Origin of the sequence: Streptomyces sp. NPDC004647, from assembly GCF_040609575.1 — a bacterium.
Taxonomy (GTDB): Bacteria; Actinomycetota; Actinomycetes; order Streptomycetales; family Streptomycetaceae; genus Streptomyces.
Genome location: NZ_JBEXKU010000009.1, coordinates 1 through 57,671 on the forward strand (window position 1 = coordinate 1; position 57,671 = coordinate 57,671).

The 57,671-nt window shown below is 68.2% G+C and carries 49 protein-coding genes, 1 tRNA gene and 8 pseudogenes (1 of these 58 running past the window's edge); 25 read left to right on the forward strand and 33 right to left on the reverse strand.

What is annotated here, in order from left to right:
- The first annotated feature begins 427 nt into the window (after positions 1-427).
- Together ABZW18_RS05860 and ABZW18_RS05865 are read left to right on the forward strand one after the other, a co-directional pair.
- Positions 428-1,309, forward strand: coding sequence for an alpha/beta hydrolase (locus ABZW18_RS05860; RefSeq protein ID WP_356182649.1), 882 nt, complete (start codon positions 428-430; stop codon positions 1,307-1,309).
- Positions 1,310-1,313: 4 nt separating this feature from the next.
- Positions 1,314-2,135, forward strand: a complete 822-nt coding sequence (locus tag ABZW18_RS05865; protein ID WP_356182652.1) for a hypothetical protein — start codon at positions 1,314-1,316, stop codon at positions 2,133-2,135.
- Here the strand turns inward: ABZW18_RS05865 and ABZW18_RS05870 are convergent.
- The 5 genes from ABZW18_RS05870 to ABZW18_RS05890 all read right to left on the reverse strand — a co-directional run bounded on the left by ABZW18_RS05870 (position 2,122) and on the right by ABZW18_RS05890 (position 5,580).
- Entirely contained in the window at positions 2,122-2,967 is an 846-nt protein-coding gene (locus tag ABZW18_RS05870) for a phosphotransferase (protein ID WP_356182655.1), read from the reverse strand. The two genes, ABZW18_RS05865 and ABZW18_RS05870, sit on opposite strands and share 14 nt — an antisense overlap.
- A 160-nt stretch (positions 2,968-3,127) precedes the next feature.
- Positions 3,128-3,667, reverse strand: coding sequence for a hypothetical protein (locus ABZW18_RS05875; RefSeq protein ID WP_356182658.1), 540 nt, complete (start codon positions 3,665-3,667; stop codon positions 3,128-3,130).
- Positions 3,668-4,210: 543 nt separating this feature from the next.
- A complete protein-coding gene (locus ABZW18_RS05880; protein ID WP_356182660.1) occupies positions 4,211-4,477 on the reverse strand; it encodes a hypothetical protein in 267 nt (88 codons plus the stop codon).
- On the reverse strand, positions 4,474-5,136 hold the full coding sequence (locus ABZW18_RS05885) for a ParA family protein (RefSeq protein WP_356182662.1): 663 nt from the start codon (positions 5,134-5,136) through the stop codon (positions 4,474-4,476). Before ABZW18_RS05885 ends, ABZW18_RS05880 begins: the two co-directional genes overlap by 4 nt.
- 60 nt (positions 5,137-5,196) lie before the next feature.
- Complete coding sequence (locus ABZW18_RS05890; protein ID WP_356182665.1) at positions 5,197-5,580, reverse strand: hypothetical protein; 384 nt, start codon at positions 5,578-5,580, stop codon at positions 5,197-5,199.
- 134 nt (positions 5,581-5,714) lie between these two features.
- Here ABZW18_RS05890 and ABZW18_RS05895 point away from each other — a divergent pair.
- Positions 5,715-6,403: pseudogene (locus ABZW18_RS05895) on the forward strand (transposase); the annotation flags it as partial.
- 132 nt (positions 6,404-6,535) lie between these two features.
- Here the strand turns inward: ABZW18_RS05895 and ABZW18_RS05900 are convergent.
- Both ABZW18_RS05900 and ABZW18_RS05905 read right to left on the reverse strand, forming a co-directional pair.
- Entirely contained in the window at positions 6,536-6,787 is a 252-nt protein-coding gene (locus ABZW18_RS05900; RefSeq protein WP_356182915.1) for a hypothetical protein, read from the reverse strand.
- Positions 6,788-6,860: 73 nt separating this feature from the next.
- The gene (locus ABZW18_RS05905; protein ID WP_356182667.1) at positions 6,861-7,442 is read right to left on the reverse strand and encodes a hypothetical protein; all 582 of its coding nucleotides are present in this window, start codon (positions 7,440-7,442) and stop codon (positions 6,861-6,863) included.
- A 282-nt stretch (positions 7,443-7,724) separates the two neighbouring features.
- Between ABZW18_RS05905 and ABZW18_RS05910 the strand changes: the two are divergent.
- Positions 7,725-7,927: pseudogene (locus ABZW18_RS05910) on the forward strand (IS5/IS1182 family transposase); the annotation flags it as partial.
- Here the strand turns inward: ABZW18_RS05910 and ABZW18_RS05915 are convergent.
- From ABZW18_RS05915 to ABZW18_RS05930, 4 genes are all read right to left on the reverse strand, one after another.
- Entirely contained in the window at positions 7,837-8,301 is a 465-nt protein-coding gene (locus ABZW18_RS05915) for a helix-turn-helix domain-containing protein (protein WP_356182670.1), read from the reverse strand. The pseudogene ABZW18_RS05910 and the gene ABZW18_RS05915 sit on opposite strands and share 91 nt — an antisense overlap.
- 61 nt (positions 8,302-8,362) lie before the next feature.
- The gene (locus ABZW18_RS05920; RefSeq protein ID WP_356182673.1) at positions 8,363-9,190 is read right to left on the reverse strand and encodes an APH(3'') family aminoglycoside O-phosphotransferase; all 828 of its coding nucleotides are present in this window, start codon (positions 9,188-9,190) and stop codon (positions 8,363-8,365) included.
- A gap of 181 nt (positions 9,191-9,371) precedes the next feature.
- Positions 9,372-10,007 carry a hypothetical protein gene (locus tag ABZW18_RS05925; RefSeq protein ID WP_356182676.1) on the reverse strand — a complete coding sequence of 212 codons (636 nt, stop codon included), beginning with the start codon at positions 10,005-10,007 and terminating at the stop codon, positions 9,372-9,374.
- A 472-nt stretch (positions 10,008-10,479) separates the two neighbouring features.
- Complete coding sequence (locus ABZW18_RS05930) at positions 10,480-11,193, reverse strand: helix-turn-helix domain-containing protein (RefSeq protein WP_356182679.1); 714 nt, start codon at positions 11,191-11,193, stop codon at positions 10,480-10,482.
- 183 nt (positions 11,194-11,376) lie between these two features.
- Here ABZW18_RS05930 and ABZW18_RS05935 point away from each other — a divergent pair, with 183 nt between their 5' ends.
- Positions 11,377-12,429, forward strand: coding sequence for an alcohol dehydrogenase catalytic domain-containing protein (locus tag ABZW18_RS05935; RefSeq protein ID WP_356182682.1), 1,053 nt, complete (start codon positions 11,377-11,379; stop codon positions 12,427-12,429).
- A 171-nt stretch (positions 12,430-12,600) separates the two neighbouring features.
- On the opposite strand, the gene ABZW18_RS05940 is transcribed toward ABZW18_RS05935, so the two are convergent.
- A complete protein-coding gene (locus tag ABZW18_RS05940) occupies positions 12,601-15,429 on the reverse strand; it encodes an AAA family ATPase (protein WP_356182685.1) in 2,829 nt (942 codons plus the stop codon).
- Between the two features lie 148 nt (positions 15,430-15,577).
- Between ABZW18_RS05940 and ABZW18_RS05945 the strand changes: the two genes are divergently transcribed.
- The 10 genes and pseudogenes from ABZW18_RS05945 (at position 15,578) to ABZW18_RS05990 (ending at position 28,464) form a co-directional block, all read left to right on the forward strand.
- Positions 15,578-16,258 (forward strand): helix-turn-helix domain-containing protein, encoded by a 681-nt coding sequence (locus tag ABZW18_RS05945; protein WP_356182689.1) that lies wholly within the window; start codon positions 15,578-15,580, stop codon positions 16,256-16,258.
- A gap of 405 nt (positions 16,259-16,663) precedes the next feature.
- Positions 16,664-17,629 (forward strand): hypothetical protein, encoded by a 966-nt coding sequence (locus ABZW18_RS05950; RefSeq protein WP_356182692.1) that lies wholly within the window; start codon positions 16,664-16,666, stop codon positions 17,627-17,629.
- A gap of 74 nt (positions 17,630-17,703) precedes the next feature.
- The gene (locus ABZW18_RS05955) at positions 17,704-18,156 is read left to right on the forward strand and encodes a DoxX family protein (protein ID WP_356182695.1); all 453 of its coding nucleotides are present in this window, start codon (positions 17,704-17,706) and stop codon (positions 18,154-18,156) included.
- 1,122 nt (positions 18,157-19,278) lie between these two features.
- Entirely contained in the window at positions 19,279-21,954 is a 2,676-nt protein-coding gene (locus ABZW18_RS05960; protein ID WP_356182698.1) for an AAA family ATPase, read from the forward strand.
- A gap of 173 nt (positions 21,955-22,127) precedes the next feature.
- Positions 22,128-23,525 (forward strand): terpene synthase family protein, encoded by a 1,398-nt coding sequence (locus ABZW18_RS05965; protein WP_356182701.1) that lies wholly within the window; start codon positions 22,128-22,130, stop codon positions 23,523-23,525.
- 4 nt (positions 23,526-23,529) lie between these two features.
- On the forward strand, positions 23,530-24,945 hold the full coding sequence (locus tag ABZW18_RS05970; protein ID WP_356182704.1) for a cytochrome P450: 1,416 nt from the start codon (positions 23,530-23,532) through the stop codon (positions 24,943-24,945).
- Positions 24,946-25,685: 740 nt separating this feature from the next.
- Positions 25,686-26,243 (forward strand): hemerythrin domain-containing protein, encoded by a 558-nt coding sequence (locus ABZW18_RS05975; protein WP_356182707.1) that lies wholly within the window; start codon positions 25,686-25,688, stop codon positions 26,241-26,243.
- Positions 26,244-26,338: 95 nt separating this feature from the next.
- Positions 26,339-26,730: pseudogene (locus ABZW18_RS05980) on the forward strand (CBS domain-containing protein).
- 170 nt (positions 26,731-26,900) lie between these two features.
- Positions 26,901-27,435 (forward strand): annotated as a pseudogene (locus ABZW18_RS05985) (TIGR03557 family F420-dependent LLM class oxidoreductase).
- A gap of 63 nt (positions 27,436-27,498) precedes the next feature.
- Complete coding sequence (locus ABZW18_RS05990; RefSeq protein ID WP_356182709.1) at positions 27,499-28,464, forward strand: SDR family NAD(P)-dependent oxidoreductase; 966 nt, start codon at positions 27,499-27,501, stop codon at positions 28,462-28,464.
- Between the two features lie 156 nt (positions 28,465-28,620).
- On the opposite strand, the gene ABZW18_RS05995 is transcribed toward ABZW18_RS05990, so the two are convergent.
- From ABZW18_RS05995 to ABZW18_RS06005, 3 genes and pseudogenes are all read right to left on the reverse strand, one after another.
- Positions 28,621-29,568 (reverse strand): SMP-30/gluconolactonase/LRE family protein, encoded by a 948-nt coding sequence (locus ABZW18_RS05995; RefSeq protein ID WP_356182897.1) that lies wholly within the window; start codon positions 29,566-29,568, stop codon positions 28,621-28,623.
- A gap of 44 nt (positions 29,569-29,612) precedes the next feature.
- A complete protein-coding gene (locus ABZW18_RS06000) occupies positions 29,613-29,960 on the reverse strand; it encodes a hypothetical protein (protein ID WP_356182711.1) in 348 nt (115 codons plus the stop codon).
- Between the two features lie 601 nt (positions 29,961-30,561).
- Positions 30,562-30,678 (reverse strand): annotated as a pseudogene (locus ABZW18_RS06005) (AsnC family transcriptional regulator); the annotation flags it as partial.
- 265 nt (positions 30,679-30,943) lie between these two features.
- On the opposite strand from ABZW18_RS06005, the gene ABZW18_RS06010 reads away from it, so the two are divergent.
- From ABZW18_RS06010 to ABZW18_RS06025, 4 genes are read left to right on the forward strand one after another with little or no spacing between them, the layout of a single operon-like run.
- Positions 30,944-31,303 carry a DMT family transporter gene (locus tag ABZW18_RS06010; RefSeq protein WP_356182714.1) on the forward strand — a complete coding sequence of 120 codons (360 nt, stop codon included), beginning with the start codon at positions 30,944-30,946 and terminating at the stop codon, positions 31,301-31,303.
- A 12-nt stretch (positions 31,304-31,315) separates the two neighbouring features.
- Entirely contained in the window at positions 31,316-33,250 is a 1,935-nt protein-coding gene (locus tag ABZW18_RS06015; protein ID WP_356182717.1) for a cobalamin-dependent protein, read from the forward strand.
- On the forward strand, positions 33,237-35,195 hold the full coding sequence (locus tag ABZW18_RS06020; protein ID WP_356182720.1) for a non-ribosomal peptide synthetase: 1,959 nt from the start codon (positions 33,237-33,239) through the stop codon (positions 35,193-35,195). Before ABZW18_RS06015 ends, ABZW18_RS06020 begins: the two co-directional genes overlap by 14 nt.
- Positions 35,192-36,007: an alpha/beta fold hydrolase gene (locus ABZW18_RS06025; RefSeq protein WP_356182722.1), complete on the forward strand. Its 816-nt coding sequence runs from the start codon at positions 35,192-35,194 to the stop codon at positions 36,005-36,007. Before ABZW18_RS06020 ends, ABZW18_RS06025 begins: the two co-directional genes overlap by 4 nt.
- Positions 36,008-36,161: 154 nt before the next feature.
- Here ABZW18_RS06025 and ABZW18_RS06030 read toward each other — a convergent pair whose 3' ends face one another.
- The gene (locus ABZW18_RS06030) at positions 36,162-37,307 is read right to left on the reverse strand and encodes a cytochrome P450 (protein ID WP_356182724.1); all 1,146 of its coding nucleotides are present in this window, start codon (positions 37,305-37,307) and stop codon (positions 36,162-36,164) included.
- A 162-nt stretch (positions 37,308-37,469) separates the two neighbouring features.
- Between ABZW18_RS06030 and ABZW18_RS06035 the strand changes: the two genes are divergently transcribed.
- Positions 37,470-37,577, forward strand: a complete 108-nt coding sequence (locus tag ABZW18_RS06035) for a hypothetical protein (RefSeq protein WP_356182899.1) — start codon at positions 37,470-37,472, stop codon at positions 37,575-37,577.
- Positions 37,578-37,843: 266 nt separating this feature from the next.
- Here the strand turns inward: ABZW18_RS06035 and ABZW18_RS06040 are convergent, their stop codons facing one another.
- From ABZW18_RS06040 to ABZW18_RS06070, 7 genes and pseudogenes are all read right to left on the reverse strand, one after another.
- Positions 37,844-38,476 carry an endonuclease gene (locus ABZW18_RS06040; RefSeq protein ID WP_356182725.1) on the reverse strand — a complete coding sequence of 211 codons (633 nt, stop codon included), beginning with the start codon at positions 38,474-38,476 and terminating at the stop codon, positions 37,844-37,846.
- A gap of 259 nt (positions 38,477-38,735) precedes the next feature.
- Positions 38,736-38,837 (reverse strand): annotated as a pseudogene (locus ABZW18_RS06045) (IS3 family transposase); the annotation flags it as partial.
- 314 nt (positions 38,838-39,151) lie between these two features.
- Entirely contained in the window at positions 39,152-39,682 is a 531-nt protein-coding gene (locus tag ABZW18_RS06050; RefSeq protein WP_356182728.1) for a MarR family transcriptional regulator, read from the reverse strand.
- A 400-nt stretch (positions 39,683-40,082) separates the two neighbouring features.
- On the reverse strand, positions 40,083-40,805 hold the full coding sequence (locus ABZW18_RS06055) for a DUF4142 domain-containing protein (protein ID WP_356182731.1): 723 nt from the start codon (positions 40,803-40,805) through the stop codon (positions 40,083-40,085).
- Positions 40,806-40,960: 155 nt separating this feature from the next.
- Positions 40,961-41,221 (reverse strand): hypothetical protein, encoded by a 261-nt coding sequence (locus ABZW18_RS06060; protein ID WP_356182734.1) that lies wholly within the window; start codon positions 41,219-41,221, stop codon positions 40,961-40,963.
- Between the two features lie 851 nt (positions 41,222-42,072).
- The gene (locus ABZW18_RS06065; protein ID WP_356182737.1) at positions 42,073-42,315 is read right to left on the reverse strand and encodes a hypothetical protein; all 243 of its coding nucleotides are present in this window, start codon (positions 42,313-42,315) and stop codon (positions 42,073-42,075) included.
- A gap of 263 nt (positions 42,316-42,578) precedes the next feature.
- Positions 42,579-42,710 (reverse strand): annotated as a pseudogene (locus ABZW18_RS06070) (transcriptional regulator); the annotation flags it as partial.
- Positions 42,711-43,903: 1,193 nt separating this feature from the next.
- On the opposite strand from ABZW18_RS06070, the gene ABZW18_RS06075 reads away from it, so the two are divergent.
- The 3 genes from ABZW18_RS06075 to ABZW18_RS06085 all read left to right on the forward strand — a co-directional run bounded on the left by ABZW18_RS06075 (position 43,904) and on the right by ABZW18_RS06085 (position 49,409).
- Entirely contained in the window at positions 43,904-44,512 is a 609-nt protein-coding gene (locus ABZW18_RS06075; RefSeq protein ID WP_356182739.1) for a carbonic anhydrase, read from the forward strand.
- Positions 44,513-44,562: 50 nt separating this feature from the next.
- Entirely contained in the window at positions 44,563-46,029 is a 1,467-nt protein-coding gene (locus ABZW18_RS06080) for a SulP family inorganic anion transporter (protein WP_356182902.1), read from the forward strand.
- 923 nt (positions 46,030-46,952) lie between these two features.
- Positions 46,953-49,409 carry an NACHT domain-containing protein gene (locus ABZW18_RS06085; RefSeq protein ID WP_356182742.1) on the forward strand — a complete coding sequence of 819 codons (2,457 nt, stop codon included), beginning with the start codon at positions 46,953-46,955 and terminating at the stop codon, positions 49,407-49,409.
- Positions 49,410-49,502: 93 nt separating this feature from the next.
- Here the strand turns inward: ABZW18_RS06085 and ABZW18_RS06090 are convergent.
- From ABZW18_RS06090 to ABZW18_RS06105, 4 genes and pseudogenes are all read right to left on the reverse strand, one after another.
- A pseudogene (locus ABZW18_RS06090) lies at positions 49,503-49,707 on the reverse strand (ATP-binding protein); the annotation flags it as partial.
- Positions 49,708-49,771: 64 nt separating this feature from the next.
- Complete coding sequence (gene selB, locus ABZW18_RS06095; protein WP_356182745.1) at positions 49,772-51,574, reverse strand: selenocysteine-specific translation elongation factor; 1,803 nt, start codon at positions 51,572-51,574, stop codon at positions 49,772-49,774.
- Positions 51,571-52,854, reverse strand: a complete 1,284-nt coding sequence (gene selA, locus ABZW18_RS06100; protein ID WP_356182748.1) for an L-seryl-tRNA(Sec) selenium transferase — start codon at positions 52,852-52,854, stop codon at positions 51,571-51,573. Before selA ends, selB begins: the two co-directional genes overlap by 4 nt.
- 24 nt (positions 52,855-52,878) lie before the next feature.
- A tRNA-Sec gene (locus ABZW18_RS06105) sits at positions 52,879-52,973 on the reverse strand.
- Positions 52,974-53,021: 48 nt separating this feature from the next.
- On the opposite strand from ABZW18_RS06105, the gene selD reads away from it, so the two are divergent.
- Complete coding sequence (selD, locus tag ABZW18_RS06110; protein ID WP_356182750.1) at positions 53,022-54,017, forward strand: selenide, water dikinase SelD; 996 nt, start codon at positions 53,022-53,024, stop codon at positions 54,015-54,017.
- On the opposite strand, the gene ABZW18_RS06115 is transcribed toward selD, so the two are convergent.
- The 6 genes from ABZW18_RS06115 to ABZW18_RS06140 are packed head-to-tail and all read right to left on the reverse strand — an operon-like array spanning position 53,925 to position 57,207.
- Positions 53,925-54,605: a MauE/DoxX family redox-associated membrane protein gene (locus ABZW18_RS06115; protein ID WP_356182752.1), complete on the reverse strand. Its 681-nt coding sequence runs from the start codon at positions 54,603-54,605 to the stop codon at positions 53,925-53,927. The two genes, selD and ABZW18_RS06115, sit on opposite strands and share 93 nt — an antisense overlap.
- A 15-nt stretch (positions 54,606-54,620) precedes the next feature.
- Entirely contained in the window at positions 54,621-55,181 is a 561-nt protein-coding gene (locus ABZW18_RS06120; protein ID WP_356182755.1) for a hypothetical protein, read from the reverse strand.
- A gap of 18 nt (positions 55,182-55,199) precedes the next feature.
- The gene (locus tag ABZW18_RS06125) at positions 55,200-55,376 is read right to left on the reverse strand and encodes a hypothetical protein (protein ID WP_356182757.1); all 177 of its coding nucleotides are present in this window, start codon (positions 55,374-55,376) and stop codon (positions 55,200-55,202) included.
- Positions 55,373-55,963, reverse strand: a complete 591-nt coding sequence (locus ABZW18_RS06130; protein WP_356182759.1) for a hypothetical protein — start codon at positions 55,961-55,963, stop codon at positions 55,373-55,375. The genes ABZW18_RS06125 and ABZW18_RS06130 overlap by 4 nt, the downstream gene beginning before the upstream one ends.
- Positions 55,960-56,478, reverse strand: a complete 519-nt coding sequence (locus ABZW18_RS06135) for a hypothetical protein (protein WP_356182761.1) — start codon at positions 56,476-56,478, stop codon at positions 55,960-55,962. The genes ABZW18_RS06130 and ABZW18_RS06135 overlap by 4 nt, the downstream gene beginning before the upstream one ends.
- Positions 56,479-56,493: 15 nt before the next feature.
- Positions 56,494-57,207 carry a hypothetical protein gene (locus ABZW18_RS06140; RefSeq protein ID WP_356182764.1) on the reverse strand — a complete coding sequence of 238 codons (714 nt, stop codon included), beginning with the start codon at positions 57,205-57,207 and terminating at the stop codon, positions 56,494-56,496.
- A gap of 305 nt (positions 57,208-57,512) precedes the next feature.
- Between ABZW18_RS06140 and ABZW18_RS06145 the strand changes: the two genes are divergently transcribed.
- Positions 57,513-57,671, forward strand: the beginning of a protein-coding gene (locus ABZW18_RS06145) for an AAA family ATPase (RefSeq protein WP_356182767.1). The gene runs 2,562 nt beyond the window's last position; the window shows 159 of its 2,721 coding nt (coding positions 1-159); it begins with the start codon at positions 57,513-57,515; its stop codon lies off the right edge, out of view.

The window sequence follows — 57,671 nt, forward strand, 5'->3', positions numbered from 1 at the left end:
CGCCGGTAGGCGGTGCCCAACGCCGACTGGGGCGCCGCGAGCAATCAGTGACCGTCTCCGCCTTCACCGATGACATGCGCCACGGCCCGCCGGGGTGACGGGAGCCGGCCTCCCGAACGTTTATAGTTGAATTCGACGTCATGTTCAACCTGTTCCCGGGAGGCTCGGGGAAGCACGGGGTCACGGGCCGGCGCCGAGGGCACCGGGATCGCCCCCGCCCCTCAGGCCCTTGCTCGGAGCGCGGCCCACACATTCAGCGCCCCGCGGGCCGGAACCTGGCCAAAAGGGTGGCGCGGCGGGTTCCGGCCCGACACCTGGCCAAAAGGGTGGCGCGCGGCTGCCGCTGTGAGAATGCGGGTGCGCTCGACCTTGACAATCCGTTTCCACGACTGAAAGCTGACCGACCAGTCGGTATGAAAGGCGGATCGTGACCAAGCTGAGCATCTCCACTGGTGCGGGCGTGTTCGACGCGGTCGTGGCGGGTCCGCCCGAGGGCCGCCCGGTGCTGCTGCTGCACGGCTTCCCGCAGACGGGGCTGGTGTGGCAACGGCAGATCGCGGCGTTGGCCGCGCAGGGCTACCGGGTAGTGGCACCCGACCAGCGTGGGTACTCCCCCGGGGCCCGCCCCGAACGGCCCGAGGACTACCGCATCAGCGTCCTGGTCGACGATGTGGTCGCGATCACGGAGGAACTGGGCTGGGCGTCGTTCGACCTGGTCGGCCATGACTGGGGAGGCGCGGTGGCGTGGTGGACCGCCGATGCCCACCCCGGCCGCGTACGTACCCTGACGGTTGTCTCGACCCCGCACCCCGGCGCTCTGGCCACCACCCTGCGCACCGACCAGGACCAGCGCGAACGATCGCACTACATGATCGACTGGCGCGAAACGCCCGCGACCGAAGAGCGCATGCTCGCAGGCGACGCCGAGGAGCTTCGCGCCGCTTACGCCGGGAGGATCCCGCAGGACAGTGTGGAGGCCTACGTGCGGCACCTGTCCCAGCCGGGCGCTCTCACCGCGGCGCTGAACTGGTACCGGGCCGGCCGCCCTGACGGCGCGATCGGCGTCATCGACGTGCCCACGCTGTACGTCTGGAGCACGGAGGACAGCGCGTTCGGCCCGGCGGCCGCGCAGGAGACCGGGCAGTGGGTCAACGGGCCGTACCGGTTCGAGACCCTCCAGGGCGTCAGCCACTGGGTCCCCGAGGAGGCGCCCGAGACGCTGAGCCGCCTGCTGCTCGAACACCTGCGAGCGCACGGCGAGTACGGAACCACCGCGAATACCCCGTCTGTCGACTCTCCGAAGAGGTGACCCCATGAAGACAGCGCGATCAGCCTGGCGCCGACTCGAGCCCGTACACGCCATGATCTACTTCGCCCCCGAGGGAAGGCGACGGTACGCGGACCTCGGACTGAGCGGACGCGCCGGGTACTTCGCCTCCCGGAGCGCCGCCTTCGGCCGAGCATCCGCCGAGCTGGTCATCTCGACCTTCTACAACTTCAACCCCGATTTCGTACGGAAGGCGGTCGACGGGGCCTGGGACGCGGCGACGCCGCAGCAGGTACTGGACGCGCGGCACGCCGCCGCGAGCGAGGCCCTGCGGCGGGCCGGGATCCACGAACTCCCCGCTCTGGACGAGGTCCTGGCGCTGACCCGCAGGGCCGCCGAGGCGGCCTGCGAACACGCGCAGGGCCGCCCGCTGTTCGCCGCACATGCCGCGCTGCCCTGGCCGGAGGAACCGGTACTGCAGTTGTGGCACGCCCAGACGCTGCTCCGGGAGTTCCGTGGAGACGGCCATGTCGCGTGTTTGCTGAGCGAGGGCGTCGGGGCCTTGGAGTCCCTGGTTCTGCACGCTGCCACCCGTGAGGTTCCCGTCGACTTCCTCAAGGGAAGCCGCGCATGGCCCGAGGAGGAGTGGGCCGGCACCGAGGAGCGCCTGCGCACGCGCGGTCTCCTCGACGGCGACTCCCTCAGCCCGGAGGGCGTACGCCTGCGCCAGCACATCGAGGACCGCACCGACCGCCTGGCCCTTCCCGCCTACGCCGCCCTCGGTGACGCCGACTGCGAACGTCTCGCCGAACTCGCGAGCCCCTTCGGCCGCGCCGTCGTCGAAGCCGGCCTCCTCAAGCTCGGCTGACCGGGGTCCAGGAGTCCTGAATGGCGCGGTGCAGGTCAAGTAGCAGATCCCGGCCGTCCATCTCTCGCTCGCTGATCGGGCGCCGCGCCCGGTAGGCGGTGAGGAAGCGCCGCTCCAGCGTTGGCGCGGCGTCTGGCGGTTGCCGGGCGGTCAGGAACAGCTGCCAGCTGACAACGTCGTGGAGCAGAGGTCCCCAGCTGGGGCTACCCCAGTCGATCAGCGCAAGTGCAGGGGAGTCGGGGTCCTGCAGGATCTCCGGTGCCGGGTCGCCGTAGAGCACGCCCTCGCTCAGCGGCGCACTGGTGCGGAAGTCGGCTATGGCGGTCAACGCTCTTCTCAGGGCAGCGCCGCGGCGTCTGCCGAGGCGTTTGGCCTCACCCTTGTAGTAGTCGAGCATTCGCCCGGCCGGCTGTGGTACGTCCGGAAGGGTCATCAAGGTGTGATGAACGCGCCCGAGGAGGTCACCGGCCTGCTCCGGGGCTGTGTCGGTGGTCAGGTCCAGCGGCGAGCCCGGGATGAAGGTGTGCAGGGCCAGCGTCCAGGGATAGTCCTGGGGCCGGTCAATGGGGCAGCACAGTTTCCCGTCGACGGTGGGGATCGGCGCTCCGGTAGGGATGCCGGCGCGGTCGAGCACGGCGGCGATCCGCAGCCCGGGTTCGACGAATGCGGGGCCGTCGAAGGTCAGCTTCACGGCGTACGGGCCGTCGCTGCTCTCCACCCTCCATACCCGTGAGCGGTCTCCGAGATCGGTCAATTCGGCGGCGAGTCGCGGGTCGGAAAGGTTCCACGGAGCGAGCAGCGGCAGGAGACACTGGTCCCCATCGGGGCTCATGGGTGTTGATCCTCTCAAACGGCCATCAGGAAGCTGCAGGTGCGGTGCGGGCGTCGGGTGGGCCATGGGGAGACCCTTGGGCAGGCCGGAGGCTTCCGGTCACGGCCGGGACCGCCTCCGGTTCGGCTGCATGGGTCCGGGAAGACTGGCGGGTGCGGTCCTACAAGGCGGCGTACGCGCGTTCCAGGCCCTCCGTGTGGCCGCCCCCCATCTCGATGTAGACCTGTCCGGTCGTGACGCACGCGTCCCGGACGACGGCGCTCCGCTCGGTGATCCACGCAGCGGTCCGGCAGTAAGTGGCCTCGTCGGCCCCTTCGAGCCAGTGCGGGGCGATCCGCAGATCGTCGACCGTCAGCGTGGTGTTGCCGAGGAAGACCGCGGCTACCGGAAGCCCGAAGCCTGCCGCGGCCGCGGCCGCGGCAGGCGTGACGATGTCGCCCTCGACCACATAGCACTCCGACGGCTCGGGCTCCTCACCGATGCCGTCCGCCACCGCGCGCAGGAACTCGATGAGGAACGGCTGCGCCAACTCCGCCTTGTCGGAATGCGTACCGTGCCGTACTCCGTGGTGCGGGGCCGCGTTCTGCAGCATCGACACCAGCGTGTCGGTCGAGCACCCCGGGATGCGGTCCCGATCCAGCAGCATCCGGGCCAGCGTGCTCTTGCCCACCCTCGGCGGACCGCCAATCAGATAGATCACGTGCGGGACCGTAGAGGCAGGGCGTGGCTCGAGCAACGCAATTACCCGCGATGCGGTGGAACTGGTGACGAACAGTTCCCGTGCAGCGGACGAGCGACCGGGGCGATGCCGAGTCACACCGCCAGGTGTAGTCAGCCCAGCCGCCGCGGCAGAGCCGCCGAGGCCGCATCCTGCCGCGATCAGCCATCCCCTTGCACACGGATATCGCTCTGCGACCAGCCGGGCCACCGAGGAGCAGCTTCAGTCGCCTCCCGGGTCCCATCACCATGAGTGACTGACATCGAACTCATCGACATTGATCACGACAGGCGCCCGAACGCCTCCCGAAGTCACCGACAAACGACTCCCGCAGAGGCCTGTTTCGGCGGCTGATGATTAGCCGCTGCAGGCGTGGTTGGCCAGCCCGGTGCTGATTTTCGAACCGGTAGTAGCGGATGTCGGACGACAGGATTTGAACCTGCGACCCCTTGACCCAGCCGCGCGGCAATTCTCCTCGTTTGCGCCACTGTTGGCTTCTCGCGGTTCTGCGTGTCGTCAAGGTCCTTACGGCGCCGTACGTCGGGCGCCGCCGACGGATCGGGCACTGGCGGCGGTATCGACCAGGGTGCGCAGGACGGTCGCCCCGGCGAGCACGAGCGCGGAGACCGGCGGGCCCACCCATCGCGTCAGGTCGCGCTCCAGGTCCGGGTCCAACTCGATGGTCACCCGGACGTATCTGCTGTGCAGCGTGGTGACCTTGGCGGACCGGGGCGCAGCGGTGTCCTGTCCGCGCTGCAACGCCGCGCGGTACTTATCCTTGCGCTGGCTCATGCCTCTTCCTGACGCTTGATGAGTTCATCCGCGAGGTCCATGTACGCCGAACCCGTGACGTGGACCGGGCTCCCGAACGACTGGGCGTACAAGTCGAGCCTCGCGATCTGGGTGTCCAGCACCACGAACCCCCACTCGGTGAGCGCACCACGAGCGTCGGCATCGGGGCCGGTGCGCGTGGCGTCGGGACGATTCGTGCGATTCAGCAGTACTGCGGTGCGGGCCGGCTCGGCGCGCAAGGACTGCACCTCGCCCATCTCGCCACCGATGGGTGCCATCCGGTCCAGTTCGATAGGAGCGGGGGTCACCGGCACGATCCACTGGCTCGCGTACCTCATGATGCTGCGGGCGATACGAGGATGGTCCTCCAACTGCGGCGCGTCGAGCACGACGGCCTGCCGGTTGTCGAGGAAGTCGTTCACGCGACGGTGCACGTCCCCCACCGGCAAGGCGACCACGGGGAACGGAAAGCCATCGGCCAATTCGCTCCAACGCAGCGCGGAGGCGGCTGGATCGCCGTCAACCAGCAGTGGCGAGAAGCCCGACTCATGAAGCGCGTGGGCCAGCCACACAGCACTGGTCGTCTTGCCGACTCCCGGCTTGAGGTTCACAAACGCACAGTTCAGCAGCACGAGAGCCAACTTAATGGGTTTGATCAACTGTTTACGGTTGGCGCGAGGGCGGAGTTTCATCGTTCACTCGCAAGCAGTCAGCAACCGCTACTCCCCCGAAGCCTCTCGTGCCCTGCCGGCAAACATCGGAATCGAGAACTCATCCAGCTGCGTCGAGGCGACGGGCAGGTCGAGCGAACGGCGGACCGACCGGTCACGGGCGGGGGCGGGGGCGGGGGCGGGCGGGAGGCGTGCTCGTGCCGCGTACTGGGGAAGGAGCGGATCTGATGGCTCCCCTACTGGGAAGGTGGCGGTGTCGCCCGCGCCGGTGAGGTCGGGCACGATGTCGTACGAGTCCACCGACACGAGGCGGGACCGTTCCCGGACCTCCCTCGCCGTCAGGTTCGTACCGGGCATGCGGCAGACGCCCTCACCTGTCAACAGCCGGTCCCGCAGCCGGATGACGACCTCTTCGCTGCTGCGCAATGTCACCGAGATACCTAGCCTCGCGCTTTCATGAAACGTAATGTCCGACGGGTGGTCAGACAAACGAAAAGTGCCCCTGACCAGCAAGAATGAGGATTGTCGAGGTCCTTGTTCCTGCCACCGCCGGAGGCACTTCCCAGGTGAAGAAGCGTATCGGGTTCTACCCGCGTGTCCGCGTCGAGGGCGGTGGCCGGGCGGTGGTCTCGCAGGCGAGGCGTCCTGCTGGTGGAGACGGCCCGGAAGACCGGGCTGGACCAGGCGATATCGGCGGCTCTGGCGCCGTGGTGCAAGTCGCGGGCGGTGCACGATCCGGGGAAGATCCTGCTGGATGTGGCCCTGACGGTCGCGCTCGGCGGGGACTGTCTGGCCGATGTGGGCGTGCTGCGGGCCGAGCCGGCCATGTTCGGTCCGGTGGCCTCCGATCCCACCGTCTCCCGCCTCATCGATGCCCTCGCCTCCGCCGGGCCGAAGGCCCTGGCTGCGATCCGCACCACACGGGCCCATGTCCGCGAACACGTCTGGAAGCTGGCCGAACAAGCGGGCCCGGACGCCGGCGGGCAGGTGATCGTGGACATCGACGGGGTGCTCGTGCTAACCCACTCCGAGAAACAGAACGCCGCCGCGACCTGGAAGAAGACGTTCGGACACCACCCGCTCATGGCCTTCGTCGACCACGGCCCAGGTGGCAGCGGGGAGCCGGTCGCGGGCCTGCTGCGGCCCGGCAACAACGGGCAGCAACACCGCCGTCGACCACATCACCACCGCTCAACTCGCCCTGGCCCAGCTGCCGAAGAAGTACCGGCGCGGGCGTCAGGCACTGATCCGGACGGGTAGACAAGCAAGCGGAAGCTCCTGGTGGACAGGCGATCTTGGTCGTGAACCCGTCTACCAGGAGCTTCTTCATGCCCAGACACCGCCCTTCACTCCAACTACCTGCCCGCACAGCCAAGTTGGAAAGGTCTCAGTGGTCCACATTGCTAAGCACGGGAACCGCGTGCCGGTGGTAGGGGATGAACACTTGTTCCCCGTCGTGTGCCCCGCCGCGACAGACCGGAAAGCTGTGATGGAATTTGGTGACCACAATCCCTACTTTGCCGCCGCCCTTGATGCAATCAATGCTGGTGGCGGCTTGAGCTGACGAAGCGCCCATAATGCTCATCCCGGCGAGAGAAACCGATACCAGTGCGGCGGCAAGGAAACGTTGTGTGCACATGGAATCACCTCGTGTTGTGGCTGGTTCAGGGGTAATGCCATGATCGACCGGACGAGCGTCGGCCTGCGGGGCGTCAGTAACGCCAGGGCTGGTCGTTCGGCCGGAGGACCCAGAGCCTGTCGGAGGACGGGTAGGAGGTGTCGAGGTAGAGCGTATTCCAGCTGCCGTTCCCGTACGTGTCGATCGTCAGCGCGAGACTCTTGTTGACGACGGGACGCCAGATCTGCCAGCGCGAGTTCGTGTCGGAGACCGTCTCGGGCTGGAGGTTCCACTTCTGGATCTCCGACCCGTTGCAGGTCTTCACGACGACTCGCATCCCGCGCGTGGGTGAATCGGTCAGCGGCTGGAGGCACTTGTTCGCCGCCACGTTCCTGAGGACACGGTTGTGCGTGCCGTCGGGCAGTCGGTCGCTGACGACCTGTGACGTCCACTCCTCTGTGCTGTACTTCCAGCCTGGGTCCCGCAGGCTGTTGGCGAAGGCACCCTCGGCCGCGGTGTTGTTGTCCACCAGGGCGAGGCGCGAGCCGTCCTTCTTGTTGATGAGGTCGAAGGAGCCGGGCTCAGCTGAGGCGGGCGCGGTGCTGGCGGCGACGAGGCCGGACAAGGTCAGTACGGCGGTAGACGCGGCGATGGCGGTGCGACGAAGCCTGGGCATGGATGTGCCTTCCTTCCGATGGGATGGGGCCTGAACCACGTGGTCGAGTCTGCATGGCAATTGCTGCCTATCGGAGCTTTAGGGGCGAGATTCCAATCAATGGTGTAAAAGCAGCCGTGGGGGGCATTCGCCCTGGGCAGGTGGGGTAGTTTCGCTGGCTTGGACTGCTTGCGCTTGTCAAGACGGCGGCAGGTACGTGGTCGTTGCCGAAGCCTGGGCGACTGGCGCGTTCGAGCCTGACGAGATGAACGTCGGCTTGCGGCGCAACCGCTGGTGCAGGGGATACCGCAGATCCGCTCCCGGCGCGGCCGACGGCGGCGTCGGCCAGGCAAGCTCCATGGCGACAAAGGCTACGACTGCAACCATCTGCGGTGATGGCTAGACGGCTGTGGCATCAGCCCCGCATCGCACGCAAGGGCACGGACTCCAGCCAGCGGCTCGGTCGGTGCCGCTGGACCATCGAACGCACCCTGGCCTGGCTCGCCGGCAACTCCCGCTCCGCGGCCAGCCAGTCACACAGCGCCGCCGCTGTCCAGGTACGGCCCTGCCGCGCGGACTCGTCCAGCAGCGCGGCCAGCGCCTCGCGGTCCTCGCGGGTGACCGAAGCCGGGCGGCCCGGGCGCGGGGCATCCGCCAGCACGTCGAACCCCCCGGCCTCGTAACGGTGGACCGCGCCGCGCACCGTGACCTCATTGCATTCGAGCAGGTCAGCCACCTCGTGCACGGTCAGCCCCCGCCCCATCAGCCGTATGCAGTCCAGACGCAGCCTGGTTCCCGGTGCGAGATCACGTGCCCGCAGACGCTCACGCACCTCGCGTTCCTGATCAGACGTCAACAGCACACGCAAGATCTTCGGCATGGGCAGCCCCTCCCTGCCCCCACCTCATACCCGACCGCGGCCACATCACCAAGACCGCTGCTTAGCCCCAGGTGAGCGGGTCGAGATGGAGGTAGAAGCGCAGACGGTCGTGGTCGAGGGAGATGCCGTACCTCTCGGCGAACGCCGCGTCCGCGGCCCGCGCCCGCCCCTCGTCCGTCCATGTCTCCCGCGCGCTGGTGAGCAGCAGCGCCAGGTCGGCGTAGCGGTCGGCCAGCCCGAGGCGACCCAGATCGATGAAACCCAACACGTCCAGGGTCTGCGGGTCGAGGACGATGTTGGGCAGGCACAGGTCTCCGTGGCAGACGACCGTGTCGGCAGCCTCCTGGTCCCGTCGCCGCGCGACCTGCGGGACGAGGCGGGCCAGCAGCTCCGCGGCCGGCGTGTGCTGCTGCTCGACAGGGAGAAACTCCGGGTTCACCGCGCCACGGGTCACGACGTCGCGCGCTATGGCGACCATCCCGTCCAAGTCCCGGCGGAACGGGCACTGCTGTACGGGTACGTCGTGTAGCCCGCGGACCGCGTCCGCGATGCGTTCCCAGGAGGCGCGCAGGTCCGCGGCGGACACTTGGTCGGCGGGTACACCGGAGACGGCACCGGTCACAAGGCAGGCGCCCGCATCGCCAGAGTGCCAGTCAAGCACCCGTGGCCCCGGGACACCCTGGTCGCTCAGCCATGCGACCCGGTCGCGCTCGGCCTTCAGGTCGACTGCGCCCGCTGCCACTACGCACTTGGCGTACCGGGTGCCGTCCGCGCTGCGGAAGACGGCGGCTCCCGATTCGCCCGCGGTGACCGGCAGCCAGTCGCCCTCGCCGCTACCCTCACCCAGCAGCACCGGCGACACGGTCTGAGGTCCGGGACGATCACTCATGGCGGCCACTCTAAGCGGATGGATGCGGTGAAGTGCGCTGCCGATCCCGCGCCCTCCGCGGTGGTCGCGCTGGTCGCGGGTTCGGGAGGGGGAAAGGATCAGCACCCCACTTCGCCGTAACCGCTTAGACACACGGACGTGGCGATCCCCACCCGGTCACGTGGATGGCCCAGTTTCAGTCTCAGCCGGGAAGACCCTGAATCTTGCTGACGAGAACACCGGCCGATTTAGCTGTCTGCTGCAGCCCAGAACCGGGGTCCACAGAATTCTCCAGCACCATTACGGGCTGAAACTGAGGCTGCGAGGACATAGAGCGGACCGACCTGCCAATATGCGAGACGGCCTCTTCCAGTCGACCTGGTCCGCCACCACTCAGCGGCTCGGGGCTCGCTACCCAGACCCCATATGCAGTCCGCCCGCCGATCCAGCCGAGGTCGAATTGTGGAGCGCGGCGGGCTGGGCCTCGAACTTCGCGTGACATCCGTCCAGCGATCTGATCAATCAGCCGCGACAAAACCTTCTCATGTCCAGGCGTTCCGCGCCCGAAGACGCGAGCCTCAAGCTGGCCGATCCTGCGAGTACGCAGACCAAGCCGGTCGAACGGTCCACCGAGAATTCCATCGCCGACCTCGGGTACTACCGCTACTTGGTCACCTTGCATCTTAAGATCCCGACAACGGGCCGGAGCTCCGAACAGAAGATCCGAGTAGCCGGCGGCGTCGACCACATGAATATGCTGTCCCGCTCTGCGCGACTGCATTACTTTCAGGAGCTTTTGGCTCAGCCCCCGGTCCACGTCCTTGACGTTGCCCGCCAACTCTCCATGCACGACGAGCGTTACTCTCCTGGAGAATCCATTCTGACAGGTGGCTCCTAGTCTCTCGGAACGAGAGATGCAGTCCTTACGGAAAACCCATTCTCCATCCACCAGAGTCTTTCCGGTGAACATGAGTGTCTGGCCTCGGAGTTCACGTATCCATCCGGTACACACTGCGGGCACTCTCGTCAGCCTCCCCGGTTTGAACAGCCTCCATCGCGCAGAGTACTTCTATCGGCAGTTATGGGAAGGCGTTTCCGAGCACTACGGCACACGTATTGCGCAGTCGAGCCGCCTGCCACCCGTACTGGGCACTGCGCGCTACATGGTCAGGGACCGTGACCGGAAGTTCCCCGACCTGTTCGATGCCCTCCTGGTGGATGCAGGATGCAGGGATTGAAGTCGTACTCAGCGGCGTTCGATGCCGGGCGCCGTGCTGATGGGCTGGAGGGGTCTGGAGGGACCGGACCGGTCAGCGAGCTGGGGCCTGCCGACCGGTCCGGTCCTTCAGGTCTCGCTCTTGCAGCAGTCGTTCAGTCTGCTCGGACACAGGTGCGGCCAGCAGTGCGGTGACCAGGTCGACCAGCCGGCTCGTGAACAGCCGGTCGTCCCTGCGAGGGCGGGCGGCGGCACGGGCGGCGAGTTCGGCGTGGCAGAAGCGCAAGGCGGTGAAGCGGGTGTGGAGCACCGTGGTCGACTCGGGACGCAGAAGAGGCTCCACCAGCCGCCGCCAGGCGTAGATGCTTGACCCCTCGTTCGGCACGACGAGCTCTACCAGGGGTTCGGGCCGGTTGAGCAGTTCGGCCACGATCTGCAGGAACTCGCGGCCGCCGTCGGGGTCGGCGAGTTTCGCGGCGGCCGGCAGCACCAGGGCAGCGGCGAGGGAGCGAAGATCGACAGTGCCGCTGTCCTCGTACTGCTGCAGCAGTACTTCCCGGCGGGCGTCCACCGCTGGGAGGTGTTTGGCGAGTACGGCCCGCAGCAGACCCGCCCGGTCGCCGAAGTGGTACTGCAGGGCCATCGCGTTGCGCTGGCCGGCGGCCCGTTTGATCTCGCTGAGCGAGACACCATCGACGCCCTTCGCCGCGAACAGCTGCTCGGCGGCGCGGATGAGTGTGCCGCGGGTGTCACGGGGCTTCCGGCTCCCGGGCGGCGTGGCCGGTTCGGGCGTCTCATGTGCTGTCACGGCTGCCCATCGTAGCGCCATCGCGCCAGGGTGATACGCTCGCATTAAATCTTAATTCAAGCACCTTGATGCGCGCGGGAGCCCATCCATGTCCTGGGACTTCGAGACCGAACCCGACTTCCAGCGGCAACTCGACCGGATCGATGCCACCGGCGCCACCCTGCGCCTGGACGGAGGAATCCAGTGAAGGCACTGACGTTCCACGGCCGCCACGACATCCGCTACGGGGACGTTCCCGACCCGGCCGTCACCAGCCCCACCGATGCGGTCGTCCAGGTCACCACGGCCGGTATCTGCGGCAGCGACCTGCACATCTACGACGGCAACGGGTTCAGTCCGGAGATCGGCTACACCCCGGGACACGAGTGCGTCGGCGTGGTCGTCGACACCGGCGACCAGGTCACCCGCTTCAAGCCCGGCGACCGGGTCCTGGTTCCCGCCTCGGCCGGCTGCACCCTGTGCAGAACCTGTGCGAGGGGGCTCACCGGCAGGTGCGAGCGCGCCCAGGCCCCGACGGACCTGTGCTACGGAGTGAGCCCGCAACTTCCGGGCAGTCAGGCCCAGGCCCTGGCGGTGCCCCATGCCGAGGTCAACCTGGTGCACCTGCCCGAGAGCATCTCCGACGATGCCGCCGTCGTCCTGACGGACAACGCCCCCACGGCCTGGTACGGCTGCCGCCGTGCCCGCATCCAGCCCGGCGAAACGGTCCTGGTCATCGGCCTCGGGCCGGTCGGCCTCATGGCCGCGCAATCCGCCTTCGCCATGGGCGCCGCCCGTGTGCTGGGCGCTGACCTGGTCGCGGAGCGCCGCGCCTTCGCCGCCACCCTGGGCGTCGAGCCGGTCGAGGGCGAGGACGCACGGACGGCCGTACGGGAGATGACCGCAGGACGCGGACCGGACGCCGTGGTAGAGGCCGTGGGCTCGGACGCCACCCTCGAACTCGCCCTCAAAGCCGTCCGGCAGGCCGGCCGGGTCAGCGTCATCGGGGTCAGCCAGAACAAGGCGTTTCCCTTCCACATGGGAATGGCCCAGGTCAAGGAGCTGGAGTTCGCCATCGGACTGTGCTCCATTCATTACGAGCTCCCTGCCCTGATCGCCCTCACCCAGGCCGGACGGATAACGCCGGAGGTCGTGGTCTCCCACCGCTTCGCCCTCTCCGAGGGCCCCGCGGCGTACGAACTGTTCGACAGCCGCGCCGACGGTGTCCGCAAGGTCCTTCTCGACCCTGCCCGCTGATCCGTCCCGGTGCTGCCGCCCGCTGATCCATCCCGGTGCTACCGCCGCGTCATGCACCCCCGTGCCGACGGCAGCACCACACCTCCGACCGCCGTCGCACGCCGGGAAGCACGGAAGATCCGCTATGAAGCCGCACCGACGAAGTGGGCTGGGTCGCTGACCGACCACGGTTCACTCGCCGCAGCCGGTCCCGGTCGTGAACCGGCGGATCAGGTCGGCGCGCGAGGTCATACTGAGTCGCTCGAAGATACGGCGCAGGTGGTAGTCGATGGTGCGTGGGCTCAGGTAGAGCCGGGCGGCCACCTCCTTGTTGGTCGCCCCCGTCGCTACCAGCCAGACGATCTGGCGTTGACGTGAGGTCAGTGTCCTCGCTGCGATGCCCAGATCAGGAATGTCGCTTTCCGCGGTGTCCGGGTCACGCCAGTCGTCACCGCCGGCCCGTAGTTCGGCCCGTGTCCGGTCGAGCCATAACCGTGCTCGGTGCCGCCGGAAGACCTCTGCCGCTTCCCGGAGTTGGACTCGCGCGTCTCCGCGTCGGCGCTCCCGGTTGAGGTATTCGCCGTAGAGCAGGGCTGTGCGGGCGCGCTCGAGTTCACGGTCGGCTGTGCGGTGCAGGCGCAAGGCATGCCGGAAGTGCGTTTCGGCGTCGTCGGCTTCCAGGAGCGCGCGGCAGCGGGCCGCCAGGGCGGCCGGCCATCCCCGGCCGATCGCTTCGGCCCACCGGTTGAAGTTCGCCGCGGCCCGCTCCGCCCGGGGCCGCTCGCCCGCGCGGACGGCTGCCTCCACGTACGTGGGCACGGCCTCGAGCGCGATCCCCGGGTGCCCCAGCCTGGTCCGCGCGAGCCGATGCAGCTTGGTGGCCGCCTCCGCCCAGTCTCCGGAGGCGAGGTCGAGCTGGGCCAGGCCCCACAGGCCGAGAGCAGAGGCGAGCCCCGCGCCGTGTGCCGCCGCTTCGTCGACGACTCGGTCGGTGTACTGCTCGCACGCCTTGGCGTCCCCGGCGAGCCCAGCGGTGAGCATCAGCATTCCCATGAGGTTACGGGCGCAGTTGAGTTGACCGGTCTCGCGGGCGAGCCGGAGCGCCTCGGTGGCGATGAGTGTCGCGGCGTCCGGTCCGCTCAGCCAGCATTCCGAGTAGGCGAGGTACTGCATGGCGTGCACCATGGTGGGCGTGTCACCCGCAGTGCGTGCCAGCGCCACCGCGCGCGAGGCGAGCGCACGAGCGCGGGTGTCGTCAGCGGCGAACAGCGCACCGTGGGAGGCGCAGGCGAGGAGCAGCGGGTCTTTCACCTCCGTGGCTGCGTCAGGTCGCTCACGGTCGACTCCCCCACCGTCGGGTCCCCCACGCAACCGGGCCACCGCGGCGGGCAGTCGTCCCTGGAACGAGTCGGCGACTCCGAGGAGAAAGTCGCCGGCGAACCGGATCTCCCCCTGATCCTGTTCCCGTGCGTGCTCGAGCAGGGCCAGTGCACGTCGTCCGGCCTGCACGGGCAAGGCCGCGTTCCCCGCGTGCAGGCCCGCCTCCCCTGCGGCGGCCAGCGACTTGACCGCGAGCGAGGGGTTGTCGGCGGCGAGCACCCCGGCGGCAGCCAGGAGCGTGTCGTACGCATCGGCTGCGGTGGTTTGGTGAAGGGAGATCAGGCCCTGCAGGTATGCCATGTGTCCGCGCAGGGACGTCTGATCCGCACCGACCAGGCGCGTGGCGCGCTCCAGAAGCCGGGCGGCGTGCCGCAGCCGCCCGGCCAGCCTGCTGTAGTCGGCAGCGGTGGCCAGGCGGCGTCCCCGGTGGCCCTCCTCCCCGGTCAGCTGGGCCGAGCGTTCCATCAGCGCCGCGGCGCGAGCCGGCTCTCCACCCCGCCGGGCCCGGGTGGCGTGGCGCTCCAGTTCGTCGGCCAGTTCGGCGTTGGTCTCCGACAGCAGGGCCGCTTCATGCCAGCAGCGACGATCGTCGTCAGTGTCGGCGAACGCGCGGGCCAACAATGCGTGAGCCCAGTGCCGTTCGGCCAGATGTGCCCCGTGATAGATCGCCCGGCGAAGGTCGGCGTGGCGGAAGGACACGGTGGTCGCCGACAGCGTGACCAAGCCTGCCTCCTCGGCGGATTTCAGGGCCGCCGGGTCGATTCCCGCCCGCCCGGCCATGCGGAGCAGGGAGAAGGGGTTCAGGAGCGGTTCGGTAGCCAGCAGCAACAGCAGCCGTCGGCAGTCGCCGGGAAGTCGCCGGAACCGAGTGAGACGGATGTGGATGAGCCGAGGTACGAGCGGTAGTGGATCGGGGAGTTGGGCGGGCTGGCTCAGCTGCGCCGGAGTCAGTGTGTGCAACAGCTCCAGCAGGACAAGGGGGTTGCCTCCGGCCGTGTGGACGAGTGACTCACGGACGGCGAGTGCCACCGGCGAGGGCTGGCACTCCGCAACCAGTCGCAGGCAATCGACGTCGCTCATGCCCGCGAGGTGCAGCACCGGCACACCTGGCATGAGCGCGGACGCCTCGCCGTCCGTCCCGGCCAGGATCAGCACCCGCGCGGTGCTGATCCTGCGGGCCACGAAACCGAGGATGTACCGGGACTCGGCGTCGACCCAGTGCAGGTCGTCGACGCTGATCAGTACCGGACGCCTGCCACCCGCCCTCGCCAGCAGCCCTAGTAACGCGTCTGCGACGAGCAATCGCTCGCGGGGCGGTGGGCTGCGCCCGAGCAACACCCGTTCCACAGCCTCGCGGGAGATCGGCGGGAGCCGGCGGAGGTCGGCGTCCAGCGGCCGGACCATTCGCTGTACCGCCCCGTACGCCAGGGTCTCCTCCGCTCGCACCCCGTCGGCGCAGATGGTGTGGAAGTCGTGTGCCAGGCGCGATGCGTGCCGCATCAGCGCGGTCTTCCCGATCCCCGGATCTCCGGTCAGCAGCAGTGCGCTGCCGCCTGCCCTGCGGCAGGCTTCGACGCTGTCCGCAAGCCGACGGCACTCGGCCTGTCTGCCGATGACTGTGTGCTCAGTGCCATACGTCACGAGCCCGCGCCCTCCAACTTGACGCCCTGTCAAGAATAATGATTATTCTTCCGCTCGTGCGCAACCCGCGGCGCACCTGAATCACCTCCGGTGAGGGACCGGCAGCGGCCGGGGGCCGGATGCCATCCGGTCCGGCTACGCTGGGGCCGTGGCAGAGCCCGATTCCCTCTCAACGCCGTCCAGTGCCTTGATCCGCGACCGGCTGATCGAAGCGGCAGTCCAGGAATTCGGTGAGCGGGGTTACGACCGGGCCCGGGTGCAGGATGTGGCACGCCGCGCGGGGCTCTCGACGGGGGCCATTTACGGCAACTTCCGTAACAAGGCCGACCTACTCGCGGAGGCGGTCGACCACGGTCTGGCAGCCGCGTCACGCAAGCTCGGCCAGGCAATGGACCGCGGTGCTGCCGCCGCCGAAGTGCTCGAAATGATCACAACCGACCTCTCCGATCCACGTCAACGCATGTGGGCACCCCTGATGATCGAAGCGCTCGCCGCTGGGCGCCGTGACGGCGAGGTGGCCCGCAGAGTCCACGCCGCCTTGCACGGGGCGGAGACCCGGCTCACGGACCTGGTCGCACGCGCCCAACAGGACGGCTCGCTCACCGCCGACATCGACGCCGCGGCCTTGGCCCGCCTGGTGCTCTGCGTGTCCATAGGCGTGGACGTTCTCGCTGCTCTGAATGTGACAAGCCCGGACCGCGACGCCTGGACATCCTCGATGCACCGCGTGTTCGCCGGGCTGACCACCGCCGGCGTACTCGCGGATCAGCACCGCCGCGAAACAATCTTCGAGCCCGGGGTCACCGGGGGCACCGCCACGGATCGGTGAAGTCACCAGTCCTGCGCCGGCCGGGCCCGCCCATGACCGAAGAAAAATGCTGGTCAGCAACTCGCCGGGAAGTTCACGGCCTCTGATGCCATGTGATGTCCGTTGACAAGTGGAAGGGCGGACGTCACTCTTCCGGAGAACCGCAGCCAGGTCATATCGGTGACCTCACCGCATTCGACACGGCCCACCGGCCACGCGTCGAGATGAGAACTCGACCGCGACAATCGAACGCGAGTGTCGGCATATTCGACAGCACGCTGGAGCAGGAGATCATCCAGCAGGCCGAGTCGAATCGAGGGCGAATTCCGCGTTTTGCTGCTTTCAGACACGGACCGGCAAAACCATGCGCGGTCCAACGCATCGGCACTTCCCATGTCTGACGCCCCTTCCCCCAAGGAGGAAATTGTGTCTCTGCGAAGTCTCCCGTTCACCGTCGGCATCGCCACAGCATTAGTGGTTGGCGCAATACCAGCCGCCGGCGCCGTCAACCTGCCCTCCGCCGCCGGGCAGAAGACCGCGCCGGCCGGGCAGCAGGCCTCCGCCCCGCAGACCACGACCGTACGGTACGGGCCGTTCACCATCCCCGCCGCAACCGATGACGACCACGGGACCACCGGCAACCGGCTCAAGTTCGGGATCCAAAAGCCGTGCGACAACTGCTTCATTACTGGCTTCAAGCCCAATCTCGTCTACGCCGACGGGTCGAATGCGAACGTCAACACCGGTCCGATGCTGCACCACGTGGTATTGGGCACCCACCGCAGAAGCGATGTCGTATGCAAGGGCCCTCAGCGCCTCTTCGCCTCCGGAAACGAGCGGGTGGAAAGCATCCTGCCATCCGGATACGGCGTCAAGGTCGGCCGGGAGCGGTGGAACATGGTCTACGACCTGATGAACCACGTACCCCAGGACAAGACCGTCTACATTTCCATCACGTTCACCCATGAGCCCGCGGCCGGGTCCTCGCTCAAGCCGGTCACGCCGATCTGGATGGACGCCGGAGGCTGCCTCGGCAGCGTGTACGACGCTCCCGAGGGCGTCAGCGAAAAGACCCGGCGGTGGCGGTCCAGCATTTCCGGAGACCTCGTCCATATGCGCGGCCATCTCCACCACTCCGGCCGCTCCGTGCGGACCGAGAACCTCACCACCGGCAAGCCCCTGTGCACCGTCGTGGCGGAGGAGGGCGGCAGCCCCGAGTTCATCGACCCCCACGGACACAAGGAGATCTCGGACATGCCGCCCTGCAGCGGCAAGCCACTGGGAACGATCAACCGGGGTGATGTCCTGCAGATCACGAGCAGGTACGAAATCAACGGTCACTCGCACGACAACGTGATGGGGATTATGGCCGGTTGGGTGGCCGAGCACTGATCCGAGCGGACGAAGCCGTCGGGCGGGCCGGTTCCCGGCCCGCCCGACCACCACCACCGTCAAGAGGTGATCTGATGAACCTTGATCGGTTCCGCGGACCGGTGCTCGCACTGTTCCGCATCGTGACGGGCCTGCTGTTCCTCCTCCACGGCATGGCCTCGCTGTTCGGGGTGTTCGGCGGCAGCCGCGGTACCGGACACGGGGTCGAGTTCGGCGCATGGCCCAGTTGGTGGGCCGCGCTCATCCAGTTGGCCTGCGGCGGGTTCGTACTCGCGGGACTGTTCACCCGCAGCAACGCGACCATCGCATCCGGCTCGATGGCCTATGCGTACTTCGTGGTACATCAGCCGGTTGCGCTGCTACCGCTGGAGAACGGCGGCGAGCCGGCGGCGATCTACTGCTGGGCGTTCCTGCTCATCGCCGTACTGGGACCGGGCAGCTGGGCCCTCGATTCGCTGATCCGCCGCTCTCGCGGCGACGACAGCCGGGCCCACACCCCCACCGCGACCCGTCGCGCTGCTGCGTGACCGGCCCGGCTGCCGCGCCGTGAATTCACGCGGGACACGAAGCACTACGGCGACCGGCTGGTCTACGAGGCGCTGGGGAGCAGCAGCGCCCGCCCCAAGACTCAGGGGCGGGCGCTGCCGTGTTCGGCACAGATCATCAAGATCGGAGGGATGCTCCGCACTGGTCGGATACCTGGAACACCGTCTCCGTGGCGACAGGCGCGGCCCATACGCGGATTGGAGGTCAGATCGTGCTGGGAGACGCTGATCCACCCGGGGTTGAAGAAGATCGCGGTGGCCCGGTTCTGGCCCTTGCCGCGCTCCTTGCCGCGCGGGTTGATCGCGGACCACATCTTTCACTGGCCCCCGTTCGTACGCCCTCACCCATGCGCTGCATGGGAAAGTTCGTGAACAGCGTCGTGCACTTGTCGGCCGACGCGCAGCGGCCTACCTCGTAGACGCTGGTGCCGCCGAGACGGCCCCAGCCGCCGGTCTTGGTCATCGAGACCGTCTGGTCCCAGGTCAGGGAGTCGTTCTTGGCGACGACATGGCTGATCGACACGTAGGAGAGCCGCCCGACGAGTTGCTCTCGATCTCATCGGCGAACCGGTCGAGGATCTGGAACTCGCCGTGGTTCCCGCGTGGTCGGACGCGACCATCTTCAACGTCAGGTCGCCAAAGTGGAACTGGATCCGAGTATCTTCCTTGATCAGTCCGCGGCCTTCCTGTGCCTACCGGGCCCACTGTCGGTCGGTGTATCGCTCAGGGAACGGGCTGGTGATCTTCTTCGTCGCCATGATGCCTCCACGGACACCGGCTCATACCCCTGGTGTGATGCCGATCGTTCCCGTGCCCGCCGCCCCGCGAGGACGGCGAGAGTGTAGCGCGGCGAAGGTTCTTGAGGGTGAGAGATGCTGTGGCCGTGTCGCTGAGGGTTGGCCGGGGGATACGCTACGTAAACGTTCAACGAGCGGGATCGCCGATATGCATGGCTGCACCGTGCCGGGAGGGAAACGGGTGGTCACGGATCAGACCGACACTCAACGGGTGGCGTTCCGGGCGGCAGCCCGGGGACAGGGTGAGCGGGGCGTGCGGACCATGTCGAGAACTCTTGAGCGAGACACTGAACTGGTTGTTGCTCGGGTGGCGTTGGATGCTGTGACCGGCCGTTCGGCGACGGACTCGGTAGGCCATGCCGAGCGCCGCGGCGGGCTGCTGGCCTTTACCGGGCCCGCTGGAGGGGGCAAGACAACCCTGCTGGACGAGGTGCGCCGGCTCGCGGCCGAGCGTGACTGCACCGGGCTCTTTGCGAAGGGCGGGGAGCAGGAGCACGGCCTCGCCTTCCATGTGGTGCGGCAGTTGTTCCAGCCGCTGCTGGCCTCGTACGCCGAGAGCGAGCGCCGGGAGATGCTGGGCGACTGGTACGGGATTGTCGGTCCGTGTGTCGGGCTGTGTCCTCCCCCGGCGGACGGCGCAGCGCCGGATCCCCAGGGTGTGCGGGACGGTCTGGACTGGGTGCTCACCCATGTGGCGGTGCGGGGCGGCCCGTTGCTCCTGGTCGTCGATGACCTTCACTGGGCGGACGCGGAGTCCCTGGCGTGGCTGACGTCCTTCGCAGGGCGGGTGGAGGAACTGCCAGTGCTGGTGGTTGTCGCCTACCGCCCGGACGAACTGCGCGAGGCTGCGAGCGCGTTCAGCGACATGGCCGAGCGGAACCGGGTGCGTCCGCCGCTGGACCTGGCGCCACTGAGCCCGGGCGCGGTCGCGGACCTGGTGCGCGACGGCCTGGGCGCCGAGGCCGATGACGACTTCTGTCAGGAAGCCTGGCTGGTCACCGGCGGCAACCCGTTCGAGACGGTCGAGCTGGCGGCGAAGGTGCGCGACCGACAGTTGGTTCCCACCCGGGAGAACGCCGGGGCGTTGCGGCACCTGGCTGCCGAGACCTGGGGCCGTGGCCTGGTAGACCGGCTGGGGCGCTTGGGCACGGGCGCGGTGCGGCTGGCCTGGTCGGTTGCCGTCCTGGGTTCGGAGGCGGCTTCAGGACTGGCCGCATCCCTGGCGGCGCTTGGCCAGGCAGAGGCCGCCGAAGCGGCGGATATGCTGCGGGCCGAGCGGATTCTGACCTACGGCCCGACGCTGGAGTTCGTGCATCCGCTGATCGCGACGGCTATTCATCGGGCGATCCCGCCCGGGATCCGTGTGGCGCTGCACGGCAAGGCCGCCTGGGAGCTTGTCGAGTCGGGTCACGGTCCGGCTGCGGCGGCGCGGCATCTGCTGGAGACGCAGCCGGAGGGTGACCCCTGGGCTGCGGAGCAGCTGTGCGACGCGGCCCGGGAGTACCTGGGCCGGGGCGCTCCGGAGGCTGCCCGACGCTGTCTGGAGCGCGCTTTGCTCGAGCCTCCGCCCGCGGGGCTGCGGGCCAGAGTGCTGTATGAACTCGGTTCTCCTGCGCTGCTGCAGGATCCGGTGGCGACGGTGAACCATTTGCAGGCCGCGCTGGAGGAGCCGGATCTGCCGCCGGAGCTGCGGCAGAGCATCGTGATCCGGCTCATGCGGGCGCTGGCGTACTGCGACCGGCTCACCGATGCCTCGGACGTGGCGATTCGGGAGTCCCGTATCGCCACGGACTCGCGTGTGCGCCTGCGCATGCTCATGGAGCACTTCATGGCGGCGGGGTTCACCTCCAACGACCGGGAAGCCCCGGTCCTGTCGCGTCGGCTCACCCAGCTCACCAAGCGGCTGTCCGGTCGGAGTCGGACCGAGCGTTACCTGTTCGGGCTGCGTGGGTGGGATGCGATGGTGCGCGGCGAGCCGGTGACGACCGCGTTGGAGTACGCGCACCGGGCGCTGGGGCCTGGGGAGATGAGCTGGACGGATGAGGAGTGGAGTTTCGAGGTCCCGTCGCTGGTGGCCCTCACCTTCTTGTACTGCGACCGGGCGGACCGGGCCGAGGAACTGTACGCGGGAGCCATCGCGCAGTACGAACGCCAGGGCTGGCGCGGGGTGCACCTCGCGCTCGGTTACAGCCTGCTCGGCTACATCCGCTTCTGGAAGGGGCAGCTCACCGACGCCGAGGACTTCGTTCGCGCCGGGCTGCAGTTGGCCGACCGGCTGGGGCCGGCCGGCACCCACGCGCAGTGGTACGCGGTCGCAGGCCTGATCGAAATCCTGGTGGCCCGCGGGGAGTTCGCGGCCGCCCAGGAACTGGCTGCACACCGTCGGTTCGGCAAACCGTTCCCCTTGGCTGTCACACTTCCCGACGCCCAGACCGTGCAGGGTGAACTGCTGTTGGCGCGGGGCATGGACAAGGAAGCCGCCGAGGAGCTGTCCGAGGTGGGCCGGCGCCTTGACCTGCGCGGTATGCGCAACCCCGCCTGGTGCCCATGGCTGCCTCACCTGGCGCTCGCCTCCCGGACGACGAACGCCGCGCGAGCGCTGGATCTGGCGCAGGACGCGCTGCGGCGCGCCGAGCGATTCGGCACGGCGACGGCCGTGGGCCAGGCGCTGCGTGTGCTCGCCCTGGTGACCGAGGGGCCGGAGGGCATTGCACTGCTGCAACGGGCCGTCAGCGTGTTGGACGTGGCGCCCTCGTCGTACGAGCTCGCGCGCGCTCTGGTCGAGCTCGGCAGCGCTCTGCGCCGTGCCGGCCGCCTTGCAGAGGCCGCCCATCCCCTGCACCAGGGAGTGGACCTGGCCGGTCAGTGCGGGGCAGCAGGCGTTGCGGCGCAAGCCCGCGACGAACTGGTCGCCGCAGGGCTGAGACCGCGCCGCTTGGACATGGCGCTGCACGTGTTACCCCAGCAGAGCGCATCTACGTAGTCAGGGGCGCACGTTGGGCGCTGTGCGCGGTGGGCGTGCACCACCTCGTGAGAGGTGAGCCCCCCAGCAGGGCGATGCTTCGGCTTCCCCGAGCACTGGGGAGCGACAACTATGAGTAGTGTCATATCACTTACCTTCCGCTTCTCCTCGTCTCACTCCCTGGGAGGGAGTCCATGCCCGCTGCTGCGGCACGTGCCGAGGACTACTCCGGGACCGCCCTCACCGATGCCGTGCCGGACCTGATGGGGATCCGGCAGGCCGTCAACGCCGTGCTCGCGGAACCTCTGGCGGCCAAGCGTCGCTCCGCGAGGCCACCGCTCCAGAAGCTCATCAACACCTTGGACGGATTCCTCTTCACCGGCGGCAAGCGGATTCGCCGCTGCCGGTCTGTCCGCCCTCGACCGCGTCCCCTTCCCCGAGGCGGCCGCCGCGGCCTTGCGTCAACTCGCTTACGCAGCCTCTACGAGGACATCATGACCGAGTTCTTCCTGCCCGAACTGCCCCGGCTGCTGCCGGTGGCCTACCACCCCAAGGCCGCACAGATCGAGTTCCGGTCCAACGGCTGGGTGCGCCGCCGACTCGACAGCTGCTTCGCGAACGAGCAGGACCTGCTGTCCTTCCTGCGCCAGCGGAACGGGCTGTACGGACCACTGACCGTGCCGGGCGCCGATGAGCAGCGGGCGCTCGACGTCGCCGACTGGTACCAGTACGTCACCGTCATCGACAGCTCCGTCTCGGACCGCTCGGCGCTGGGCGCCGATGAGGCCGATGCCCGCGCGGTGTTCACCGGCATCATGGCCGACTTCCACGGCGGAGGAGACGGGAACGAGGAACTCCCGTACGGGCTGGCGGGCAAGGACCTGTGGCGACGCATCAGCCCCGGGCTCACTCCCGCGCAGATCCAGCGGTTCGCCGAGACTCTGGAAGCCTTTCTGCGCGGGTGCGCCACCGAGATCCGCTTCAAGCTGACGGACCGAGTGCCGGACTACGAGACCTGCATGACCGTGCGCCTGGACAGCTTCGGCTGCGACTTCATCCGGCTGATGACCGAATACGCGGCGGGCGTCGACATGACCGCATACGACGCGCTGCTCGCGGACGTGCACACGCACGCCATGCGACAGATGATCACCGTCAACGATCTGCTGTCCTGGCGCAAGGAGCACGCCGAGGAGGACAAGATGACGCTGGTCCGCGTGCTCATCGAGCGCGAGGGACTCGGTCTGCAACAGTCGGTCGACCGGCTATGTGAGCTGGTGGAGCACCATGAGAGGGCCTACCTCGCGGCACGGGATCGCCTGCTGCGCGGCCCGCACGGCACGCGCGCGGACATCCGCACCTATCTGAACGGACTGGACCATGTCATCGGTGGCAGCCAGGAGTTCGAATACCTCACCCCTCGCTACTTCGGCGACGGCTACGTCTGGGACGGCTCCACCTCAGGCTGGATCAGCCTCACGGCTCCCGTCACCCGGTTCCGGCCACGTCCCGGCACCGATGCCGATACCGAGGGCGATACAGAGCCCGAACGCAGCACAGGCCGCCGGGCACCATCCTTAACGAGGAGCTGAAGCGTTGGCAGCAACCGGACACACGCGGCCGAGCACCTGCCTGTCGGAACCCGGCATTGCTGCGCCGACGACAGGCGCCGCTCCCGGCCGGCTCCCCGTCCTCGGCCATGCGATACCTCTGCGGCGCCACCCGCTGGAGTTCCTCTCCGCCCTGCCCGCCCGCGGCGACCTGGTCAAGGTGCGTCTCGGCCCTCACCGGGCGTACATGGTTTGCCAACCCGAGCTCGTACAGCAGGTCCTGCTGGACCCGCGTACCTACGACAAGGGCGGCCCCCTGTTCGACAAAGTCCGACCGCTCGTGGGCAACGGTCTGTTCACCTCCGGCTGGGCGGAGCACCGGGTGCAGCGCCGACTGGTGCAGCCCGCTTTCCATCCCAGCCGGATGGCGTCGTACGTCGCCATGATGTGCGAAGAGATCGAAGGGACCCTCGGTGCATGGCAGGAGGGCCACGCCATCGACCTCAACACCATCCTGCACGCGCTCACCGTCCGCGTCACCACACGAACGCTGTTCTCGACCACGATCAGCGGTCGGGCCGTTGCCGAAGTACAGCACTGTCTGCCCATCATCCTCAGAGGCATCTACAAGCGCATGGTCGCGCCGATCGGTCTGCTGGAAAGACTCCCCACCCCGGAGAACAGACGTTTCGACCAGGCGCGCGCACGGCTACGCGCGGTCATCGACGAGACCGTTCAGGGCTGCCGGAGCGCCGGGACCGACAACGGGGACCTACTGTCGATCCTGATCGGTGCTCAGGACGAGGAGAGCGGCGAGCGTTTCACCGACGACGAGATCCGGGACCAGGTCATGACGCTGCTGATCGCCGGCACCGAGACCACCGCGAGCGTCCTGGCCTGGGCCTTCCACCTTCTGGGCCGACAGACCGAGGCCGAGCAGCGCTTGCACGACGAAGTCGACCGCATCCTCGGCGGCCGGCTGCCTGCCTTCCACGACCTGCCCGTCCTCGACTACGCCCGACGCATCATCATCGAAACCCTGCGCCTCTACCCTCCCGCCTGGCTACTCACCCGTGTGGCCACCGTCGAGACCGAACTTGCCGGACACCGGCTGCCACCCGGCACAACCATCCTGTTCAGCCCGTACGTCCTCGGCCGCAACCCCCAACTCTTCCCCGACCCCGAGCGCTTCGATCCCGATCGGTGGCTTCCCGAGCGGGCATCATCCGTGCCGCGCGGGGCGATGGTCGCCTTCGGCGCGGGCAGCCGCAAATGCATGGGTGACACCTTCGGCCTGGCCGAAGCGACCCTCGCGCTTGCCGCCGTCGGTGCGCGATGGCAGCTCCGGCCCGCACCTGACACGACGATCCGGCCGAAGCCGGAGGCGGCCCTGAACACCGGTCCCCTCCTCATGCTCCCCCGGCGCCGCCACCCGGCGCCCCGCAGGCGCGCGCAACCCTGATACCGAAGGCCGGGCGGAACGGTGCCCTTGCCGAAAACCTCATCCACCCAGGTGGGGAAGGAGTGTGCTGGAGTACGGGATCTCGACGGCGGTCGCTCCAGCCAGCGGTCAGCCAGTAGTTCGGCCCGACCACACCGCGCACGCCATCTCCTACCGTCTCCCTACCCGACCCCCTCATGACTGCTATATACAGATCTACACCTTTCTTAGCCTGCCGGGTCGGGTACTCCAGCCGGCTCTCTCACAGCTCCCCCCGGAGCCGCAGAAACCGAACGAGCGCATGCCCGCCCCGCCCCACCGCGACTTCCGCCTGCAAAGGCTCCGTGACCGGCCGCACTTGGCCGAGCTCTGGGCCGGTGCTGACGGGGCCAAGACGATCCGCCACGGCAGCGGCGACCGCCCTGCGGTGCAGGCCACCGGCGCCATCACGCCGGAACACCGCCGACCGCCAGCAATTCGCCGACGACCTGCAGAGCGCCCTCAAATGCCACACGATCAACGACCAGGTCTTCGGCGCACCACCCGGAAAATGGCGCTCTGCCAGGTGCAGGTCACGAGGGACTGCGGGCTCTCGCCGGACCCCCTGTCGCGATGAGCGCCGCAACCCGGTGGCGTGTCCCGCTCGGATTAATCAGAGGCCGAAGGTGTTAACCGCAGGGTCCCCTGGGGAACCCGAGACCCGTCGGTCCGGACCCTCCGGATGGGCATCGGGAGACACCGCGAAGGAAGGTTGTGGCGCTGTGGGACACGGTGGCGACGTCATCGATGAGCTGACCTCCGATCACCGGGAGGTCGATGAGTTGTTCGAACGAATCCAGGCGGCCACACCCCGGAACTCCGAACGCAAGCGGCTTGTGGATCAGCTGACCATTGAGCTGGTGCGGCACTCGGTCGCCGAAGAAATGCATCTCTACCCGGCCGTCCGCAAGCACCTCACCGGCGGCGACACCATCGCGAACAAGGAAATCGCCGACCACGCCAGGGTCGAGGAGCTGTTGAAGGACCTCGAAGGCCGACAGGCCGACGACGAGAACTTCGACCAGCTCGTGGCCTCGCTGAAGACCGAGGTCACCGCCCACGTCCAGGACGAGGAGACCCACCTCTTCGTCCAACTGCGCCAGGCGTGCAGCGAGGAGACGCTGGAGGAGCTGGGCGAGAAGGTCCGTCGTGCGAAGAAGACCGCACCCACCCGGCCGCATCCCAGCGCCCCGGACACCCCGCCCGCCAACAAGCTCCTCGCTCCCGGCGCCGGCCTGGTCGACCGGGCCCGCGACGTGATCACCGGCCGCGGCAAATAAGCCGCCCCGGGCGGCCCACCCCAGCGAAAAGGGTGAACAGCAATGCCTGCAGGCTCCAGCCCCAGGCGTGAGCGGCATCGACCGCGCGAGAAATCATGACCCCCGGTACCGAGTGCATCGGCGCTGAGGAAACCGTCCTCCAGGCCGCCGAGAAAATGACCCAGCTCGGCGTGGGTACGCTGCCGATCTGCGGAACCGACAACAAGCTCGAAGGGATGCTCACCGACCGGGACATCGTGGTGAAGGTCCTCGGCCAGGGGGAGGACCCTGCCCAGACCAAGGCCGGGCAGCTGGCGCAGGGCGAGGCCGTAACCATCGGCGCCGACGACGACGCCGAAGAGATCCTGGCCACCATGACCCAGCAGTCCGCCGCCTGCCCGTCATCGACGGGCACGACCTGGTCGGCATGGTCGCCCAGGCCGACGTCACCCGCGCCCTGCCCGACCCGCAGGTCGGTGACCTCCTCAACGCCCTCTCGACCGACTGACACCCAAGGAAACAACCCGATTAGGGCCTCGGCGCGTATGTGACGTCCCCTTGCTCTCCTCCCACTTTCGTTGCCGGCGGGGAATCCGGCTCGTCGCGACCGGTTTCCTCCCGGGGCCCCTGGTTACTCGAGGTCTCTCGAGGGGATCGGGTGCGATGGAAGGCAGGGGCATGACCAGATTCGGTTACTTCCTGGTGTCCGAGGAATTCGGGCCCGCCGACCTGCTGGAACACGCCCGGATGGCGGAGCAGGCCGGATTCCAGGCATTGTGGATCTCCGACCACTACCACCCGTGGAACGATGCCCAAGGCCACAGCCCCTTCGTCTGGTCGGTCATCGGTGGCCTCTCGCAAGCGGTGTCGCTGCCGGTGGAGACGGCGGTGACCTGTCCCAGCCTGCGCACCCACCCGGCTGTCGTGGCCCAGGCCGCCGCTACCTCGGCCGCGATGTTCGAGGGACGCTTCCGGCTGGGCGTCGGCACCGGCGAGGCACTGAACGAGCACATCTTCGGCGATGCCTGGCCCCGCACCTCGGTGCGGCTGGACAATGACCTGCGGTGACGAAGCCGACCAGCACATCGGGGCGCTGCGGGCCTACGTCGACGCCGGCTTCGACACCGTCTACGTGAGCCAGATCGGCCCCGGGCAGCGCGGATTCTTCGACTTCTACCGCACCAAGGTGCTGCCTCAGCTCACCGGGATGTGACCCCACCGCTCGCCCGCCCGCGCCGCAGCGAACCTTTGCGGCACAGCAGAAGGGAGGCACATGATGTCCGATCTCCGTGGTCTGTCCGGCGTGATCACCGGGGGTTCCCGCGGGCTCGGCCTGCTCCTTGCCAAAGAGCTGGGCCGGCGAGGCTGCGAGGTGACCGTGGCCGCCCGCGATCGGCACGAGCTGGACGAGGCAGAGCAGCTGCTGCGCACCACGTACGGGGTGCAGGTGCACACGGCGGTCTGCGACGTACGCGACCAGGCGGCCGTACGCGCTCTCCTGGCCGAGGTAGCGGCGCGCAGCGGCAGTGTCGACATCGTCGTCGGCAACGCGGGCACCATCCAGGTCGGTCCGGTGGATCCAGTGGGTGCGGAGGAGTTCCGGGAAGCCATGGAGACGATGTTCTTCGGGGCCTTGTACACCTCGCTCGAAGCGCTGCCCTATTTGCGTCGCAGCTGGGTCGGTGGCCGGCTCGCGCTGATCGGATCGATCGGCGGACTGTTCGCCGTTCCCCATCTTCTCCCGTACTCGTGTGCGAAGTCGGCCATCGCGGCGCTGGCAGAAGGCCTGCGTGAGGAACAGAACCGGCACGGCGTCAGCGTCACCGCGGTGCACCCCGGGCTCATGCGCACGGGTTCGCATCTGCACGCACGCTTTGCCGGTGATGCCGACCGGGAGTACGCATGGTTCTCGTCGCTGGCCGGACTCCCCCTGCTGTCGATGGATGCCGAGCGGGCCGCGGAGCGCATCGTGCAGGCCATCGAGCGCCGCCGCCCCCGGCTGGTCCTCACGCCCGCCGCGCGTCTCGGAGCCAAGGCGCACGGCCTCGCACCTGTGCTCGTGACCCGGATGAACTCGGCAGTCGCCCGGCTGCTGCCGGCCGCGGCTGAGGGGACGCCAGGCGGAACGGTGGAGGGTTCCGCGGTCGCCGAAACCGGACACGCGGCCCGGACGCGGCTCGTCGCCCTATGCAGCCGTCTCAACACCCGTGCCGCGGACCGGTTCAACCAGCACGCCGCGTGACGCCTCCGGCTCGCAGGCGCCCGCTGCAGCGGTAGGAGCCCATACGGTGGTCGGGCCCTGGCTGCATGCCGTCGGTATCGCCCGGGGGGGATCCCGCTGGACCTGCGCTCATGGTCAAAAGCCCCGGTCAGGCTCTCGCACCCTACTCGGTGTCCATCAGAACGCAGGGGCGGACGGGAACAGGTCGCAGACGGCAACTCCCCGTTCCACGAGGCTGCCCATGATCAAGCGCTGGTTGTGCTCGCGGACACTCGTGACCATTCGATAGGGAGATTTGCTGCACAGTAGGTCCCGGAGGAGCCGGCCGTCGGGGCTGACCGACAAGACTCTGACGGTGGACCGCGGGCGGGGGCGGAACTTCCTGACGACGGTCCACGCTGCCCATCTGAACACGGGGGAAGCGCGGTGCAACCAATCCACACTCGCCTCGCGCGGTCCGGCCAGGGCAACCCAGAACAGCCCGCCGGGGCTCCGCGAGATGTTGTCGGGAAAGCCCGGCAGGTCGCGGATGAGGGTGTCGTGCCGGCCGGCTTGGGGTCCGGCCAGCCAGAAGCGGCTGAGCCGGTAGGCACCGCTCTCCGCGACGGTCACGAAAGACTCGTCCGCGGCCAGCGCGACTCCGTTGGCGAACTGCAGCCCGCTCAGCAGCACCTCCGGATCACCGCCGGGCCGCAGGCGCAGAAGCTGTCCGGCCCCGGATTGCTCCAGAATGTCACCCAGCCAGTCTTCGAGGCCGTAGCGATGGCTGGAAACGCTGAAGTAGATCGTGCCGTCAGCCGCCGCCGCGACATTGCTGCAGAACCGCAGAGGAGCGCCCTCCACCTCATGGGCGAGCACCCGCACAGCCCCGTCTCCTGGGTCCACTTGCAGCAGGCCGCGCCAGGCGTCGCACACGAGCAACCCACCATCGGCTGTGGTCTCCAGGCCGAGCGGTCTGCCTCCCGTATGCGCGATGACCTCGGAACGATCCAGCTGGCCGGCCTCTGACAGGCTCACACGCAGGATCGTTCCGTCTGCAAGCCCCGCCAGTATCCGGCCCTCCGCATCGACCGCCACATCCTCCGGCCCCTCTGCGCCAATGGCGACCACGCGCAGCTCAGGCAGCGGCTCTGCCGCCACCTTCCCGCGGCGAAGACGCGTCGTAAGACTCACGACGCCTTCCGGGCCTTGGCCGCCCTGATGCACCGCGTCATCTCCTCGGCATAGGGCAGGGCCACGAAGGCACCGATGGCCGGCCCCAGACACGTCAAGTAACGGACCGACAGCGGGTCCTGCTCGGGCAGCAGCTTCCAGTCCTCGGCGTTCCTTCCCCCGCGCACTGCGGCGCGGACCTGGTCCCAGTGCAGACAGGACGTGAACGCCATCGCCGACAGCGGCAGGACCTCCAGGAAACTGTGGATGTGCTGTTCCACCGGCCCTACCTGCCGCTCGTCGGTCGCCAGGCTGACACCCCACAAAGCCGTAGCGCAGCGCCTGTTGGTGTCTTCGACGTCCACCGGGCTACGGGAGACGGAGAGGTCGCGGGGTTGCCGCCAGTGCCGCCAGGCACGCACTACGGGGCTACGGAGAAGAGCCGTGTCGCCTCCAGAGTCAGTCGGCCGAGAGTTCTTCAACCTGGGCCGCACGTGCGCTTCCGCCCTCCGGCTTCCAGGGGGCACCAATGGCGGCGGCTGCACAGACTCCTTACGTCCTTCCCGGCGAGCACCAGTCCGATGAGTACCCCCTCGAATGGAGGCAACACACGCGGTCTTGAGCCACCTGGGCATACGGACTTCCAGGGCGGGGGCCCATGCTGCTCGGCCGACGCCGAGGCAACGGCTCATCTCGTTCGCGGACAACCCCGCGCGACCACAGCCCTCATGGGCAGGCCCTCCTCCCACTGATCTCGGTGGATGGGACGGGGTCGATCAAAGGTCGTGAAACGATCTCGAGAAGGATCGAGGGCGACCTGATGGGAACGCAGTAGGAGGGGGAGGCGCGTTGAGGCCGATACCGGGATGGGCCGTCGACCTGTTCGCCCTGGTCGCCAGAGGCGGTAGCTCGGACAGGCCCAGCCGATGCCCCGCGCAACAGGCGGAGCCGTCACCGGCGGCGGGTGCGCAACCGCTCCAGGCAGGTCGATGGCGCGATCGGCAGCTCCCGGGCAAGGTCACGGTTGGTCCGCCGACCATCTCCCTGCAGAAGCCGTACTAGCAGCGAATTAAGTTCATCCATGAATGCTTTCTATCCTAATCTGCCGAACTAAATTCGCTATCTCAGTCAACATGCCATCCATCCGCTAACCTATCGCTCGATACGCCGGTCATGTTTCGATCAATGATCCACTACTCGTTAACCAAAGGAGGTGACACGTACTCGGTCAACGGGGTCCCAAGCTCGCGGCGATTGGTTCCGTGCTCCTGGCCGCGTTGCTCTGGAGCAGCTCGTACGCGGTCACCAATCGGGTCCTCGCAGACGTTGGGCCGCTGACCATCGGCGGTTGATCCGATTCACCATGGCAGCTGCCGTGCTCTTCGTCATGGTCCGTCTCCGTCCCGGTCGCGTCACGCGGCCAGATGCCCGCCAGCGCCGGATGATCTACCTGAGCGGACTACTGGGCATCACTGCCTACTTCATCCTCGAGAACATTGGCGTCCAACTCTCCACTGCCGCCGACCCATCCATCATCGTGACGACCTATCCGCTGATGACCATGTTTGTGGAACTGCTGATCCTCCGGCACCCCATCTCGCTGCTTCGAACCTGCGCCGTACTTCTAGCCGGCGCCGGAGCGACGCTGGTCGTTCATAACGGTGTCGTCGTAGGCGGCGCCACTCGTCGGGTGCTTCCCACCTCCTGAAAGGCGAGCGAAGTGAAGAATGTCCTGCTCGTTGAACTGTCCGTTTTCGAGCGGATGACACCGCTGGCCTCCGGTTACCTTCAGGCGTATGCCATGACGGATTCGGTGATTCGCAGCGAGTATCGGTTCGAGCGGTATACGGCTGTCGCCAAGACACGCCCGGCCGATATCATCCGGGACCTGGTCGGGTCAGCTGCCGATGTGTACGCGTTCAGCTGCTACGTATGGAACATGGGCCTGGTGAGGTCTGCTGTGGATGCCATCAGGCAAGCAAGGCCGCATGCGCAGATCATCCTTGGCGGCCCTCAGGTGATGTCGCAGGCCCATCGTTACCTCAGTCGGACCGATGAACTGACTGTTATCTGCAACGGAGAAGGTGAGATCACCTTCACGCAGTACCTTCTTGCGCTGACCGACTCCAGTTCGCGACTCCACGAAGTCAATGGTCTCAGCTTCTACCATGACGGCGAATTGGTGACGACCCCGAAACAACCGAGGATCAGCAACCTGGATGACGTTCCCTCGCCATTCCTGACAGGAGTCTTCGACTCCGCTTACAGCGTCGCCATATTGGAGACAAACCGCGGTTGCCCCTACCACTGCGGGTTCTGCTTCTGGGGTGCCGCCACGAATGACCGGGTGCACCGTTTCGACGAGCAGCGGGTCCGTGACGAAATCAAATGGATAGCCAAGAACGAGATACTTTTCCTCTTCATCGCCGACGCGAATTGGGGAATGCTGAGCCGGGATGTTGACATCTCTCAGCACGTCACGAATTGCGCAAGCGACCACGGGGCGCCGAACGTCGTTTACTTCTCTGCGGCGAAAAACAAGCCGCAGGCGGTCACAAAGATCACCAGCATCTTTCAGGACGCAAACCTCATCGCCTCGCAGCCGGTGTCGCTGCAGACCCTTGAGCCGAGCAGCCTTGATCTGATCTCTCGCTCGAACATAAAGCTGAGCGCCTTCGCTACGATCCAAGAAGATCTGCGCGAAAAGCAGATCAGCTCCTACGTTGAACTCATCTGGCCATTGCCAGGGGAAACCCTCGATTCTTTCAAGCGCGGCATTGGCACGCTGTGCGAGAACGAGGCGCAAACAGTGATCGCGTACCCTCACTTGCTCCTCAACAACACCCCCATATTTCATAGTGCAGAAAAAATGGGGATAGTAAGCCGGCCAGCCGGAGGAGGAGCCGCAGAAGCCCAGGTTGTCATTGGCACGAAAGAAGCTTCCGTAGAGGACTTCGTCGAGGGCATGTATTATTTCTACGCCTTCCATGCTCTGCATAATACGCGCAGCCTCCGGACGGTAAGCCGCTACCTGGTGAGGCAGTTGGGGATTGAATACCAGGACATCTTCTTTGCCTTCGCTGAATTCTTGCGCCAGCAAGGAGAAGATGACCCGATCCTCTCGTACATGGAACGCTCCATCCGAGATGCCGATTATTACGATGTAAATAACTACGGCCTCTTCATTCATTCCGTGTTGCACGAGTACAGGGAGGTTTTCGCCGATCATGTGCGCCGCTTCGCGCAGGGCCAGGACTGGTGGGACGACGGCAAGGTGCGAGCCTTGTTCGAGATCGACCTTCTGAACCGTCCCTACATGTACAGCAATACGCCCATGGACGTGCACGCTGAAGGCTTCCAGGCGCTCCGCCTCCTGGACCGCGGTACACGCAGCTATACAGTGCAGGTCCCAACGGAATACATGACGGATCTGACCGACGCGGTCAAGATTCAGACGATGCCGGCGGATGGCATATTCATGGTTGATCACAAGCGGCTGCAATATCCATTCATGCCGAACCAGAGTCGTGACCACAGCGGCTCCTACTGCCATGGAATGATTGAGAAGGTCGGGAACGTCATGCCGTTGTGGCTGCCGGCCTCGCCGGTTAAATCATTTGGCGAGAAAGGACTGAACGTCCATGCCGAAATCTGACATAGGAATCGAGGGGATCGACGCGGCGCCTCCCGCTCCGTCGGATCGTGAGCTCATCATGGCGTCGAGCCAGATGCTTACCGATTATCCCCGGGACAGTTCGCTGAGCGATCTCTTCGCAGAGCACGTCGTACGCTGTCCCGACGCGCCCGCCGTGACATATGGCCCCGTTACGCTGACCTACCAGCAGCTCGACAGGGTGACCAACTCTCTGGCCGCCCAACTGCAGGAACTCGGCGTGCGGCCTGACCGACTGGTCGCGATCCTCGCTGACCGGAACCTCAGCGTCATTGTGGGCATGCTTGCCACCGTCAAGGCTGGCGGTGCCTATCTGGCACTGGATCCGGCCCAGCCGGCCACCCGGTTGCGCACGATCTTGGAAGAATCCAAGCCCGTGGCGCTGCTGACAGAAGCAAGCGAAGATGATCCAAGCGGTCTCGGAATCCCTGTGATCACGGTGGCCGGGCACCTGGGGGACGCTGTGCGAGACGGCGCCACTCATGACGTCCGGATAGACGGGGGCGCCGACCCTGAAGATCTTGCCTATGTGGTGTACACATCGGGATCGTCCGGCACGCCGAAGGGCGTCTGTGTAACGCACCGCAACGTGGTACGGCGCACGCGGAACACTGATTACCTCAAGTTCCAGCCAGGGGACCGGGTGGCGCAGATCTCGAACGCGGCCTTTGATGCCGCCACCATCGAGGTGTGGGGGGCGTTGCTCAACGGGGGAGAACTGGTTGGATTCGACCGCGACACGATTCTCTCGCCGGGTCGGCTGGCAACCGCTCTGCGAGAGCGTCGCATTGACACTACGGTGATGGCGACACCGCTCTTCAATCAGCTTGCGGCGGATGATCCTTCGACGTTTGCGACGATCTCTCAACTTCTGGTTGGCGGTGACGTCATGGGGGTCAGTCAAGCCAACTCCGTCGCGACACTACCAGGTTGCACCCTGATAAACGGTTACGGCCCCGCCGAATGCACGACGCTCGCCACTGCGCACCACGTCACGCCGATGCCCGCGGGCCAGTTGAAAGTGCCGATCGGTCGCCCCATCTCGAACACGACCTGCTACGTGCTCGACGACATGCTGCGGCCTCAGCCGGCCGGGGTGCCTGGCCAGCTCTACATCGGCGGTGATGGCGTAGCGCGCGGTTATCTCGGTCGTCCGGACCTGACGACCGACCGGTTCCTTCCTGACCCCTTCGCGGCAGAACCAGGCAAGAGCATGTACGCGACAGGAGATCTGGTATGCCAGTTGCCGGACGGCTCGCTGGATTTCCTTGGCCGTGCCGACTTCCAAGTCAAGATCCGGGGCTTCCGGGTCGAAATGAATGAAGTCGATGCGACGCTGCTGCAGCATTCTGGGGTCAGGGAGGCGGTGACAGTTGCTGACGCTGACACCCAATCCGGAGATAAAAGACTCGTCAGTTACTACGTGGGGGCAGGCGAAGCATCCCCGGAAACAGGTGACCTTATAGCGTTCCTGCGTGACCGGCTGCCCGACTACATGGTGCCGTCACGGCTGATCTGCCTCCCCGAACTGCCGAAGAACGCCAACATGAAGATCGACAGGGCGCAGCTGCCATCCCCGGCGATCTCATCGTCTCCAGCAGATGATGGCGTCCACCCAGCGGACGCCGACGTGCTCGAGGACGAGATCGCCGTCATCATCGGGCGACTGCTGGACGTGCCGAGCTTCGGTCATGAGGAGAACTTCTTCGAAGGTGGCGGGCAGTCAATGCTCGCGATACGACTGCTGACCCAGGTGGGCAGACGCTTCGGCGTGAACATGACGCTGGCAGAGTTCTTCGAGGACCCGACGGCGCGCGGCATTGCCAGGTACATCCGGCAGCGGACCGAGGTCGCCGCCACGGAAACCTCGGCCTTTGCTGAGCCTGTGCCTGAGCCGACCGCCCAGCCTGGGGAAGGGCGTCCATGACGAGGTCGACCGACGTGTCGTACTTCCCTCCTTGCCGGGCGGAAGCCACTCCTCCGCCGACACTGGACGCGGACGCGATCCAGTTGTTCTGCCTGCCTCATGCAGGGGCAGGCGCGTCGGCCTATCGGGACTGGCCTGTATTGCTGGCCCCGGGCATTGAGGCGATACCCGTGCAGTTGCCGGGACGGGAAAGCCGCCATAGGGAGCCGGCGCTCCATTCGGCTTCAGAGCACGTCGCCGAATTGAAAGGGCCCTTGGCGAGCCGCGCAGGGAGAGACTTCGCCTTGTTCGGGCACAGCATGGGCGCTCTGCTCAGCTATGAACTGGCGCATGTACTGTCCGCGCTCGGCAAGCCTCCGAGACATCTGTTCGTCTCAGGGCTGGGCGCGCCGCATCTGCCGCCTGCGCGGCCGCGGCTGTACGACCTGCCGGACGACGAGCTCCTAGCGGTCATCGCGAAGCTGGAAGGGACTTCACCGGAGGTACTCGCCCAGCCGGAGCTAATGCAGCTACTGCTTCCCTTGTTCCGCGCGGACCTCGAGGTCTGGGAGACGTATATCCCGCACCGGGGTTCGCTGCAGGTGCCGATCACGGCGATGGGCGGTCGCCACGATCCTGGCGTCAGCCTGGACATGCTCAGCGCGTGGGGAAACCTGACGTCAGCCGACTTCCATCTCGCGGTATTCGACGGCGGCCACTTCTACCACCACGCTGCGCCTGGCGATGTGGCCGCGGTCCTCAAGGAGCGGCTACGGGAGTCCAGCCCGGCGCCAGTAGTTGCGGAAGAATACGATCACGATACAAAGGCTTGACGCAACTCCGGCTGATACTCGGCATATCCCGAGTATCAGCCGTCCGCAGGTATTGCGAGCCAGCGACCCTTCAGGTCGGTGACTTCGCGACAGTTGAGCTGAGTTCGTCAGGCTGCGCGGGGCGCCTCCGGCGGCATCCTGGAAGGGGCGCGGGTCAGCGCAGTCGGACGGGGAGGCCCTCCAGCCCGTGGATGAGGCTGGAGGGCCGCCACCGCAGCGACGACTCGGGCACCGCCAGCGTCAGCCCGGGGAACCGGGACAGCAGCATCCCGAACGCGATCTCGCCCTCCAGCCGCGCCAGTGGCGCGCCGAGGCAGTAATGGATCCCGTGCCCGAACCCCACGTGGCCCGACGCGTCCCGGCCCACGTCCAGCCGGTCAGCGTCAGCGAACCGTGACGCATCCCGGTTCGCCGACGACGTCGCGAGCATGACCCATTCTTTCGCGGGAATGATGGCGTCGCCGATGGTCACCGGCTCCAGCGTGAATCGTTCGGTCGCGTGGTTCAGCGGGTTCGCGTACCGCAGCAGCTCCTCGACTGCCGAAGGCAACAGCGAAGGATTGTCTCGCAGCCGCCCCAGCTCGGCCGGATGAGTCAGCAGCGCCAGCACCCCGCTGGCGATCAGGTTCACCATCGTCTCGTGCCCGGCGACGAGCAGCAGGAACATCATCGAGAGCAACTCGTGCTCCGACAGCGAGTCACCCGAGTCGCGGGCCGCGATCAGCGCCGAGAGCAGGTCGTCTGCCGGTGACCGCCGGCGCTCCGCGACCAAGTGCGTGAAATATTCATACATATCGACGGCGGCTGCGCGTGACTCCTCGCGCGTCCCCCGCGAGGACAGCAGCGTCTCCGACCACTCGCGGAACGATTCTCGGTCGCCGACCGGGATGCCGATCAGCTCGCAGATCACGGTCACCGACAGCGGGAACGCGAATACCTCGATCAGGTCTGTCTCGGCGGGGCCGTCCGCCATCGCGTCCAGCAACTCGCCGGTGATGGCCGAGATCCGCGGCCGCAGGGCGGCCACCCGGCGTGGAGTGAACGCCTTCACCACCAGGCGGCGCAGCCGGGTGTGGTCGGGCGGATCGAGGTTGAGCATGTGCTGGTCGAGAAATGCCTGCACGGGGTCCACGTTGATGTCGAAATCTTCGGGCGTCATGTGCGTGACCCAGTCCTTGGCCAGCCGGGGGTCGGCCAGCGCGGCACGCACGTCCTCGTACCGGGTGACGAGCCAAACCCGGACGCCCTCGGGCGTGATGACCGGAGTCACCGGCGCGGACGAGCGCAGCCGCGCGAACAAGCCCTGGGGATCCTGGAAAAATGAATCGCCTAGCCGCTCGGTCGCTGCTGGCGGCTCCCCCCCTATATCCACCATGACGCCAGCCTACTGGGACGGCAGCCGCGTTGTCGCCTGCACCCGACGCTCGCTGCGTGTATCGAGCACGACAGCCCCAGCCGGCTCCTGCACTGTGCTCAACGTGATCGCTGCCGAGAGTGCGGCAACCCGGTCACGTGGTACGACCGCAGCTGTGCGCGGCCCGTCCGCAACCGGCGCTGTTCGCGTCCGTAAGGTTGGCTGCGCGGGCGGGCTTTCCGGCACAGGGACCGTCGGGCGGGCTTGTCGGTGTGCAAGCCGAGAACCGGGATGACGAAGCTGGTCGTCGTTCCTCCACTCGCTGAACGCGTTCTCCGTGACGAGAAGACGACGGGTCGTAACCAGTGCTCACTTTGCACGCGTAACGCCGACGGCCATCCGTGAAACATCTGACGAGTAGGGCACCGACGTGGTGAAGTCCCTTCAATTCTGAGGATGGCTGCGTCGTTCATCGCCTGGGCTCACGCGGCCTTGCGCACCCTCTCGGCGGCCCGACTGTCGAGCGCAACACGTACCAACCCCGCCGCCAGTCGCGGAAGGTCCTCCTGGTCCACCAGCCGCCCCAAAGCCTTGGGCGTTTTGGGCAGGCCGAGACGCTGCGCTCCGTCCAATGCCTTGCCGTCAAGGTACGGCGCGAACTCCGGCCAGACGCCCTGCGCCTCCCGAAGAAAAATGTCGACCCCGGAGGGCCCAATACCGGAGAACTCCCGTAGCAGCTTCTTGGGGTCTCCGGCCTCGCGCAGACGTCGCAGGTCCCCCTTGTACTCCCGTGTCACAAGCTCGGCCACCTCGCCGAGCTGAGTGGCAGTCCGCTCGTCATAGCGGCGATAGCCGCCCTTGCCCAGCGCATCCACGCGCTCTTGCCAGGTGGCCGCTCCCAACCGCCGCGCGTCCCGCATCCCGGCGTCGAAAAGAGCGCGGGCCGTCGCCACGGCGATATCCGCCTTGATCCGGGCGGACAGCAGATGCGAGAGCACCAGAAGCTGGTAAAGGGGCCCGGGGGTGTTCCGAAGTCTGATGCCGGCCTCGGCGGCATACGTCTTGCCCTGCTGCTCCAGCAGGGCACGCACAATGGCTTCGCTCTTCCTGCTCATGGCGCCCTCACCCGCCTCCCTCGGTCCTCCGGAGGCACAAGTAATCCTCCACCCGGCGAGTCCCCCGCAACGGGGCTCATTGCACCTCTTCTCGCACAGTTTGCGGAGTAACCGTAGGGGAACTTGCCGAGTGTGGCCGACAAAGAAAAGGACCGCTTGGAGCAGTACCACTCCAAGCGGCACACAGGCCGAACGCCGGAGCCCACGGGCGGCACGTCGTCCCGGAGTGGTGAGCCCCGCCTTGGGATCCAGAAGCTTGTCTGCGATGCCGGCCCTGCGGTCCGGCGGCCCGCATCAGCCGCGCGACGCGGCGGCGGCCACATCCGGCATCTTTCCGCTTGAGCGCGGCGTGGACGCGCGGGGGGGTCCGTAGGTTCCGCCTGATCTCCCGGGCCGCCTTCTACGCCCGCCGAACCGGCAAGCCCGTTCCCGCGAGGTCCGTGACACTGAGCTGACGGTCAAGACGCATGGCTGGGCCACATCGATCCGCGCTGGACCACCGCGACCGGCGACAGGCAGTAATCAGTCACCGGACCCACCCGCCGAATACGACACTTCAACGTGCGAGCCCACCAGTCCCGAGGGCGTGGTCGGACAGCTGCCCAACCTCAGGCCGCCGCCGTCCGGCGCCCCGCGGCAAGACGTACGCCACGCCGCCGCTGAGCCGGCCTCCGGTCAGGAAGCGGTACGGCCGGCCGGTGGGTCGGCCCATCCGAGCGGGTGCAGGTCGCGCCCCTCGCTCACGGCAGGCTCGCCCCCGGCCTCGGCGAACGCGGTGAGCGCAGCGACCAGTGCCCCGCGTTGATCCGGAGCCATCCGCTCCACGATTGCCGCGATCTCGTCGCGGCGGCGGGCCGTGACCTCCTCGACGAGGCGGAGCCCCGCGGGCGTCAGCCGCAGTACGTTCTCGCGCCGGTTCTCGGGGTTGACTCGCCGGTCCACCAGACCTGCGGCCACCAGCCTGTCGTTCATCCGCATGGCCGTGGACGGGCTGACACCCAGCCGCTCGGCCAGCTCCACCAGCTTGACGGCCCCGTGCGTGGAGAGCACCACCAGCATCCGGACCTGGGGCAGCGTCACCCGGTCCTCGACTCCGGCCAGCGAACGCGCGGACACTGCTACCAGGAGACGCGAGGCGGTCAGCACTGCGCGGGTCACCTCGTCGACGTCGTAGGCCCCGTCCCGGTGCAGCGCGCGCTCATCCATGGCACCTTTCTATCGGGCACAGGCGTGGCAGTGCGACACCGCCTGCCTTGGCGACGGGATACAGCAGGGACGCGTGACCGTGCGGCAGAGGCCTGTGCATGGCGTGTGGAGGAAGGCCCGGTCGGCAGAGGCGTGCGGTGTCGAGCTGCGTCACCGTGCCAGTGCCGCTCCCGGCAGAGGCCATCCGTCGACCGGGCCCTCCACCATCGAATCATTGCACAGTGCAAAAGACCATGACGAGGCGTACGGCACCCGTTTCGCGTTCCCGTGCCGGGGCGGCGGCGAACTGGCCGCCGTACACGGACAGTTCCTCCCGTTCCGTCCCCGGGGGCCGCGGTTCATGGCGGTAGGGCACCCGCCGGCGCTCCGCCCCGGCAGTCATCACCGGGCCTGGGGCAGCCTACTTGGGCTTGACGTCGGCTTCGACTTCCTCGAACGTTTTGCTCTCCACCAGCCCGGTGTCCTCCAGGACCTCCATGTGGTCCAGGACCGTCTGGTTGGCCTGGCGCGCGTGGCGACGGATGAGGTCGTTCTGGGTGGCCGCCCGCACCTCGCCGATCGTGGCGAAGATCTTTCCGTGCGAGGCGCGCAACACATTGGCGAAGAGACGGTCGAACTCGGCCCCTCGGGCATTGTCCAACTGATCGACCCAGCCCTGCTGCTCGGCCGTGGCCTTGTCCGGCAGCTGGACGCCGAGCATCTTGGCGTCTTCACGGACGAGTTGGTCGAGCTTGCTGTGACCGTCGATCAGATGGTCACCGGCGCGCCTGACCGCCTCACTGGAGGCGTGGGTCTGCGCCAGTCGACCAGCCGGTATCTCCCACAGGCCGGCCTGCCGCACCTTGACCAGGAAAACCTTGTCCACCTCGGTGGTTCCCTGAAGCCCCGACTGCGATCGCTGTACCGCCGAGGGGGACAGATCCGCTGTGCTGGAGCCGCCGGACTGATGGCCCCCGTGCTGTGAGAGCCCGCCTGCGGGCGCCGGCTCCGCGGACGCTTCGCTGTCTCCGCTCTGCAGAGAGATCAGTACGGGAATGAGCGCGAGCGCGGCGACGATCGCAGCGATCACCACCCACGGACGCGACTTCAACTGCGGCCGCACTGCACGTCGATTGGGACGCATTGTGGCTCCTCTTCGGCACTGGTGCTGTTCCTACATGGCGTCGGGATAGTGCGGCTGGCACGGCGCGCACTGTGCAGTACGGAAACGGGGGCGGTGGTGTTCAACCGGACCCCGGGCCGAGATGGGCCACCCTTGACAACAGCTTGGCAACAGCTTTACCCGGCGGGGTGGCTCGGTCGAGACAGCGGGCACCCCACGAACTTTCCGCGCTCCCAGGCCGGTGCCTTGCCGGCCTGGGACTTCTTCGAAACGGTCGCCCTGTCCGGGTTCGGATGTACGTGCTTGCCGTCATCGAGCACGCCGGCCGACGGATCCGGGTCCTGGGTGCCACCGCGCACCCGGCCTCCTCGTGGGTGGCGCAGGCTGCGAAGAACCTCGTCATGGAACTTGAGGACGCGGGCTGCTGCAGAGCGCATTACAGGGTCATGGACCGTGACGGGAAGGTCCCCGGCCCGTTCGATGCCATCCCGGTGGATGCGGGGATTGAAGTCGTACTCAGCGGCGTTCAGATGCCGAGAATGAACCCAATCATGGAACGGTGGGTGCAGACCTGCGACGGGAGCTCCTGGACCGTACCTTGATCTGGAACCACCGGCATCTGCTCCACGTCCCGGACCCGTCCATCCCTGCTCACACCGTCAGGTTACCCATCCGGGTGCGCGCCGCTGTGACCTGTCGCAGGCTGGGTGTATGGACGGAAATCCTCCTGTGATTGTGCATCCGCCACTCAACGGGCACCGCCGCGTGACGATCAAGGGTCAGACGGTTGGCATCGCACGGGGGCTCACGGATTTGCTGGAGTTTCTCCGTCGAGGAGGCATGGCCGAGAACGATGTGGCACTCGACGATCCCACGTTCATCGAGTGGCGAGGGGGCGGCCCGGAGGACTGGCCGGAGCCGTAGCGACCGGAGGTTGTCCACAGGCCCCGCGGGGTTGGATCACATCCCCTTACCGTGACCCTCCTGTGGATCACAAGGGGGCGTTATGCACAGGCTTCGAGGAGCTGGCGAATCGAGGTGACGGCTGAGCTGCTGAGCTGTCATCTACGGCTGCTGCGTACCTGCCGACGATACGGCAAGGCCTTCCCCTGTCGACAATTCCATGATCGCCATACAGTCCCTCGCTTGGACGTCTCGCCGCGGTAGAGGGGCTGCATGCCGTGCGCAACAACGTGATCCGTTCGATGGTTCTGCCGGCAGCTTGCTGCTGGGCCGGAGATCGGAGTGGAACGAGCGGGGCCGCATCCGGCTGTCCTGACCGATGGCTTTACTTCAGTCTCTTCTTGCCGGTGATCAGTTTGGTGACGTATTTCTCGCCGTCGGCGAACGCGAGGTCGTGGGTGTAGTTCTCGGAGACGTACTGGCGCCGTCCGGTCTTCGTGTCGGTGACCACCACGCGGAACCCGAGGGCGCTGCAGCCACGCCGGAAAGGGACCCCGACGCCCATCAGACCCTCTGCGATCTCGATGGCGAAACGTTCGCGGCTGACGGCGCCGTCTATCGGGGGCACTGGACGGCGGCCGGATCCTATACAGAACGGTCCGATTCGGATTCTGCGGCGCATAATGCCTCCCCGCGGGTACCAGGGAAGTTTACGCCTGATCGGGCCCAGGGAGTGCATGCTGACCTGGGCCGTAACACAACGCGACCAAGGGTTCGAGACTCCCTTCCGGATCATCCGCCGATCGGCCACAAGCGAGCCAGCGCCGACGCGCCCGGTCGGATTTCGCCAGGGGATAAAGCAGGAGCACGACATGGGGGTGGTCGCCTCCCCCCGGCGAGCTGGGCGAGTTCCTCACAGCGAAGGCCGGGCACCCGGCGGCGTCCCCCGTACGTGGGAACCCCGGCGTCCTCGGGCCGCAGCCGCGCCCGCCTCGACCCGCAGGAACTCGCCAGGGTCCGCACTGTCGAATGCCTGCCCTCGTCGGCTGACTTCGGCGGCGTGGGTCGCCCAGGCGCCCGCGGAGGGAAGCTGCCAGGCGAGGGCGACGTCGGTGTGGATACCCAGAGTGCGGGCGAGGACCGGGGCGGTGATCTCGGTGGCGAACCAGAAGGGCGCGGTGCTGCGGGCCGCACCGCGCGGGGCGCGCCAGGTTGCTGATGAAAATTGTTTTCATATAACTTGCGGTGTGGGCGCGGTGAGTGGGTGTGGATCGGGAACCGCCGGTGGCCGGCACGTGCCGGGCGTGGCGGGCGGCCGACCCGGTGGTCCTGTCGGCTCGGTGACATCCACGGTGGCGCTCCGGCGGCCGGGAACCGACGGCAGGAGCAGACAAGTTGGCGTTGAGGCGGACCAGCCACAGCCAGGAACGGCGTCCCGGAGAGATCTCCGGTGGCCAGAAACAGGATATTCATCTTGCTGACGTGGGACGTTGAGCGGCGCACTATACGGTGATCTTGCTGAGTAGGAGCGGTGGGAGTCCTTGCTGGTTGGGGTCCCGCCGTACGGTTGTCGACCTCAGACGGGGGCAGAGCAGTGGGGCGGAACAGGACGGTCCGAGGCGTGCTGGCGGCGATGGCCGCCGCCATGCTGGCCATCCTGTTGTTGGCCCCTGCCACCTCCGCAGCGGAACGGCCCCCGCAAAACTCCATCTCCTCCACGGAATTGACGCACCTGTGCGACGACGCCTCTCACTCGGATGAGACGCCCGGCCACATCTGGACCCGCAACTGCCAAGCCGCCACGCAGTTCCCCCGAGAGAAGGCGCGGAACGGGACCGTGTCACCGGACATGGTGACTGGCTCGGTCGCAGGCACAGGAGCGAAGGGGCCGGACTGTCCTTCACACGGCCGGCGCAGAGAGCACAGTGTCGTGCTGCCCGCGGTGCTCCAGGTCTTCCGCTGCTGATCGGACCGCCGAGCGAGCCGGCGTCCCCGTCACTCCCGGCGGCCTAGCGCCCTGATCCACCTGTGCGCAGACCCCGTCCCCGATGCCGTGTGCCCTGAGCACGAGGCGCGGTGCGTCAGTGAACCGCACCGGCTGCGATAGCTCATGCCCCTCCCAACTCCCGTCTGCCCTCCCAACTCCCCGTCTGCCTTTCCCACTCCCACCACTCACCGATGCGCACTCGTTCGCGCCGGCGCAGGAGGCAACCGACATGAAAGCCCTGATCGACCATGCCCGCTCCTTCCACCAACACGCCGCACAGCGCGAGCAGTTGGCGCCACTTGCGACCGGCCAGTCGCCGGAGGCCCTGTTCATCACCTGCTCCGACTCGCGGGTCGTACCCTCGCTGTTCACCGGCGCTCGCCCCGGGGAGCTCTTCGAGTTGCGCACCGCGGGCAACATCGTCCCCGACCACCGGTCCGAGCAGCCAACCAGTGAGGCGGCCACCATCGAGTACGCGGTGGAGGTGCTCGGCGTCGCCGACGTCGTCGTGTGCGGGCACTCCCACTGCGGTGCCGTGGGTGCGCTGGTGCGCGGCGAGGACCTGACGGCCGTCCCCGCCGTGTCCGGCTGGCTAAAGCACGCCGCGGGGCAACCGACCGCCTTCAAGGGCTCGCAGGGCGCCGATGCCCTGGGGCCCGACATCGCCGAGGCCGTCCAGGTTCACGTTCTGGTCCAACTCGACCGTCTGCGCGCCTATCCCTGCATAGCCCGGCGGCTGGAGGAGGGGCGGCTGCGCCTGCACGGCTGGTTCTACGAGGTCCACACCGGCGCCGTGCTGGCGCACCGGCAGCCCTCCGATGCCTTCGTACCGCTATGAGCGGCCACGTTCCCATCCCGAGCACACCACCACCGCACCGCGAGGACCACATGCACCTCTCTGCCCTCACTCTGCGACGTGACGTCGCCGCGTCCCTTGTCGTCTTCCTCGTCGCCCTGCCGCTGTGCGTGGGCGTGGCGGTCGCCTCGGGCGTTCCGGCCGAAGCAGGTCTGATCACCGGCATCGTCGGCGGAATCGTCACCGGGCTGCTCCCCGGCAGCCACCTCCAAGTCAGCGGTCCGGCGGCCGGTTTGACCGTGCTCGTCTACGAAGCTGTCGAGGCGTACGGGCTGGCCGCTCTGGGCGTCATCGTCCTGGCCGCGGGACTGCTCCAGCTTCTGCTGGGCGCACTCGGATGCGGACGGTGGTTCCGGGCCATCTCCGTCTCCGTCGTGGAGGGCATGCTCGCCGGCATCGGGCTCGTCATCATCGCCGGCCAGTTGTACTCCATGGCCGATGTCTCCGCGCCCAAGAGCGGCATCGACAAGATCGCGGGCATGCCCGGTCTCGTCGCCGACATCGTGGGCTCGACGCAAGCGCTGTCGGCGTTCGCCATCGGGGCCGGGGTCATCGTGGTGATGCTGCTGTGGCAGCGTATGCCCGCGAAGGTCCGGGTGGTCCCGGGCGCGCTCGCCGCGGTCCTGCTGGCCACCGCCGCGACCGCTCTGGCGGATCTGCCGGTGGCCAAGGTCGAGGTACGGGGCCTGCTCCAGTCACTCAACCTCCCCGGTGCGGGCGACTTCGGGCAGCTGGCCCAGTTCGGCGTCGTCGGCACGGTGCTCGCGTTCACGCTGATCGCCTCCGCGGAGAGCCTGTTCAGCGCGGCGGCGGTGGACCGGCTGCACGACGGTCCGCGCACCGACTACGACAAGGAGCTGATGGCCCAGGGCGCGGGCAACGCCCTATGCGGTGCGCTCGGCGCCCTTCCCATGACGGCGGTCATCGTCCGCAGCTCGGCCAACGTCCAGGCCGGGGCCAAGACCAGGGCCTCGCGAGTGCTGCACGGGGTATGGCTGCTGCTGTTCGCCGCCCTGCTGCCCTCCGTCCTCGGCGTCATACCGATCGCGGCACTCGCCGGCGTCCTGGTGCACGCGGGCTGGAAGCTCCTGCCGCTGGGGCACCTGCCCGCGATGTGGCGAGAGCACCGCGGGGAGGCGGTGATCCTGGTGATCACGGCCGTGGCGATCGTGGCGGTGAACATGTTCGAGGGCGTCCTCATCGGCCTGGCCCTCTCGGTCGTCAAAACGGCCTGGGAGACCTCGCACATCCACCTGTCCGTCGCCAACGCCGGCACCGGCCCGATCCGGGTGGCGCTCACCGGCAACGCGACGTTCCTGCGCCTGCCGAAGATGCTCGACACGCTGGAGGCACTGCCGAAGGACCGGCCCATCGAACTCGACCTGTCCGGGCTGCGCCACCTCGACCACGCCTGCAGCACGGCGCTGACCACCTGGGCGGAACGCCACAACGACCAGGGCACCGAGCCGGTGCGAATATCCGCGGCCGCAGCGATCTGAGAACCTGACGCCGGACCATGGCCGAGCCCGTGGTGTCGCTTCCACGTCCTCAAGCGCGGAAGCGACACCCGGGGCCGGCTCGTCCCCCTGGCCGCGAGAACTCATCGAGATGAAGGCGTAGGCCTCCAGCACCGTTTCCGTCGTTCACCGGCGTAGCCAGCCTTGTCTCGGAAAGCTGCCGACGACCTGACCCGCACCAGGCCGGTCAGTTCACGGCCTCCAGCGCCGACCCCGCAAAGACGGGCTCATCATCGATATTCGCTGTGCCGCCGCCCTGGGGCCGTCCCTTGTCCGGGGCGACAACGGAAGGCGGGCTGCCGCCTCGACGCCGGTCGGCCGCCGGGAGCGGTGGGGGTGGCGTCCCGGGCCGGTCCGGGGATGCGACGACCGTCCCTGACCGCTGTCCTCCAGGCCTGCCATGTCTCCTCGCCGCGTTCATCGTGCCGCACGACGCCGCGCCGTACGGTCGGGCTCCGGCCACGCCCTACAAGTCGGCTCATTCGGTGCGTCTGCGCCACCTCGGGGTCCACGCCTCATCCGGCCATCGCGCCGTCGACTCGTGGCCGCGCCGACGTGGGCCACATGTGCCGGGCGCTAGCTACGGGCCCTACGCCCGGTCGCGCCCGTGCGCCCATGTGTGCCCATGCGCCACGCCCCGGTACGAACGCCGACGCACCGAAAGGCGCATAGCGCACCACCACTTGCTACGCATGCTCCCCCGCGCCCCCTCAACGCACCCGAGAGCGCCGCCAGGGACGGAACATCCCGGACGAGTCGACCGTCGGTCTTCGTGACGCCTGATCCAAGCGGGACGGCATTCCCCGACCGCTGCCGGTCGCGGTCGGGGGCCGACGGCCGCGAGACCGCAGACGAGTCCGCCTCGCCGGTGAACGACACGCCCAGGGAACCCGGAAAGGCAGAGCATGCTACTGACCACTCGGTCCACCAGGGCCAAGCGATGGAATAACCGCCTCAAGTGGGTCGTCACGCTGTCGGGCGCCGGCCTGCTTGTCTACAGCCTCACCTACGGCCTGGAAAAGTCGGACCAGCTCTCCTCCCTCGTCGGTGGCCTCGTCCTTCTGCTCAGCGGCTTCCAGCTCTTCCCGCTGCGTGGCCCCGGCCCGAGCGTAGAAGCGATCATGCCGGACCTGCGCAAGGACATCGAAGAGTTCTGGCGGAAGGAGCGCAAGGCCCGGGGACTCGACGGCGCTGAGCTGATGCCCATCCGATTGCGGGACCCGGCCTCCGGCTACCTGGCAAGTCCCCTTGCCGGGCACCCCGCCTGGCCCTCGGAGACGTATGCGAAGGACGTGGCCGCGCTGGTGACCGGGGGCACCCTCACCAGGGCCGTGGTCCACGGCCCGCCCGGCGTCGGCAAAACGACCTTCGCCATCATGCTCACCACCGGCGTCGTGCGCGGGGACGCCGAGCCCAGGCGAGTCCCGCTGTACCTCTCGCTCGCCTCCTGGAGCCCCGGAGAGGAGAGGTTCCGCGACTGGTTCGACCGCCAGATCGCCGCCGCATACCCCTCCCTCCGGGCCCTGCACCCGAGGAACGACACGCTCCTGGAGCGTCTGACCGACGACCGCATCGTCCTCATCCTCGACGGCCTCGACGAGATCCGCGGCCCGGTGCGTTCCGACGCCCTGATGCAGATCGACGAAGCAGTGGACAGGGATCAGCCGCTGATCGTCCTGACCCGCTCCGCAGGACGTCTGCCGTCCCTGACCGGGGCGCGCGTCCTGGTCCTCGAGCGTCTCACCGCTGCGGACGCCGCGGCGTACCTCACCGTGCGGCTGAACAGCGCGCCGCCCGCGGCGCGGACGGCGTGGCGGGCGCTGGCCGCGGCGCTGAGCACCGATGCGGTCCCCGAGCTGACCGCGATACTGCGGACACCTCTCTATCTGGACCTGCTCTGCCGCGCCGCCGAGCGGGACGGGGGTGTCCCCGACCGGTTCCTGGCCGAGGTCATGCAGCAGGGGGCGGACGCCGGCAAGCGACTGCTGTACCGCACCTTCGTCGATCAGGCCCTGCGGTCCCGGCTCGGAGCGGGTGGCCGCAGACTGCGCAGAGCCAAGCGCTGGGCCGCCTGCATCGCCTTCGAGATGTCCAGAGCACCGGCCCCCAGCCGCACGCTGGCCTGGTGGCGCATCTACGAACGGGTGCCGCCGGTGGTGTTCGGCGCTGCGACGGCTGTGGCCGTCGCCCCGGCCTATCGTCTGTGTCTGCTCATGCCTCCCGGCCTCACCCGGGGCTTCGCCATCGGCACCGTCACGAGCTTCGTCCTGGGCGCCTGCAGGGGTGTCGACACCCGTCCGGCCGCGCTCGTCGCGGCTGTCTCGAGCGCCGTCAGCGTGCTCGCGGTCGGTATCTGGCTGCTGGACCTTCCGAAAGCGGTCGTCGACGCGGCGGAGATCGGTACGGCGATCGGCATCGTCTTCCTCTTCAAATCCCAGTTGTGCGGCCGTTGGCAGGCCTGTGTCGGCGCGATCCTCCTCACCGGCAGTGTCAGCGCGTTCGCCGTGTACGCGGCGAAGGCGGTCCTGCCGCCCGGCTCCGCTCCCGGCAGAACCCCGGTGGGCGTCTTCCTGGCCGTGGTCACCGGCACCGCCGTCGCCACCATGGCGGCGCGTCTGCTGACCAGGCCCGGCGGTCCGCTGCGGCCCTCGACAGCGAGCCTGCACCCCCGCGAGAGCCTGGGCCTGCCCCTGCGCCCTGTGCTCGCCGCCACGTGCGCGGCCTCCGCAGCCGGTATGGGCGGGGCCTTCGTCGGGGCGGCCACCCACGGCCTCCGCCACGGCCTGCACGTGGGCATCGTCTTCGCCCTCATCCTCGGTCCGGCGATCGGCCTGCCGGCCGGTCTGATCGCGTGGCTCAACCAGCCGGGTCGTCTGCCCATCGCCAGCGCGCTGCGCACCTACCAGCACGACCGGGCGCTGGCCTGGCTCTGCCTCATCGGTGTCACCTCGACGGCGACCGTGGCCCCCACCGCCCTGGACGGCCTGGTGCAGCCCTTGATCGACCGGGTGGGCAACTCCTCCTTCACCGCGCATCCGGTTCACGGCCTGCTGTTCGGCGTGACGATCGGCATCGTCGTCGCCGCCTACAACACCGCGTGGCCCAATTACATCCTGTGCAGTACCTGGTTCGCGGTCCGGCTGCGGCTGCCCTGGCGGTTCATCGGCTTCCTCAACCTCCTCCACGAGTGCGAGATACTCCGGCAGGAAGGTCCCCTCTACAGCTTCCGCATGGTGGAGCTGCAGAACTACCTGGCCGCCACCTATGAGCCGGCCCGGGGCCGGAACCCGCACGCCCGGCGGGCGCCGCGGACACCGCGACGACCGGCTCGGCGCCGTCGGCAACCGACGAGTGCGCCGTGAAGCTCAGGGGACGGGACATGTCGGCGACGGGTGGAGCGCTCCTGTTCATGGCGTAGCGGGCAGCGCCTGGCCGGATCCACGCGACGGGGACGGTCAGAGCGGCGGGTGCGGCAGGTCGAGCTCGGCGCGCACGGTCTTGCCTACCGGGTACGCGGTCCAGCACCGCCCACCGGTCAGCGAGCGCCTCGACGAGGACGATCCCACGGCCGGACCCGGCGAGGCCCTGTGGCGGCGAAACGTCGCCGGGGGCGGGCGGACGCCGCTCGGTACGGGTGCCGGAGACCTCGATCCGCAGGGTGTCCGCGGTGAGGGCGAGCGGCAGCTCGTCGCACAGGGGACACGGTTTTCGGCACCCACACGCGTCAGGTCGTCGCGTGGTGCGCCCGCCGGCGCAGTCGTCGGTGGCCGTCGTCGGTGACCTTATCGGTGACGCCCTGGCGATCGAGGTGTTCCAGCAGGGGGACGACGACGCGTCGTGGTGCGTCCAGGGCGGTGCGTGCGTGGCTCACGCGGAAGGGCGCAGACAGCCGTTGGAGCACGGCGATGGCTCGTTCTATCGCGTCCGGCGTGAGGTAGACGTCCGGTGCCAGCCGTACGAGCACGCCGTGCCGGGTCAGGGCGCGGAGTTCGGCCGCGCTGACCCCGAGCTCGCGCCATCGCCCAGCGGTTGGCGCTCGCAGGCCCGCTGTGGTGAGTTCCCGGCGGGTGGTCTCGGCGACTCTGTGCAAGGCGGCCGGCAGGACGGCGTTGGCCAGGCCGATGCGCCCGTGGTCTTCCCTGAGCTGGGGCGACAGGATGAGGTCGATGATCCGGGTGTCGGGGAGTCCCAGTGCGTCCCGTATCTGTTCCCTGGTCAGTTCCGGTGCGGTGGCGGATCGCTCTTCGTGGTGGGTCCATACCAGGATGAGCAGGCGTTCTGCGAGCCGCCGCCGGTGTTCGGGATCGATCAGCCATTCCTCCTCCGGCGGGCCGGCGGGCAACGGGATGCCGAGGCGGCGCAGGTCGGTGCTGCGGACCAGGCCGCGGCGGCTGAGTTCGTCGGCGAGCAGAGGTCTTCCGGTCGCGGTTTCCAGTGTGGCCCTGCGCCGCCCTGCCGCGCCACGACCGGCGATGCGCGCGGGCGTCGGGTCGAGCACGGTCGCGCCCAGCACCGTACGAGCGGCGGGGTCGCGCACCGCGAGCCGGTCCCCCACGTGCAGCGGCAGCGGAGCGGCCAGCTGGAGTCGGCCGAGGTCGTCGGCGAGCCGGCGCAGCCGGGCCGGGCGCCGGGCGGTGCCGAGGTGGCACATGACCTCGGCGGGCAGCGCCGGTGGATTCGCCGGTGGATTCGCGCTCGCGCCGGGGGCGTGCAGCCGGACGTCGACCAGCGTGCTGACGACCCATGCGTCCGGGGTGAGCAGGGCGCTGCCGCGGGGCACCGCGTCGAGCGGAACGCGCCGGAGGTTGACCGCAAGGCGGGTGGGCCCCGATGCCTCCGCGACGGATCGCCCGCACACCTGAAGTCCCCGGACGGTCGCGATGGGGCCCTCCACACCGGATGGGCACAGCTCGACCCGGTCTCCGACGCGGAGCGTTCCGCCGAGCAGGGTGCCGGTCACCACGGTGCCCGCGCCGGAGACGGTGAAGGCCCGGTCCACCCAGAGCCGTACCGGTCCCGGACTGGCCGGGAACGCCGGAGAGAGCTGGTCGAGTGCGGTGCGCAGCGCATCGAGACCCCGACCGGTGTGCGCGCTCGTCGCCAGCGGGGCCGGGGCCGGGAGGCCGCGCGCGAGCAGCTCACGACGGGCGACGGCCGCTGCGGGTCCGGGATCGGCCAGGTCGCAGCGGGTGATCACGAGAATCAGCTGCGGCACGGCGAAGGCAGCCAGCGCGTCGGCGTGCTCGGCGGTCTGTGCGGCCCAGCCTTCGTCCGCGGCCACGGCCAGCAGTGCGGCACGGACCGGGCCGAGTCCGGCCAGCATGGTGTGCAGGTAACGCTCGTGGCCCGGCACGTCGACGAAGGCGGCCCGCCGCCCGCTCGGCAGGTCGCACCACGCGAACCCGAGGTCCAGGGTGAGCCCACGGCGGCGCTCCTCGGCGAGCCGGTCCGGATCACGTCCGGTGAGTGCGCGGACCAGGGCGCTCTTGCCGTGGTCGACATGCCCGGCCGTGGCTACGACGATCATGATGTGGCACGCACGGCTTCGACGACCTGGCTGTCCTGCCGTGGATCGATCGTGCGCAGGTCGAGCAGGCAACGACCGTCCGTCACCCGGCCCACGACCGGCGGCGTGGCGGCGCGCAGCGCCGTGCCGTGCCGCTCGGGCAGGCTGAGCGCCACGCTGGGCAGCACGACCTCCGGCGCGCCGCCGCCACCCACCATGGCCGTCGAGGCCACGATGCGCGCGTCCACGCCGGACAGCTGAGCCGCCATCCGCCGGGCGCGCTCCCGTAGTTCGGCCGGTTCGGCGTGCAGCGCCTGCACGACCGGTGGGCGCGGTCCGCGAACGGTCGCCTCCAGAGCGGCCAGCGTCAGTTTGTCCGTCCGCAGCGCGCGGGCCAGTGGATGCCGGGCCAACCGCCGGACCAGATCGGCATCGCCGAAGATCAGGCCGGCTTGTGGGCCGCCCAGCAGTTTGTCCCCACTCGCGGTCACCAGCGCAGCGCCGGCCCGCAAAGCACTCTGCACATCGGGTTCCTCGGGCAGCGCGGAGTCGCGTCGCAGCAGTCCGGAGCCGACGTCGGCCACCACCGGAACGTCCAGTGCGGACAGAGCGGCGACGCCGACCGACTGCACGAAACCGGTCACCACGAAATTGGACGGATGCACCTTCAGCACGAAAGCGGTGTCCTGACGGATCGCTGAGACGTAGTCATCCAGAGTGGTCCGGTTCGTCGTCCCGACCTCGCGCAGCCGGGCGCCGGTGCTCTCCATCAGCTCGGGCAGCCGGAAGCCATCGCCGATCGCGACCAGTTCGCCCCTGCTGACCACGATCTCCCGCCCCCCGGCCAAGGCGACGGCGGCAAGCGCCAGTGCGGCGGCGTTGTTGTTCACCACGTGCACGTCACCCGCCTCGGGCACGGCCGCCAACAGCGCCTCGCGCACGCCGTGGCCGCGGCGTGCGCGGCTGCCGGAGTCCAGGTCGAACTCCACGTCGGTGTACCCGGCCGCCGTGACGACGGCATCGACGGCCGCGTCCGACAACGGGGCGCGGCCGAGGTTGGTGTGCACGACGACGCCGGTCGCGTTGATCACCGCCCGCAGGCTGCTCGTGGTGTGCGGCAAGGTCCGCCCGACCTCGGCGAGCACCTCGCCGGGGTCGATCTCGCCCCGTCTGACGCGCTCTTGGGCGGCCTGGACGACGCCCTTGACCGCGGTCCGTCCCAAGCTGGCGATGGCGGAGTGCAGTTCCGGTGCGGCGAGCAGCACGTCGGTACGGGGGACATGGCGCCTCGGATCAGTCATCGCATGAGCCCCGTGGTGGAAGTGTGGCGGAGGCGGACGGGAATCGAACCCGCCTGGCCGGGGGTCCCGGCCACGTCGGTTTTGAAGACCGCGGGCGCCACCAGGCGCCGGACGCCTCCAGGTTGAGGGCTTCCCTGGGTGGGAAGAGCGTGTGGTTGGCTGGAGTCATGGACTCGACCAACGGTACCGAGGTCCGCCTCACGCAGTACGCGCGGGGCGGTGGCTGCGCGTGCAAGATCCCGCCGGGGGAACTGGAGGAGGTGCTCGCCGGTCTCACCCGGCCTTCGGAGCACCTGGTGGTCGGCGCGGAGCACGGGGACGACGCTGCCGTGGTCGCCATCGACTCCTCGCGCGGCGTGGTGGCGACCACCGATTTCTTCACACCCGTCGTGGACGATCCTTACACGTGGGGCCGTATCGCCGCGGCCAACGCGCTGTCCGATGTGTACGCCATGGGTGGCCGACCGGTGGTGGCGGTCAACCTGCTGTGCTGGCCCCGGGAGATTCTGCCCATGGAGCTGGCCGCCGAAGTGCTGCGCGGCGGCGCGGACACCGCGCGAGCCGCGGGCTGCCCGGTCGGTGGCGGTCACAGCGTGGACGACGCGGAACCCAAGTACGGCATGGCGGTGACCGGCGTCGTTGATCTCGACCGTATGCTGCGCAACGACTCCGGCCGCCCCGGTCTGCCGCTCTCGCTGACCAAACCGCTCGGCATCGGGGTGCTCAACACCCGGCACAAGGCCACGGGAGAGGTCTTTCCGCAGGCGATAGCGGCGATGACGGAGCTCAACGACCGCGCCGGCGCGGCCGCCGTTTCGGCGGGGGTGCGATGTGCCACTGATGTCACGGGATTTGGTCTGCTGGGTCATCTCTACAAGCTGGTCCGGGCGAGTGGTGTCTCGGCGGTGCTGGACGCCGACGCGGTCGGCTATCTGGATGGTGCGAGGGAAGCGGCGAAGGACGGCTTCGTCAGCGGTGGTACCCGGCGCAACCTCGCGTGGGTGGAGCCCCATGTCGACTTCGGGGCCCTCGGTGAGATCGAACGGCTGCTGCTGGCCGACGCACAGACGTCAGGGGGGTTGCTGGTCGCCGGTGAGGTGCCGGGTGCGCCGGTGATCGGCGAGTTGGTGCCCGCGGGGCAGGCGTCGATCACCGTCCGCTGAGTCGCCGTCCGCAGAGATACCAGCCGCTGGTCCCCCGGGATTCGCGATCAGCGGCAGCCCCACCAGGAGGACCACCGCCACCATCAGACCTCCGGCGACGACGGTCATCGCCCACACGTACGGTGGCAACGGGCCGGTGCCGCCGGCACCGGTGAGCCGGCCGGCGAGTCCGCCGAGTCCGCCGAGGCTGATCGCCAGCGCGCGCAGCACGGTGTGCGCTCCGAACCGGTCCTGGCTGTCCAGACAGCCGCAGCGCGGGCGCACCCCGCGCCTGAGTTGCACACCGGCGTAACCGGCGAAGATCCCGCCCAGCACGACCATGCCGAGCATCGGCAGCCACGTCGGTGGGAGCACCAGGACCGCGCGGGTCGATGGCGGCAGTACGACCGTCATCGACCCCAGGCCCAGCGCGAGCTCGGCGACCGGCAGCGCCCACGCCAGCCAGCCGACGTTGGCCGCCACGACCCGTCCGTGCTCGCTCAGCACCAGCGCGAACGCCGGGCGGTGGCGCAGTTTCCACCACCCGGCGTTCAGCAGGACGAACCCGCTGCCGGTGGCGCCGACGGCGCCGAGCAGCGTCCAGTCCATCTTCCGCAGTCTCCTTTACGGTTGACCCAGCAGCGGCAGTACGAGCACGGCCTGGCCCGCGCCGAAGGCCAGCACGAGCATGATCTTCAGCCACTTCTCCCAGGCGCTCCAGGCCAGGTCCCACTCACCATCGGCGCCGTAGTACAGCGAGCCGATGGTCATCGCCGCCCGGCCGAGACCGAACGCCGCACCGGCTGCAAACGCGGTGAGGGGCCCGGCGAGACCCGCTACCAGCACCAGAGCCGCGTAGGGCAGTCCGGACGGCACATAGGTGCGCATGCCGGTGCCCATCTCGATCCCGAACTGCAGCGGACCGAAGAACCGGCCGTGCCGGAACACGGTCTCCGGGACCAGCCGTGCGTTCTGCGGCAGCGGGAACCGCGGCCACCCGAACTCCCGGGCGGCCAGCACCACCAGCACGACGATGGTGGCCACGGCCACGGCGGTCACCGGCAGCACCGCGCGCAGCACGGAGCCGACGAGCATCACACCGAGGCCACTGATCACTCCGCCCAGCACCAGGCCGAGCGCGAAAGCATAAGGGGGCAGACCTCGCCAGACCGACGAGCTCAGCACGGAGGCTGAGTTGCGGCTTCAAGTGGAGCCGCTGGTCGCGAACCCCGCCGCCGCGCCGGTCACCAGCCAGGGCCACAGCCCGTCCGTCCCAGCGGTGGACAGCGGGAGCGCGGCGGCCACGCCCGCGACCGCGGCGGCGGTGATCAGTGCTGCCGCTGTCGCGGGATGCCAGGTCAGGCGTTGAGCCGGCCTCATGACACCAGAGCCCGGCAGATGCTGAACACATTCCGGGTCTCTTCGCCGTCGACCGTCACCGTCATGCTCCCGTCGGAGCACCGGTAGACCTTGCCGTCCGGAGTCTTCCACTTCCACGCGTTCTTGAATCCGGCCTGCTCCGTGCCGCACGACGTGGAGACCGGTGTGTACTTGGTCACCGTGTCGCCCTCCTGCTTCTCGTCGGAGCGGTACCAGCCGTTGGCGTCGCAGTACTCGCTGGACATCTCCTCGCCGCCGAAGCATGCCGCAGAGCCGTTGAACTCACCGCCGGTGTCCGGCCCCTCGTCATAACCGCCGTTCGGGAATCCGTCACGGACCGGGTAGGCGTCCTTGCAGTCGTTGCTGTCCCAGCCCGTCAGCCCGTTCGGGCCGGTCTCGGCCATGGCCCGCCCGCTGTTGCCCCAGGTGAGCGAGAGCGCCCCCACGGTGAGTGCCGACAGGGCCATTCCGCGCAACACGCTCCTGCGGGAGGTGGGCTGCTTCAGCCCGCGCAACGCGGCGGTGGGCCGGACCTCACCGCCGTAACTCTGGTTGACCAGGGGGATGTCAGCCAACTGTGACGTCATGACGACGACCTTTCTATGAGAGGGGCAGCGGGGGTGACGGCGAGCGCAGCCGCGATGTCGCGCTCGCTGCTCGGAAGGTGCAGCGAGCCGACCGTGCCGTCGGTGCCGACGGTGAGGAGTACGGGCGGACTCAGGTGGGCCAGCGACGACCATGCGTCGCGGTCCTGTACGACCTGCACCGTCTCCGGCAGCGTCGACCACCGCTCCGGCGGCTCGTAGGTGAGCAGCACTGGCCGGAACTCCGGTGTCGCGACCTCGGCGAGGACCGCGGTGGCGTACCGGCACAGCGGGCAGCTCGCGTCGGCGACCAGCACCGTTCGTTCCCGGCCTGGTTCGGCGATGCGTTCCACGAACGGGGCAGGGAGCTGCAGTTCTGCCGGTGCTGCGGCGGTAGCGGCGCGTTCGTCCACGTGACGGCGCAGCATCCGCACTTCTCGCAGCACCGCCGCGAGCGCGAGATAGAGAATGACGATCGCGATCCAACTGAGGATCACCATGGCGAGGGTGGGAGACATAGGTGCCCGGCCGCCTTAGGCCGCGGTCCAGGCGGCGTCGATCCCGTCCACCCACGTCAGCAGGGCAGAGGCGTCGAGCCGGGACCCCGGGTCGATCCGTATCTCGGCGGCGCCCTTCGCTCCGGCGACAACGTACAGGTAGTCGTGCTCGCTGGCGGAGTCGGCGGAGCGTCCGGGCAACGGCACGCGCCACAGCTCCCCGTGCCGGGTGGACTTGCCGCGGTGCTTCGGAACCATCCTCCGGGCCTGCCGCGGTCCGGGGACGACGATCGTGCCCCGGTCAGCCACGGTCACCGCCGTCTGCTGCAGCGCGGTGTCCCCCTGTGTGAAGCGTTCCGGGCGCACCCGCATGCCGCGGGGGTGGTCCTGGATCTCCAGCGTGCCGAACAGTCCGATCAGCGTCTCCCGGCTCGGTGCGGGGCCGGAGAACACGGTCATCAGCTCGTGGTACCTCTCCAGCAGGGTGACGATCGTGGTGTTCCCGTCCGCAGTGGCGGCCACGACGGTCTCCCGCCCCTTGACGACGAACCGGTCCGTGGAAGCGGCCTTGATCACGTGCTTGCGAACGAAGTCGTGATAGCCACGAGAACCGATCTGGAACCCGCGGCTGTAGGCGCCGCCGACGAACCGTACGTTGGTCGCCACCGCTCGTACGGGCGCTTCGTCGGCAAGGTACAACGCGAGTCTGTCTCCACTCGGAGCCATGATGCGCAAAGTCGAGCCCGCCATCAGGACCACCTCCAGAACATAAGCAGCGGATAAATCATTCATCGTGCGGAAGCACGGAATGCGTCCGCTCAATCACCTTGCCTGTCATGTGCCTTCGGTGCCTCTCGGCGGGTACCGAAGGATTTTTCCGCCGCTGGTCGTTGCGCCGGAGTTCTGGAGGTTGCCCGGGTTCGCCATGAGATAGATCACAGCTTGTAAAGCGCGAACGGCTCAACGGAGCATTCGCTCGGCGCATCCCTCCTGAATAAGAATCACGATAAATTCCGTCAGGGTGGGGCCCGTTGAATCGCCAAGGTGGGGAATCCGTGCACCTCGTGGGACGCGAGGAGGAATTGTGCTCGATCGACGAGCTGCGCACTGAGGTCTGGGGCGGATACGGCACGGGAGTGCTGATTCGGGGCGCGGCGGGCATGGGCAGGACGGCGCTGCTCCGCGCGGCGTGCGAGCGGGCCCGGCGCGCGGGA

Bases quoted from the DNA above. Each gene is read 5' to 3' on its own strand.
- ABZW18_RS05865 (WP_356182652.1), top strand. From the start codon at position 1,314: ATGAAGACAGCGCGATCAGCCTGGCGCCGACTCGAGCCCGTACACGCC.
- ABZW18_RS05870 (WP_356182655.1), bottom strand. From the start codon at position 2,967: ATGAGCCCCGATGGGGACCAGTGTCTCCTGCCGCTGCTCGCTCCGTGG.
- ABZW18_RS05880 (WP_356182660.1), bottom strand. From the start codon at position 4,477: ATGAGCCAGCGCAAGGATAAGTACCGCGCGGCGTTGCAGCGCGGACAG.
- ABZW18_RS05900 (WP_356182915.1), bottom strand. From the start codon at position 6,787: ATGTGCACACAACGTTTCCTTGCCGCCGCACTGGTATCGGTTTCTCTC.
- ABZW18_RS05905 (WP_356182667.1), bottom strand. From the start codon at position 7,442: ATGCCCAGGCTTCGTCGCACCGCCATCGCCGCGTCTACCGCCGTACTG.
- ABZW18_RS05915 (WP_356182670.1), bottom strand. From the start codon at position 8,301: ATGCCGAAGATCTTGCGTGTGCTGTTGACGTCTGATCAGGAACGCGAG.
- ABZW18_RS05920 (WP_356182673.1), bottom strand. From the start codon at position 9,190: ATGAGTGATCGTCCCGGACCTCAGACCGTGTCGCCGGTGCTGCTGGGT.
- ABZW18_RS05955 (WP_356182695.1), top strand. From the start codon at position 17,704: ATGAACCTTGATCGGTTCCGCGGACCGGTGCTCGCACTGTTCCGCATC.
- ABZW18_RS05965 (WP_356182701.1), top strand. From the start codon at position 22,128: ATGCCCGCTGCTGCGGCACGTGCCGAGGACTACTCCGGGACCGCCCTC.
- ABZW18_RS05990 (WP_356182709.1), top strand. From the start codon at position 27,499: ATGTCCGATCTCCGTGGTCTGTCCGGCGTGATCACCGGGGGTTCCCGC.
- ABZW18_RS06020 (WP_356182720.1), top strand. From the start codon at position 33,237: ATGCCGAAATCTGACATAGGAATCGAGGGGATCGACGCGGCGCCTCCC.
- ABZW18_RS06025 (WP_356182722.1), top strand. From the start codon at position 35,192: ATGACGAGGTCGACCGACGTGTCGTACTTCCCTCCTTGCCGGGCGGAA.
- ABZW18_RS06040 (WP_356182725.1), bottom strand. From the start codon at position 38,476: ATGAGCAGGAAGAGCGAAGCCATTGTGCGTGCCCTGCTGGAGCAGCAG.
- ABZW18_RS06050 (WP_356182728.1), bottom strand. From the start codon at position 39,682: ATGGATGAGCGCGCGCTGCACCGGGACGGGGCCTACGACGTCGACGAG.
- ABZW18_RS06055 (WP_356182731.1), bottom strand. From the start codon at position 40,805: ATGCGTCCCAATCGACGTGCAGTGCGGCCGCAGTTGAAGTCGCGTCCG.
- ABZW18_RS06060 (WP_356182734.1), bottom strand. From the start codon at position 41,221: ATGCGCTCTGCAGCAGCCCGCGTCCTCAAGTTCCATGACGAGGTTCTT.
- ABZW18_RS06075 (WP_356182739.1), top strand. From the start codon at position 43,904: ATGAAAGCCCTGATCGACCATGCCCGCTCCTTCCACCAACACGCCGCA.
- ABZW18_RS06080 (WP_356182902.1), top strand. From the start codon at position 44,563: ATGCACCTCTCTGCCCTCACTCTGCGACGTGACGTCGCCGCGTCCCTT.
- ABZW18_RS06085 (WP_356182742.1), top strand. From the start codon at position 46,953: ATGCTACTGACCACTCGGTCCACCAGGGCCAAGCGATGGAATAACCGC.
- selB (WP_356182745.1), bottom strand. From the start codon at position 51,574: ATGATCGTCGTAGCCACGGCCGGGCATGTCGACCACGGCAAGAGCGCC.
- selA (WP_356182748.1), bottom strand. From the start codon at position 52,854: ATGACTGATCCGAGGCGCCATGTCCCCCGTACCGACGTGCTGCTCGCC.
- selD (WP_356182750.1), top strand. From the start codon at position 53,022: ATGGACTCGACCAACGGTACCGAGGTCCGCCTCACGCAGTACGCGCGG.
- ABZW18_RS06115 (WP_356182752.1), bottom strand. From the start codon at position 54,605: ATGGACTGGACGCTGCTCGGCGCCGTCGGCGCCACCGGCAGCGGGTTC.
- ABZW18_RS06125 (WP_356182757.1), bottom strand. From the start codon at position 55,376: ATGAGGCCGGCTCAACGCCTGACCTGGCATCCCGCGACAGCGGCAGCA.
- ABZW18_RS06130 (WP_356182759.1), bottom strand. From the start codon at position 55,963: ATGACGTCACAGTTGGCTGACATCCCCCTGGTCAACCAGAGTTACGGC.
- ABZW18_RS06135 (WP_356182761.1), bottom strand. From the start codon at position 56,478: ATGTCTCCCACCCTCGCCATGGTGATCCTCAGTTGGATCGCGATCGTC.
- ABZW18_RS06140 (WP_356182764.1), bottom strand. From the start codon at position 57,207: ATGGCGGGCTCGACTTTGCGCATCATGGCTCCGAGTGGAGACAGACTC.